The sequence below is a fragment of the Pseudarthrobacter sp. NPDC058119 genome (genome assembly GCF_042884655.1).
Lineage (GTDB): Bacteria > Actinomycetota > Actinomycetes > Actinomycetales > Micrococcaceae > Arthrobacter.
Window position 1 is genome coordinate 271,512 of sequence record NZ_JBHVTN010000004.1, and the last position, 56,006, is coordinate 327,517.

The following is a 56,006-nucleotide window of genomic DNA, read 5'->3' on the forward strand; positions in this document are numbered from 1 at the left end:
GCCCGAAAAGCTGCCGTCAGGGAAGAAAGTGGCGATCAGGATGTTCACGTTGGGCCATACCAGGAACGCGGCAATGAACCAGGTGAGGATGACCCCCACCACCAGGACGAACGGGGAGCGGGCCATGCTCCGCACCGGGTTGTTGGCGCTCATGGCAGGGCAACTGCCCGGTCCCGTGCCAGTGCGGCACCGGTTTCGGGATGGTACTGCAGGATGTGCCCGGGCTGGACGTAAACCGTTGCGGCCGTCCCGGCCCCAGGGTGCGCACCGCCGTCTTCCCGGACCAGGAGGCGGATGTCCGCGCCGTGGCTGCGGACCACATAGCGGCTGTGCAGGCCGTGGTAGGTTCGGGATACCACGGTGGCGGGAAGCCCGACGGCGGTCCCTCCGTCCGTGGGCCGGTCCAGTGAGGCCTTTTCCACGCGCAGGTAGGACCTGGCGTCCGTGCTGAGGCCGGCCCCGGAAAGCCGGTTGACCTCCGCCACAAAGTCCGGCGTCAGGGCTGAGCTGTCGCCAATGAAATTGCAGACGAACTCCGTGGCGGCTTGATCGTAGATGTCCTGGGGCGTCCCAACCTGTTCCACCACTCCCTTGTTGAAGACCGCCACCCGGTCGCTCATGGCCAGGGCCTCATCCTGGTCGTGGGTGACGTACACGGTGGTGATGCCGAACTCGCTCTGCAGGTCCTTGAGCTGCTGGCGCAGCTGGTGCCGGAGCTTGGCATCCAGGTTGGATAACGGCTCGTCCAGCAGCAGGATCTTGGGCCGCAGCACCAGGGCACGGGCAACAGCCACGCGCTGCTGCTGGCCGCCGGACAGCTCTGCCACGTTCTTCGCCAGCTGCTCGTCACTGAGTTCCACGCGCCGTGCAATGTCGCGCACCAGGCGGTCGCTGTCGGCAGGCTTTTCCTTCCGGACCCGGAGCCCGAAGGCGATGTTCTCCCATACGCTCATGCTCGGGAACAGGGCATAGTTCTGGAACACCATGCCCACCTGCCGCTTGTCGCTCGGAAGGCGGGTCACGTCCTTCCCGTCCACCCGGACCGTACCCCTGGCCGGCTGGATGAAGCCGGCCAGGGTGCGCAGCGCCGTCGTCTTTCCACAGCCGGAGGGTCCCAGGAGGGTGAAGAATTCGCCTGGCTGGACATGCAGGTCCAGGTGCGGAATGGCGGTGAAATCGCCAAAGGTAACTTCGATGTTTTCCAAGCGGATCATGGCAACCCTGTCTGATGGAACGCGGAAACGGCGGCTGGCAGGACGGGTTACGTCATGTATTCGAGCTCGATCTTCTCCACCCACGCGCCCATGTTCTTCTGCACGAAGTTCCAGTCGATGTCCTGCTGCTTCAGTCCGGCAAAGAAGTCCACCACCTCGGGGTTGGCCTTCGCCTGGGCGCCCTTGTTCACCGGCATGGAGTTGAATTTTTGGGCAAACTCGCCCTGCACCTCTGCGCTGCCGAACCAGTCGATGAACTTCTGCGCCTGGTCCTTCTTCTTGGTCCCCTTCACCAGCGCGATCTGCTCCACGGCAAGCGGGACCCCCACAGAGGGAGTGACGGTATCCACGTTCACTTTGAAGGACTTTTCACGGTCGGCAATGATCGAGGACGGCATCTGGCCCATGTCCACGTCGCCGGAGGCGATGCGGGCAAACAGGTCGGTCTTGGCCACTGCGGGGCTGCCGTTCTTGAAGTACTGCTCAACCTGCTTCCAGCCGTCGTCGGAAATCCCCAAATCCCCGGAGTCGTCCCGGTACCGCGAAAGGATGCCGGCGAAGACCAGCTGCGCCGTTGCGGTGCCCAGGCCGGTGACCCGCTCATAGCGGCTCTTGAACTCGTCCTTGGTCCACAGGTCCGTCCAGTCCTTTGGCGCGGCGTCCTTGGAGATCTTGTCCGAGTTATAGCCGAGGAGGATGGCCTGCTTCACCAGGGGCCAGTACGTCTCCCCGTCGCCCAGGCCCTTGTCCACCTCGCCGGCCCACGCCGGCTGGTATGCCTCCAGCGCGCCCTCGTTCTTGACCTGGGAAAAGTACATGTTGTTCAGGCCGAACGCGACGTCGGCGATGGGGTTGTTCTTCTCCGCAATGAGCTTGTTGGTGGCATCGGCGCCGCCGGCTCCCACGATCTCGATCTTGAACCCGGCGTCCGCCGCCTTGGCGGCCAGCCAGTCGCCCCGGCCCTCGCCGTTGGAGTTGGTGTAGACCACCAGGGTGTCCCCGGACGCTCCCGCGGGAGCTCCAGAGGCTTCACCGGTCGACGCGGGCGGGGTGCTGCCCCCGCCGCAGCCGGCGAGGAGGGTGGCGGCAACGGCGGCGGCAACCAAAGTCTGCAATTTACGCACGATCAGGACTCATTTCTGGGCTGGAATCAGAGCATGTCCGCACAGCCTATAGCCGGACATGGCAAAAACCGGGCTGTTATAGCTATCGATTCGATAAACAGCCCGGCTTCCCACTTTGGACCTGTCGGGAAAACGATTGGGGCCTTCGGCGTAAACCGGAAGGAAACGTTGGCGTCCAACAGCAGGGCCCAGGCAGGGCCCCGCTTCGGGACGGGCGCTAGGCCATGGCGGTCTGCGCGGCGCTGTGGGCGTTGATGCGCTTGGCGTAGCAGCGCGAGTGCTCCACACCGGCGTACGGCCCGAAGTTCGGGATCGGCTCGAATCCCGAATTTTCGTAGAAGTTCCGGCCGTCGGGCTGGGCAGACCCGGCCTCGGCCTTGATCCGGGTAATGCCCTGGCTGAACGCCTCAGCCTCAAGGGCCGCGAGGATGGAGCTGGCCACCCCGGAGCCCCGGGTGTACGGCAGCACATAGAGCCGCTTGATTTCGGCGGTTGTTCCGTCCAGGAGCCGCAGGCCGCCGCAACCCACCGGTTGCCCGGATCCTTTGTCGTACGCCACCAGGAAGACGGCGCAGTCGGCGCCCGACGGCGGCGGCCCGGGTTCGTGGTCGGGCCGGCCGAAGCGCGCGTCGAGTTCTGCCTGCTGTGCGCGGCGAAGGTCGGCGCCCACGGGGTTGGACCAGGAGACCTGCCGAATGTTGAGCCTGGGATTGGTCTGCATATCTGCCTCGATTCGCCGGAGGGGTATGCCTGACAAGGCTAGGCGTGGCGGGTTACGCAGGTGTTTCCTCGCGGTTAGCACCCGGATAATCTCCCGCGGCAGATCATCAGCTGACTTACTTGGCAGTCTAGTTACCAGTTGGTCTAAAATGATGGCATGGTTTCTATGGGCAACGAGGGATCCGGCTACTGGTACGGACCCGACGGGCAACTGGACTACAGCGCGGCGGTATTGAAGGCCCTCCGCGATTACCGCGCAGCCGAGACCGAGATCCGCCGCAACACCAGGGACTCCATGGGCATGGGCGAAACGGACATTCTCGCCCTGCGGTACCTCCTGAGGGTCCAGGCCTCGGGCAAGCAGGTTGTCCCCAAGGATCTCAGCCGGTTCCTCAATATTACTAGCGCTTCCACTACTTCGCTGATCGACCGCCTGGTGGCCAGTGGGCATGTCCGCCGCGAGGCGCACCCGTCGGACCGTCGTTCTGTGGTGGTGGTCCCCACCGTGGAGTCTGACAAGGAGGTCCGGGAGACGCTCGGTGCCATGCATCGCCGCATGATGGCAGTTGCGGAAGGCCTGAGTGCCGAGGAGGCGCGCATCGTGGTCGACTTCCTGCAGTGCATGACCGAGTCGCTGCAGCTTCGGGAAGAAGAATTAAAAATTCACTAGGCTGACTAGCTAGTTCCCCTAGTTATATGTAAGCTTACGATTGTTCCCGAAGTTGCTTCCCAACGGAGTCGTGAGTGTGTTGGTCTCTTACACCGAAGTTCCACCGCGTAAACCCACCATGGGTGTGACCCTTCCGGATGCCCGCACGGACCTGACGCGATCCACCCTGGACGGCACCACAGCGCCGCAGGGAAACAGCCCGGTCCACTGCGGTAACCCGATGCAGCTCGTGACGCCGGCGCTGGGGTGGGAGCGTGCCAGCTACACCTTTGCCCCGACTGCCCCGGTAGGCAATGAGCTTCCGCCCGTGTGGCGCTGCGCCTGCGGGTTCCAGCTCGACGCCTGGACCACCGGCCCCCGCGGCCCGCGTCCTTCCGCCGCCCTCTCCGCATGAGTGCCAACGGATCGGAGGCTGCGGCGCCGGCGCATTCGTTGCTGGCAAGCGGAGTGCCCCTTGCCGGCCGGTACCAGGTGAGGGAACGCCTGGGCAGGGGATCCGCGGCCGAAGTGTTTCGCGCGGAGGACCTGGAAGGCGGTCCGGACGTTGCGGTGAAGATTGCGGCGGCCGGCGGCCGGAAGCAGCACCAGCGCATCCGGAATGAAGCCGCCGCCCTGGCCCGCTTCAGCCATCCGTCCATCGTGAGCCTGGTGGACCAAGGCGTGGTGGCAGGCAGCGGTTCCCACGCCGGGCGGCCGTACCTCGTGGAGGAACTGGCCCTTGGCGCCAGCTTCGCCGAAGTCATCCGCGCGGAACGCCCGGGGTCCGGTGATGTGGCACTTTGGGCCCGCGGCCTCTTCGGTGCGCTCGCCCACCTGCATGCGGGCGGGCTGGTGCACCGCGACATCAAACCCGCGAACCTGATGCTCAGCGGCCTGCGGAGAAGTCCCGTCCGGATCATCGATTTCGGCATAGCCGCTGCCACCGGTTCGGCGCCCGAGCCCGGCGTTTCGTCCGGGACAGTGCACTATATGAGTCCCGAGCAGGCTTCCGGCGGCACCGTGGCGCCCTCCTGGGACGTGTACTCCATGGGGCTTGTCCTGCTGGAGCTCCTCACCGGCACCAAAGCCTTTCCGGGCACCGCCATCGAATCCCTGGTGGCCCGCACCCTGCGGTCACCGGATGTCCCGGAGTACCTCGGGGACTGGGTCCCCCTGCTGCGGTCCCTGACGGCCATGGACCCCACGGAACGGCCGACGGCGGGAGAGGCCGCAGCGATGGCGGCGCGGCTGATTCCCGGGGTCCCGGCCGTCCGCCGGGGCATGCCCGCGGTGCGCGGCCGCGCGGACGCGGGCCCATGTCCTGCCGCGCGGGCATTGCCTTTCCGGCGCCACCGGCAGCAGGCCTAGGGGGCAGCTGCGTCCCGGCCCGTCGGGTCCTCGGCTGCAGGGTCCGCCAGGGCGAGGCCGCCCACAGGGCTGCCTTCCCAATGGATCAGCTTCCAGCCGGTGTCCGGGTCACCCTCCAGCGCCACGATTCCGGTATTGGCCAGCACGTGCCTGGCGGCGAATTCGTGGTCGATGCCGTCGGCCCGCAGGCCCGCCCAGGTCCTGATGGCCGCACCATGGCTCACCACTGCCACCGTGCCGTGCTGCCCGGATGCCCTGTCCACCACCCTGGCGATCGCGGCGTCGAACCGGTCAAAGAACGCGTGCCCGTTGGGTCCTGCGGGCATCCGGTTGTCCAGTTCACCTGCAGCCCAGGAAATGACCGTTCCCATGTAGCGTTTATGCGACTCGTGGTCCGTGAGCTTCTCCAGCGCTCCGGCCTCGATTTCGTGCAGCCCTTCCAGCACCGTGGTTTCCAGGCCATGGAGCCTGCCCAGGGGTGCCGCGGTGATCTGGGTGCGGATCAGCGTGGAAGCGTAGAGGGCGCCGATGGGTTCGTTGACCAGCGACCGCGCCATAGCCTCTGCCTGCCGCTCGCCCAGTTCGGTGAGGCCCGGTCCCGGGTGGTCGGTATCCAGCTGGCCCAGCACGTTTCCGGGGGTTTCGCCGTGGCGGATCAGGAGCAACTTCATAACCCCAGTTTCCCACTCCGCCGCGGTGCTGCCGAAACGCCTGCACCCGCGTCCGGGAGGCACGCCCCGCCCGGATAAACGAACGGCGCCGGACCCTCCCGGGCCCGGCGCCGCCGTCGTACGTTCCTGCCCTTGGTGGGGCTTACTTCAGGTGGTCCACCAGCTGGTCCGCGATGCCGGTGTACTTGCCGGGCGTGAGGGCCAGGAGGCGTGCCTCAGCCTCGGCGGAGAGGCCCAGGCCCTGCACGAACTCCTGCATGCGCGCAGCGTCCACGCGCTGGCCGCGGGTGAGGTCCTTGAGGCGTTCATAGGGGTTTTCCATGCCTTCGACGCCGGCAATCGCCTCGGCGCGCATGACCATCTGGATGGCCTCGCCCAGGACCTCCCAGTTGGTGTCCAGGTCCGCTGCCAGGACGTCTTCGGCCACATCCAGGCGTTCCAGGCCCTTGGCCACGTTGGAGATGGCCAGCAGGGAGTGCCCGAAGGCGACGCCGATGTTGCGCTGGCTGGAGGAATCGGTGAGGTCCCGCTGCCAGCGGGAGGTCACCAGGGTGGAGCCCAGGACATCGAGCAGGCCGGAGGAGATCTCCAGGTTTGCCTCGGCGTTTTCGAAGCGGATGGGGTTGACCTTGTGCGGCATCGTGGATGAGCCGGTGGCGCCCGCGACGGGGATCTGCGCGAAGTAGCCAATGGAGATGTAGCTCCAGATGTCCGTGCAGACGTTGTGCAGGATCCGGTTGAAGCGCGCGACGTCCGCGTAGAGCTCGGCCTGCCAGTCGTGGCTTTCGATCTGCGTGGTGAGCGGGTTCCAGGTCAGGCCCAGTCCCTCCACGAAGGACTCGGAAACCTGCTGCCAGTCGGCGCCGGGAACGGACGCCACATGGGCCGCGTAGGTGCCGGTGGCCCCGTTGATCTTGCCCAGGTATTCGGTCTTGGCGATCCGGTCCAGCTGACGGGTCAGGCGGTGCGCGATGACTGCCAGTTCCTTGCCCAGGGTGGTGGGGGTGGCCGGCTGCCCGTGGGTGCGGGACAGCATGGGAACGGCACGGTTGTCCTCGGCCATCTTGCTGATCTGCGCCACCAGGGCGCGGGCTGCCGGCAGCCACACGTCCTCGACGGCACCCTTGACGCCCAAAGCGTAGGACAGGTTGTTGATGTCCTCGGACGTGCAGCCGAAGTGGACCATAGCGGTCAGGTTCTCGATGCCGATTCCGGGAAGGCGCCGGCCGATGTAGTACTCCACGGCCTTCACGTCGTGCACGGTCACGGCTTCGATCTCAGCCAGTTCGGCGACGGATGCGGCGTCGAATTCGGTGACGATGGCGCGGAGCTGGTCCTGCTGCTCCGTGCTCAGGGGGCCGGCGCCGGGGAGGACGTTGTTGCTGGTCAGGTGGATGAGCCATTCCACTTCGACGGCCACACGGTCCCGGTTCAGGGCGGCCTCGGACAGGTAGTCAACGAGGGGCGCGACGGCGGACTGGTAACGGCCGTCCAAGGGTCCAAGCGCGATCTTTTCCGACGACGCGGCGAGGGCCAGGCGTCCTGAGGGCGTACGGGTGTCAGCTGTGGCGGCAGTTTCAGGCATGAGCTGATTCTTTCATGAAGTCCGGCGCCGCCTTAAGCGTGGTGGTCCACGTTACTTGTCCACATAGCCGACGGCGGCGCTTACGCGGCCAGGGCCAGATGCCTAGCGTGGGGAGCGGCAAGGTTGGGACGGATTATCCGGCCGGGGAGGCTGGGGCGAAAGCGGGGACGGTCCGATGGACGGGATCTGGGGGAACGGGCTGGCTGTCAGCGTTGGGGTCCAGGAGGTGGGCAGGAAGGTGTCGGAGTGCTCGGACAGGACTGAAGAAGTGATGGCCGGGTTTCACGAGATCCAGTTGGTGGACTGGGAATCACCGGCCGGGCAGGCTTACCGAAACTCCGTCAGCCTGCAGGCGGTGGCGCTGCGGAGGGCGCTGGACCGGATCCGGGAAGCTTCTGCCGCAGTGGCTGCGCATGCCAGCGCAGCTTTGACATCCGATTGTTCACCCGACTGGCGGTTGTGATGGCTGACGTCACGCCGTCCGGATCGGGAGGACCCATCCGGGTCTTGCCGCCACCTCCCGACGGCAACCTCACAGTCTCCGGCGGGGTGGGCGGCATTACTGTCCAGCTGGACGAGCTTGACCAGGGAGCTGGAAGGCTCGACCTGCTCGCCGAGCGGCTGGCAGCCATCGAGGCTGGACTCTTCGCCGCCTGGCAGGAGCTTGGCGCGCACCAGAACCAACCGCGAAGTACGGGAACCGCCGCTCTCATGGCAGTGTGGGAGGCGAAGGACGCCGTCCAGGAGGTCCACCGGGAACTGCGGCGGATCAGCGGCCAGGTGCGCAGCTGCAGGCGCGAGTACGAGATAGCTGAATCCGCTGCCCATCTTCAGTGGAGGCTCGGCCTCTCAGATCCCGACGTTGAGTTCCAAAAGCACGTGGACTTCTGGCGGACCGGGTTCCTGAACGGGGATGCCACTGAAATGCTGGCGGCAAATGCCGTGCTGGTCCTTCCCGCGATCAAGCCCTTGGTCGAAAAAAATATCCCCTCACTGCGGACGGGGACGGTGACGGCAACCCGGGAAGAGAGTGTGCCTATTGATCTGGATGCCAGTCCTGCCGGGCTGCTTAAGCGGGTGCAGCTGATCGAGGCCCGCGGAAGCGGCTACGTCGAAGTCATTGAAGTGGATGCCGGCGGAAGGAAGGCCTACGTTGTGGTGGTTCCCGGGACCCAGGTCAATGAATCCGACGGTGGAACGAATCCCTTTGATCTGGGGGGAATCGTGGACGGCATGGGAGGACAGTCCGAACAAGTGAATGCCGCTGTCATCCAGTCGCTGCGTGCTGCCGGGGCGGAACCCGGGGCGGACGTGGTTGCTGTCGGCTACAGCCAGGGTGGCATCCATGCAATGAATCTGGCCGCTGACGAAGGCTTCCTCCGGGATTATCGACTCAGATACGTCCTGACCGCCGGGTCGCCGGTCTCGCGCATCACGCCATCCCCCGATGTCAGCACCCTTCACTTGGAGCACCGAACAGACTGGGTACCCGGCAGCGATGGCATGCCGAACCGGGACGCCAGGAACCAGGTCACCGTAACCATGACCAACGACCTCTACGTGCGCGGCGGGGAAGACGCCGGGCTGGGCCCCGGGCACAGCCTCACGGGCTATCAGGAAGCGGCAAGCCTGGTTGGCGCCAGCAAGGATCCATCACTGGTCCAATCGACGGCGGTGTTGGACGGAGTGCTCGGTGCCGGAGGTGCGGCCACAGCCACCCGCTTTGCCTTGACCAAAACCCCGCCGCCGGCGGTCCCCAAGGACCGCAGGGACCCTTTTTCCGGGCGGCCACAACCGGGAGCCCGCTAGGTACTCTCGCCAAGCGCGGCAGGCGTCAGGAGATCAGTGCCGCGTGCAATTCCACGTACCGGCTGGAACGCAGCTTTTCGGGTTGCGGGGCGGGGGCAGCCGGCTGTGGGGCCGGTGGCGGGACGGCGGAAGGGCACCGGAAGTTGTAGTCGAGGTCGTTTTCCGTGAACTGCGTTGTGGTGACAGTTCCGCCGGCCGTCAACGGGGGAGCCCCGCAATACTCCTCTGCCGACTCTGCAGAGTAGGGGCCCGCCAGCCAGTTCTGGAGATTGTAGAGATTGCTGCCGGGACCGACGTCACCCACTATCCCGTTGAACTGATACCCGGTTGAATAGATCCCCACTTCCGCCCCGGCCGCCTGCAGGTAGGCCGTCATGCCTTCCAGTTCGGCTGCATTGACTGCCTTGTCCCACAGCCAGCTGTTTCCAAATTCCACATCCAGCCACCACATGCGGTGTATGTCCTGTCCCGCTGCCGCCAGGATGTCGGCTGCCCTGGCGGCCATGGCATAGCCATGCACGTAGGCGCAGGCAGGGGACGGCGTGCCGTCGCACAAACCATGCGGGTTGCTGACGGCAGTTTCCCCGTAGGTGTTCCCTTCCGGCCACCACAAAGACTCCGCAGGCCCGGTCGCGGCAGTGTTCACATATACTGCCGCCGGTGTGCCGCCTGCCGCCTCCGCACTTTGGCCCGCCCACGCCAGTTGGGCGGCCAGGCAGGGGTTGGCGGTATCGGGACGCCCGCCGTTCACCCCGACGATCGCGAAGGGCGGCGGCGCAGGAAGATCAGCGCCGCATTGCGGCCAGGAGATGTCATTGCCCAGCCCCGCCGGGCCGTGCGGCAGGCCTCCGGATTCCGCGCGTGCCGGGCCGGCTTGCCATGCCAGGAGCAGGCAGGCAGCGAGAAATATCCTGATGGGCTTCATACCTTGCCCCCAAAGTTCCGGAACTGACAGCGTCGGGCCGTGCTCGACCCGATGTGCAGCCTAGGCAGCCCCCGCGCAGGGGTCATGGGTGGCTGGTACTGAAGTTTTTGCTGCTGTTTCGGGGAACGGCACCTGATAGGTACCTGTTCGCCGGCCGCCGGCTACTTGGCGGCAGGGCGCCGTGGTGGCTTCTTCACATCGGAGGCGGTGCGGCCCGGGTCAGCGCCTGCCTCCCGGGAGCAGTCCCGCCACCAGGGACACCAGCGAGATGATGATCGCGGCCAGCAGCGCCGTCCAGAAGAAGGAATCAATGGTGAGGTGGACCGGCGTATAGCTGCTGATCCAGGCCGTCAGATACAGCATGGCCGCGTTGATGACTATGGCGAACAGGCCAAGCGTCAGGATGGTGATAGGCAGCGCGAGGAGGCGCACCAGCGGCCGCACGAAGGCATTGACGACGCCGAAGATGAGGCCGATGAACAGGTAGGCCAGGACAATCCCAATGGTTTCGGTGTCCTGTGAGATCCCGGTCCTGGCCACGGCGTCGGATGCTGCGGTGCTCGAGATGTCCATGCCCGGCAGGACCCAGCTGGCCACCCAGAGCGCAGCGGCGTTAACGACGACCCGAAGGATGAAGGAACCCATGCCACCATGCTTCCATACCGTTCCCCGGAGAACCTGGGGGGAACGGTATGGAATTTGTGCCCCGCATTCTCCGGATCCCTGCGGGAGCTGGACGTAGGCTAGAGGCCATGACTTCACCTGAAACCCGGGCGGGCGGAATTGCGCCGCGCCCGGTGCTGGACCGGCTGCCCCGCTACGCGGCAGGAAAGCCGCCGGCCGCGGTCAGCGGTCTGGCCAGCTACAAGCTGTCTTCCAATGAAAACCCGTTGCCGCCGATCCCGGCAGTACTGGAAGCCATCGCCAACCAGTCAGACTTCAACCGGTATCCCGATCCCCTGAGCAGCAGGCTTCGCGCGGCGCTCGCGGAATTTCTTGGTGTGCCCGCCGACGACATCGTCACCGGAGCGGGAAGCCTGGGGGCGCTGAACCAGATTCTGGCCGCCTTTGCCGGCCAGAACGAGGACGGGAAGGCGGACGAGGTGATCTATGCGTGGCGCTCTTTTGAGGCTTACCCGATCAGTGTTGGCCTGGCCGGCGCCGAAAGTGTCCAGGTTCCCGTCACGGCTGACGGGCGGCATGACCTCGCAGCCATGGCGGCGGCTGTGAGTGCCCGTACCAAAGTCATCCTTCTCTGCACACCTAACAACCCCACCGGCCCGGCCCTGGACACGGCCGAAACCGAAGCCTTCATCCGGTCCGTCCCGGCTGACGTGGTGGTGGTTATCGATGAGGCCTACCAGGAGTTTGTCAGGGCGGAAGGCGCCGTGGACGGAATCGCGCTGTACCGGAAATATCCGAACGTGGTGGTGCTCCGGACCTTCTCCAAGGCGCACGGCCTGGCAGGGCTCCGCGTGGGTTACAGCGTCTCCCACCCCGGGCTGACCCAGTACTTGAGGGTCGCCGCGACACCATTCGCTGTGTCCCAGATAGCCGAGCAGGCAGCGGTGGTGTCCCTGGCAAATTATGGCCTGGTTGTGGAAAGGGTACAAAAGCTCGTTGACGAGAGGGGCCGGGTGCTTAACGGCCTCAGGGACCTCGGCTGGAGCGTCCCCGACGCCCAGGGCAACTTCGTGTGGCTCGCGCTTGGGGCCGAAAGTGCCGCCTTTGCGGAGCTGGCGGGAGCGCGCGCACTGTCGGTGCGGGCCTTCGCCGGGGAAGGCGTGAGGGTCAGCATCGGAGAGCCAGAGGCCAATACGCGGTTCCTCCAATTGTGTGCCGACTATACAAAGGCGCCCGCAACTTCCTAGCACTTAACAAGTAGCCCTCCGGCTACTTACCGAAGATAAAGTTAGGATCAGTAAGCCAATATATATGCCGTGCCGGGAATGTATTCCGTTAGCGGCATATATCCCAGCGACATTGCATTGCATCCGGATGCGGCAAGCAAGGAGACGGTATGGGCACTCATCTGCCTTCCACCGAGTTCGACGGAACAGCGGTAGACGACCAGCGGGAAGCCGATGCTGAAGCCGTCATGGGTGAGCCCGCGGCACAGATGGTGCAGCTTCTCAATCCTGACGGGAAGCTGGGCACCGATCCTGTCTTCAGCGGCTACGCGGACAAGCTCACCGCGGATGACCTGCGCGGCCTGTACGCCGATATGGCCGCGATCCGGCGGTTCGACGTCGAAGCGACCGCCCTCCAGCGCCAGGGCCAGCTGGCCCTGTGGGTGCCGCTGACAGGCCAGGAGGCGGCGCAGATCGGTTCAGGGCGGGCCAGCCAGCCGCAGGACTACATCTTCCCCACCTACCGTGAGCACGGAGTGGCGCTTACCCGGAACGTGGACCTTGCCGAACTCCTGCGCCAGTTCCGGGGAGTCTCCAACGGCGGCTGGAACCCCAAGGACACCAATTTCCACCTGTACACGCTCGTCCTGGCCGCGCAGACCCTTCACGCAGTGGGATACGCCATGGGGATCCAGCGGGACCAGAAGCTCGCCGCCGCATCGAACACAGCAGGCAAGGAACCGGACGCCGCCGTCATCGCATACTTCGGCGACGGCGCCAGCTCGGAAGGCGACGTCCACGAATCCATGGTCTTCGCCTCCTCCTACAAGGCCCCCGTGGTGTTCTTCTGCCAGAACAACCACTGGGCCATCTCCGTGCCCACCAACGTCCAGACCCGCGTCCCACTCTCCAACCGCGCCAAGGGATACGGCTTCCCCGGCATCCGGGTGGACGGCAACGACGTGATCGCCGTGCACGCCGTCACCGAGTGGGCGCTGGAGCACGCCCGCCAGGGCAACGGGCCGGTCCTCATTGAGGCCTTCACCTACAGGGTAGGTGCGCACACCACGGCGGACGATCCCACCAAGTACAGGCATTCCGAGGAGGAAGACGCCTGGCGGGCCAAGGATCCCCTGGCCCGGCTGGAGAAGTACCTGCGGGCCGAAGGCCTGGCAGATGACGCCTACTTCGCCAAGGTCAAGGCCGACGGCGACGACCTGGCCGGCTACGTCAGGCGCACTGCCCACGATCTTGAGAACCCGGACATCCGGCAGGCTTTCGCCAACGTCTACCGGGAGGCCCACCCGCTGGTGGCCGAGGAACTGGCATGGTTCGAGGAATACAGCGCAGGATTCGCCGGCGGGGAAGAATCCGCCGGGCACGCAGCAAAGGCAGGCCACTGATGACCACAATGACCATCGCGAAGGCCATCAACGAGGGCCTTCGCGCCACCCTCGCCGCCAACCCCAAATCGTTGCTGATGGGCGAGGACATCGGGCCGCTGGGTGGCGTTTACCGTGTTACCGACGGACTGATCGGGGAATTTGGCCCGGACCGTGTGGTGGACACCCCGTTGGCCGAGTCCGGGATTATCGGCACCGCCATCGGCCTGGCCCTGCGGGGGTACAGTCCGGTCTGTGAAATCCAGTTTGACGGGTTTGTCTTCCCCGGCTTCAACCAGATCACCACCCAGCTGGCCAAAATCCATTCGCGGAGCAACGGCAACCTCAACGTGCCCGTGGTCATCCGGATTCCCTACGGCGGCGGGATCGGCTCCATTGAGCACCACTCCGAGTCCCCGGAGGCCCTGTTCGCCCATACGGCCGGGCTGCGCATCATCACCCCGTCCAACCCGCATGACGCCTACTGGATGATCCAGCAGGCCGTGGAGTGCCAGGACCCCGTCATCGTTTTCGAACCCAAGCGCCGCTATTGGCTCAAGGGCGAGGTGGACGTGGAGGCGCCCGGGCCGTCGGAGGATCCGTTCAAGGCCCACATCCTTCGGGAGGGTACCGACGCCACCGTTGTGGCCTACGGACCCCTGGTCCCCGTGGCGCTGGCGGCCGCCAATGCAGCGGAGGAGGACGGCCGGAGCATCGAGGTCATCGACCTCCGGTCCATTTCCCCCATCGACTTCGACACCGTCACCGCCTCCGTCCAAAAGACCGGCCGGCTGATCGTGACACACGAGGCCCCCACGTTCGGCGGAATCGGGGGCGAAATCGCCGCCCGGATCAGCGAGCGGGCATTCCACTCCCTCGAGGCGCCGGTGATCCGCGTCGGCGGATTCCACATGCCCTACCCCGTTGCCAAGGTGGAGGAAGACTATCTTCCGGACATCGACCGCATCCTGGAGGCGCTGGACCGCGCCCTCTCCTACTGAGGACACCATGACCCTTAACAAGTTCAACCTGCCCGACGTCGGCGAGGGCCTCACAGAGGCGGAAATCGTCTCCTGGAAGGTCAAGGCCGGCGACACGGTGGCCATCAACGACGTCATCTGCGAGATCGAAACCGCCAAGTCGATCGTGGAACTGCCGTCCCCGTTCGCCGGGACCGTCACCGAACTGCTGGTGGAGGAAGGGGTGACTGTCGACGTCGGGACCGCCATCATCAGCGTCAGCGACGAAGTCTCCGGCGACCCCACCCCCGCCGATGTCCGCGCACCCCAGGCCGCCGTTGCTCCTGTCACCCCCACCCAGCCGCTCTACGGCAAGCTGCCTGTGGACGCAGGGGAGGCGGGCGAAACCTCCAACGCACCCCTGGTGGGTTCCGGGCCGAAGGCCGACGCCGTCAAACGCCGGCCCCGGAAGACCGCGCCGTCCGCCGCCGTGACGGTAAACGCCCCCGAGGTCGAACCGGTCCAGCCCCGCACGCCGGCCGAAGTTGCCGCAGGCGCCCCTGCCGCCGTCGACACCCGGCCAACCCTCGGCGGCACCATCACGGGCCTGGTCAACCGGGTGCTGGCCAAGCCCCCGGTCCGCAAGATTGCCCGCGACCTCGGCATCGACCTCGCCGACGTCGTCGCCACCGGTTCGCGCGGCGAGGTGACCCGCGAGGACCTGGTCAGCTACCAGGCCCAGCGCGACGCCGAACTGGACAAAGCGGACGGCTTCTGGGGCGCGGCCGGAAGGCCGCAGGACCAGCGCGTGGAGAGCATTCCGGTCAAGGGCGTCCGCAAGGCCACGGCGAAGGCGATGGTGGAGTCCGCCTTCGCGGCACCGCACGTCAGCATCTTCGTGGACGTCGACGCCAGCCGCACCATGGAATTCGTCAAGCGGCTCAAGGCTTCCCGGGACTTCGAGGGCATCAAGGTGTCGCCGCTGCTTATCCTGGCCAAGGCCGTCATCTGGGCCGCGGCAAGGAACCCGAGCGTGAACGCAGCCTGGGTTGACAACGAAGACGGCAGTGCCGAGATCCAGGTCAAGCACTTCATGAACCTGGGCATAGCAGCCGCCACGCCGCGCGGCCTCATGGTGCCCAACATCAAGAACGCGCAGGACCTGTCCCTGAAGGAGCTGGCCCTGGCGCTGAACGACCTTGCCACCACGGCCCGGGCCGGGAAGACGCAGCCTGCGCAGATGCAGGGCGGAACCCTGACCATCACCAACATCGGCGCCCTGGGCATCGATACCGGCACGCCCATCATCAATCCGGGCGAGGTTGCCATCGTCGCCTTCGGAACCATCAAGCAGAAGCCGTGGGTCCTGGACGGAGAGGTGATTCCCCGGTGGATCACCACCCTGGGCGGATCCTTCGACCACCGCGTGGTGGACGGTGACCTGTCCGCCCGCTTCATGGCCGACGTCGCAGCCATCCTGGAGGAGCCTGCGCTCCTCCTGGACTAAGGCGCCGGTTCAGGAAGTGGCACTGGACAACGGGGCGATCCAGGCCAGGAACCGCACGGCCAGGTGGCTGACGGAGGTCTTCCAGCCGCCGGTGGTGGTTTCCCTGCAGTTGCTGATCAGCCCGCTGGCCCAGCCGGGCTTCCCGGGAACCATCGGCTACGGCGCGCTGGCGGCCCTCTTCGTGTGCGTGCTTCCGCTGGTGGTGCTGCTGGTCCTGGTCAGGCTGGGCAAAGTCACGGACCACCACGTCAGCGACCGGAAGCAGCGTGCACCCGTGCTGTTGATGGCGCTCGGGTGCATCGCCGTGGGGCTGCTGGTACTGGGTGCCGTGGATGCACCGGAGAGCGTTTTTGCGATGGTGCTGGCGGTGGTGGGCGGCGTGGCGGTACTGGCCGTGGTCAGCCCGTTCTGGAAGATGAGCGGCCACGCCGCTGCCGTGTCCTGCGCCGCCGTCGTATCGGTGTTGATGCTCGGCGCAGCGTGGGCACCGCTGCTGCTCCTGGTCCCGGCGGTCAGCTGGTCACGGGTGGTACTGCGGGCACATTCCCTGGCCCAGGTGGTGGCCGGATCGCTGTTCGGCGGCCTGGTGATGGCCGGGATCTGGTGGCTGCTGCAGGGCTGGCTGGTGGGCTAAGCCCCCGCGCAGCCGGGGGAATTGTTGGCCTAGTAGGCGGCGTATGCGGTGAAGGCTTCCAGGATGGCCGGGTCCGCGGTGGTTCCCAGCACAACAGCGGCGGCGGTCATCAGGCCGCCCATGAGCGCGGCCATGCCGGCCCAGGCGCTCAGGAGCTTCCAGTCTTCGCGCAGGACACTGCGCACCGTGGCGGGGAGCTGGAGCCCCGGGGTGATGAGGTTGGGCGCACTGTCCAGGCTGCCGTCGTCCAGCAGCGCAACCACACGGTCGTTGCTGCGGTCCACCCGCATGGAGCTGATGTGGTTGCCGTGGCGGGCCAGGAGGATGTCGTGGCCAACAAGCTGGCGGCGCTGCATGGTGATCAAGGGGAGCCCTTCGCTGGTGGGTGGATTCGTCAGTGTCCACGCCGTTGGGGGCCCATCCAATTTTATCGTTGCGCCAGCAGCTTAAAAGGTGATATGGCGGTGAGAACGGACACCACCCGCAGCGATATCCGCCACCACGGGTGGTGTCCTGCGTTACCCCACGGGGCTCCAGGGCCTAGTCTGCGTCGTAGGTGTTGGCGATATACACATCGCACGGCGCGTTGTGGGCCACGCTGTTTGCTACGCTGCCCAGGACCCGGCCGATGCCGTGCATGCGGCGGTTTCCCACCACGATGATGCGGGCATCCATGCGGACGGCTTCCTTGATGAGGGCATCTGCGGGCCGCCCGCGGGCTGCCGAATAGGTCACCGCGACGTCGCGGCCCAGGGATTCCGCCACGGTCCGCGCCACCTGTTCTGCGGCGTCGGCGTCGGAGACGATCCAGCGGTCGCTGCCGCTGCCGAAGACCTCGGTCCGGTCGCTGTCGAAGGCCGACACGACGTGCAGCGAAGCGTCCAGTCCTGCCGCGAGGTCTTTGGCCGATTCCGCCGCCCGCTTCGCGGTTTCGCTGCCGTCAACCCCTACAACGATGATTCCACCCATATGCATGCTCCTTTGCTCGGTCCTCGGCGTTCGTGTGGCTTACGCTACAGCGCAGCCATGGCTTCCTGCAGCACCGGCGCCAACCGGCGCACTCCCTCGGCGATGGCGTCGGGAGGGACGGCGCTGAAGGCGAGCCTCAGCTTGTTGGACGGCTCGTCCGACGGCGTGAACGCAGCACCGGGGATAAACACCACGCCGGCGTCGATCGCCTTGTGCAGCAACGGGTAGGTGTCGATGCCCTCCGGAAGCGTGACCCAGACGAAGAAGCCGCCCTGCGGGCTGGTCCAGGTGGTTCCGGCGGGCATGTATTCCTTGAGGGCGGCGAGCATGGCCCGGCACCGCTCGGCGTACAGGCCGCGGTAGGTTTCGATCTGGCCCCTCCAGTCGTAGTCGCGCAGGTAGGCGGAGACCAGCATCTGGTTCAGGGCGGGCGGGCAGAGCGTGACCGACTCCGCGGCGAGGTAGTAGCGGCGCTGCAGGTGTTCCGGCACCAGTGCCCAGCCGATCCGGAGGCCGGGCGCGAAGATCTTGGAGAAGGAACCGAGGTAGATGACGTCGTCCGGGTTGGCGGCGCGCAGCGGGGGCAGCGGCTCACCCTCGAAGCGGAGGAGTCCGTAGGGGTTGTCCTCCAGGACCAGGATATTCGCCCTGCGGCATATGTCGACCACCTGCTGCCGCCGTTCCCGGGCCAGGGTGATGCCGGAGGGGTTGTTGAAGTTAGGGATGGTGTAGAGGAACTTGATGCTCCTGCCGGCGAGCTGGAGCGCCGCGATCCGTGCCTCCAGCAGTTCCGGGACCAGGCCGAACTGGTCCATCTCCACCGTTTCCACCTGGACCTGGTACGCCTCGAAGGTGTTCAGTGCGCCGACGTAGGTGGGGTCCTCCACCAGGACCACGTCCCCCGGGTTGCAGAAAAGCTTGGTAGCAACATCCTGGGCGGACTGTGAGCCTGCGGTGACCACTACGTTCCGGGGGCGGGCGTCCAGGATGCCTTCGGCGGCCATGACCTCGCAGATCTGCTCCCGGAGCTCCGGGGTTCCCTGCCCGGCGCCGTACTGCAGGGCAGTGAGTCCGTCCTTGGCAATGATGTCCGCCGCTGTAGCTGACAGGCGGTCCAAGGGCAGTGACTGGAGGTACGGGCTTCCTCCCGCGAGGGACACCAGTCCCGGCCGCATCGAGATGTCGAAAACGTCCCTGACCGCGGACTGGCGGATGTTTGCCGCCCGCTCCGAGAACAGTTCCTCGTGGCGGTGGGCCGAGGTGGCGGCGCGCTCGATCGCATCGATGGCTTCGGCGGGCAGCGTTCCGGCGGAGGTGTCAAGTGTTTCGTGGGTCACAGAGTCAGGATACAGCCCTTTGTTGCTTCCAAGGCAACACCTGTTTATCGATGCGCCAGGAGTCGCGGGGCTACTTTTGGGCCAGGTACTCGGCCAGGATTTCGCCGTTGATATAGACCTCCGCCCTGATGGCACCCACCGCTTCAAGGGCCGTCTGGGTCAGCTGGGCCTCGATCCGTGGCGGATCGCAGGAGCCGCCCCGGTTCAGGGTTCCGGACAGGTAGACGGTGGCAGTGGTGCCGTCGAAGTTGCCCGAGAGGAACGTCAGCCGCGAGGTGGACAGGGCGTTATAGGAATTGCCGGGCTGCTGCCCACTGCCCAGCAGGGCACCGATCGCCGCCCCGAGCCGGGCGTTGCCAGCGGCAGCCGGCCGGGCGAAGCCAACCAGGCTGTCATTGCAGCCGAAGCGGATGCCGTTCCTGCCGCCGTCGTCCACCAGTACGAAGTAGGCCGTCACGGGCACAGCCGCGGAGCCGCCGCCGCCGGAGGGTGTCGGCGGGGAGGTATCCGGGGGATCGCCCGGCATCGTCGCGGGAAGGAGGGCCAGTGGGGCGGCGCTGGCTCCGTCACCGCCCGTGGTGGTGGTTGGTGCCGGCTCGCCGGGGTGAGGGGCGGGGAGGCTGCAGCCGGAGAACAGCAGCGCCAGGCAGCCAGCGGCAAGGATGCCGCACCCGCGGGTCCTCCAGTTCCGTTTTCTTGCCATGCGGCGCCGCAATCCGATCCGGTAGGTCCAGTGGATTAAAGCTACGGCGGTCGCTGGCGGCGGAGATGTCTGTGCGGTACCGGTTGGGACAAGACTTGGTCACGGGAGTCCGTGGACGTGGCAGCGCCCGGCACGCAAGATAGCGTGCCGGGCGCTGCGTTGCGGGGTGTTAGGCCGCCGGTGCCGCTGCCGCAAGGGCATCGAAGACGCCCTTGATCTGCTCCACGACCTCGGCGTCGTCCTTGGGGTGGACTTCAGCGAAGCGCACCATGGAACCGGGGACGGCGAGCTTGACGTCTTCCAGGATCTGAGCACCGGCGATCCCGGCGGCCTTGCGGGCTTCATCCTGGGCCCAGACGCCGCCGTACTGGCCAAACGCGGTACCGACGACGGCGGTGGGCTTGCCTGCCAGGGCGCCGGCACCGAAGGGCCGGGACAGCCAGTCGATGGCGTTCTTCAGGGCGGCGGGCACGGTGCCGTTGTGCTCCGGGGTAACCAGGAGGACGGTGTCCGCCTCTTCGGCTGCGGCCCGGAGGGCTGCTGCGGCGGCGGGTACCTGGCCCTCGATGTCGAGGTCCTCGTTGTAGAACGGGATGTTGCCCAGGCTCTCGTGGATCACCACGTCCACCTGCTCCGGGGCGTTGAGCTGGATGGCCTCGGCCAGCTTCTGGTTGGTGGACTCGGCGCGGAGGCTGCCGACAAGGGTAAGGACTGTGCTCTTGGTCATGGGAACTCCTGGCTAGGGGAACGGCGGGGGCCGCTTCGGTCAAACTTCCGGCTCGCAGAGCCTTCACCAGAATAAACGGACCGTAGTCCGTTTATATTCCCCGTGGCTACACTGTCTGTGTGAGGTCCATCCCAATGCGGCCGGGCATGGCCCCCGTGACTGCCGCGGAACGCAGCGACGCTGCCCGGAACCGTGAACGCCTGCTCCTGGCTGCACGGGAGTTGATCGAACAGGGCGGAGCGGCCGCGCTCACCATGGACCGACTGGCGGAGCAGGCCGGCGTGGGCAAGGGGACCGTCTTCCGCCGCTTCGGAAGCCGGGCCGGCCTGATGCTGACCTTGCTGAACGACTCGGAGGCCGCTTTCCAGGCCCGCTTCCTGTTTGGCCCGCCACCCCTGGGTCCGGGCGCCCCGCCGCTGGACCGGCTCATCGCCTTCGGGGCCGAGCGGATCGCGTACGTGGTGGAGTACGGGGAGTTGGTGCTCGCGGCCGGCAATGCTTCGAGGGGAAAATTCGAAGTCCCTGCTGCCGCACTCTGGGACCGGCACGTCGAGATGCTGTTGCGTGAAGCCGGTGCAGAATCCCCGGAGCCCTGGCTGATGGCCGGATCCCTCAACGCGACACTGGACCCCGAGCGGCTTCTGCATCTGATCCGTGAACATGGAGTCACATGCGAACGGCTGGCCGCTTCGTGGCGAGACCTTGTGACACGGGTTGTCACAGGCGCGAATAGTACGCGCTGAACAGACTTTGCGTCCAGTCACGCGGGCTTCACAGAACTATTCATAACGATCTGATACGGCGCGCCTCGTTTCAGGGGATTCCCGGGCTTTTCGGCTTGTGGCTTGTGATAGTTTCCTCTGGAATGTGACCCGCGACATAGTCCACCAGGACCTGCCCCCAGGGGCTGCGGGAAGCCAGCTACCCGCTGGTACAGGGGACCCGGTGAGGCGGCACCATCCGTGCTTGTCCGGGGAGGACGGAAGGATCCAGCAGCGCCCATGCTCAAGTACCTCGCCAAGCGCGGCCTCACGTATGTGGTCATGATCTTCCTCACCACGTCCGCCGGCTACTTCCTGGCAGTCAGCTCGCTCAAGCCGGCGCTGCTCGAACAGGAGCGCATCCCCCGGCCCACCCCCGAGCAGGTGGCCAACTCGATGCGGCTCAAAGGCCTGGACCCGGCGCTGAGCCCCTGGGAGCGCTACGTTGACTGGCTCACCGGCATCGTCACCCGGTGGGACTGGGGCCGGAGCCCCAACGGCGCCTATATCAACGCCGAGTTTGGGGACCGCGTCTGGATCTCCACCCGGTTGTTCCTGGCGTCCATCATCCTGACCCTGGTGATCGGCGTCGCGCTCGGCGTCTATTCCGCGGCACGCCAGTACAAGTTCCAGGACAGGGTCATCACTTCCTACAGCTACCTCGCCTACATCGTGCCGGCGCCCATCGCCTACTTCCTGGTCCAGCTGGGTGCCATCAACATCAACGAGTCGGTGGGCGACCGGATCTTCTTCGTCACCGGCATCTCCACCCCCGGCCTCGCCCCCGGCTGGGCCCAGTTCGTTGACATGCTGGCCCACTATGCGGTGCCCACGGTGGCCATCACCCTGGTGGGCTGGGGCGCCTACCAGATAGCGCAGCGGCAATACCTGCTGGACAACGTCAACGCGGATTTTGTCCGCACCGCGCGGGCCAAGGGACTGACCCGGAACCAGGCTATTGCCCGGCACGCGCTTCGGGTGTCCTTCATCCCGGTAGCCCAGAGCATCGCCTTCACCATCCCGGCCATCTTCGCCGGCGGCTTCTTCGCCGAGAAGATCTTCGCGTGGCCGGGCGTCGGCTCCTGGAGCATCGACGCCATCTCGCTGCAGGACGTCAACGCGGCCACGGCCACGCTCGCCTACGGCTCCGTGATCTTCGCCCTCGGCGCCATCCTCGCGGACTTCGCCACCACGCTTGTCGATCCGAGAGTACGGGTGCAGTAGCCATGACCAACCTGAACGCCGTCGACCCGGCAGCAGTGGCGCAGGATGCGCACCTGGAAAGCGCCGACGTCGTCATCGGCAAAACCACCATCATCTTCCGCCGCTTCCTGCGGAACAAGACGGCCGTTGCGGGCCTGGTTATATTCCTTGCCCTGACCGTTTTCTCGTTCATCGGCGGTTTCTTCACCCCCTGGGACAAGGAAACCATTGATCCCTTCAACATTGGCATGCCCCCGTCGGCAGACCACTACCTCGGAACCTCGCAGGCAGGAATCGACCTCTACGCCATGACCGTTGAGGGCACCAGGATCTCCATCCTGATCGGCCTGGTGGTGGGCCTGGTGTCGGTCCTGATCGCCGCGGTCTACGGCTGCACCATGGCCTACTTCGGCGGCAAGGTGGACAAGGTCATGCTGTTCATCCTCGAAGCGCTGATCATGATGCCGGCGCTCCTGGTGGTCGCCGTCGCCACGAGCGGCGGCGGCGCCGGGCTTAAGCGCGACCTTCCCTCCTGGCTCCTCCTCATCATCGTCCTGCTGGTGTTCAGCTGGATGGGCACCGCCCGCCTCATCCGGTCCATGTCCATGTCGCTGATGCAGCGTGACTTCGTCAAGGCGGCCCAGTACATGGGTGTCCCGCCGCGCCGGATCGTCTGGCGGCACCTGGTACCGAACATCGGCTCACTGCTGATCCTGGATATCACCCGCGGCGTCACCGCAGCCATCCTGGCCGAGGTCGCCTTCTCCTTCATCGGCATCGGCATCAAGGTTCCGGACGTGAGTCTGGGCGTGCTGATCGGCCAAGCCACCTCCCAGGTGCAAACCTTCCCTTGGATGTTCTGGGTACCGCTCACTGTGATGTTCCTGCTGACCGGTTCCCTGGCCATGATGAACGACGGCCTGCGCGACGCCTTCGACCCCAGCTCCACGTCCAGCGGCGGGGCCAAAAAATCCAAAGCCCGGAAAACCACCGCGGAAAAGAAGGCGGCATGAGCAGCGAAACCACCACCGGAGCCACGGACCCATCACGGTCAGCCGTGGAGCGCCTGCACGTGGCAGGCCTGCACGCGCCGGGCGACGCCGTCCTGTCCGTCCGCGACCTGAACGTCCGCTTCAATACGGAGAACGGCGTCGTGCACGCCGTCAGGGGCGTCGACTTCGACCTGATGCCGGGCAAGACGCTCGGGATCGTCGGCGAATCGGGCTCCGGCAAGTCCGTCACCTCCCTGGCCGTCATGGGGCTCCTCCCGCCCACGGCCCAGGTGTCCGGCTCTGTCCGGCTGAACGGCCGGGAGCTGCTGGGGCTCAGCGACAAGGACATGTGCAAATACCGCGGCAACGACCTTGCCATGGTCTTCCAGGACCCGCTGTCATCCCTCACGCCCGTGTTCACCGTGGGCACGCAGATCATGGAAGCGCTCACCATCCACCACCCCACCATGAGCCGGACGGCAAAGGAAGCCCGCGCCGTCGAACTCCTGGCCATGGTGGGGATTCCCAGCCCCAAGGACAGGCTGAAGGCCTTCCCGCACGAATTCTCCGGCGGCATGCGCCAGCGCGTCATGATCGCCATCGCCATCGCCAACAACCCCCGCGTCCTGATTGCCGATGAGCCCACCACGGCACTGGACGTCACCATCCAGGCCCAGGTCCTCGAGGTGCTCCACACGGCGCAGGAGGAGACGGGCGCCGCGGTGGTCATGATCACGCACGATCTTGGCGTCGTGGCCGGAATGGCAGACGACATCATGGTCATGTACGCAGGAAAGCCGGTGGAAACCGGTGCCGTGGACGAGATCTACTACAACCCGCGGATGCCCTACACCATGGGCCTGCTGGGTGCGGTGCCCCGCGTGGACGTGGCCGAGAAATCCTCGCTCGTTCCCATCGAGGGCATGCCGCCGAACCTGCTGCACACCCCCACCGGCTGCTCGTTCGCTCCCCGCTGCCCCCTGGCCTCGGAGGCGTGCCTGGACGGCGAACCCGCGCTGGCACCCGTTGACGACGACGCCCAGCACCGCGCCGCCTGCATCAAATCAGGGTCCCTGGGCGGCTCCGTGGATGTCCACGACGTTTTCGCTGCCCCGCCGGTGGCGGTGTCCCGCTTTGACGCGATTCCCCGGGAGGAGCGGTCCACGGTCCTGCAGCTCAAGGACGTCCGCAAGCACTTCCCGCTGACCAGGGGCGCCCTCATCAAGCGCAGGATCGGCACCGTTAAGGCGGTGGACGGCCTGAGCTTCGACATCCGCGAAGGCGAATGCTTCTCGATCGTGGGCGAATCGGGCTCGGGAAAGACCACCACGCTCCTGGAAATCATGGAGTTCCACCCGGACCAGGACGGCGAGGTGGTGATCGGCGGCCTGAGCAACAAGCAGGCGGCCGATGCCAGGACCAAGGGCAAGATGCGGCGTGAACTCCAAATGGTGTTCCAGGACCCCACCGGCGCCCTGGATCCGCGGTTCACGGTGTACGAAGTCCTGGCCGAACCACTGCAGAACGCAGGCATGGACCGGACAGCGACCAGGAAGCGGATCATGGAGCTGATGAAGCTCGTGGGCCTGCAGCCGGACCACGTCAACCGCTTCCCCAACCAGTTCTCCGGCGGCCAGCGCCAGCGCATCGGGATCGCCCGCGCCCTGGCCGTGAACCCCAAGCTGGTGGTCCTGGACGAGCCCGTCTCGGCCCTTGACGTCTCTGTCCAGGCCGGGGTGATTAATCTCCTGGACCACCTGCGCGCCGAACTGGGCCTGAGCTACCTGCTGGTGGCGCACGATCTTTCCGTGGTGCGCCACATCTCCAACCGGGTGGCCGTCATGTACCTCGGCAAGATCGTGGAGGTCGGCGCCGTGGACCGGGTGTTCGACAACCCGCGGCACCCGTACACCCGCGCCCTCCTCTCCGCGATCCCGGTGCCCGACCCCCGGCTGGAACGCACCCGCGAACGCATCATCCTCCAGGGCGACCTGCCCTCGCCGCTGCAGGCGCCCAAGGGCTGCAACTTCGCCACCCGCTGCCCCGTCTTCGCCGCACTGCCCCCCGCCAAGCAGGAGAAATGCCTCACGCAGGAACCGCCTCTGGAAACAGCGTCCACTGCCACCGACCAGCGGTTCGCCTGCTTCTTCCCGGATGGGGAACTGGATGAGGACATGTTGGTGGTCCACGAACCGGCGGACAACCATGCCCCTTAGGACTTTTCGAACCCCAAGCACCACCACTCGCACCAATGAAGGGAAAACCATGAGGAAACTGAACAGGATCGGCGGAGCTGCAGCCATTGCTGCCGCCCTGGCGTTGACGGCCTGCGGCGGTGGCGGTGCCAGTGGCCCCGAAACCGCCAAGGGGCAGGAATCCGGAAGCGATCTGTCCAAACTGATCAGCATCAACGAGAAACCGGCGTCCGACCTCCAGCAGGGCGGCAAGGTCACCCTGCCGCTGGGCAACATTGGGCCGGACTTCAACGGGTTCTCCAACAACGGCAACAGCGCGGACAACTCCGCCCTGCAGATCCCCATGAACCCGGTTGCGATGAACAGCGGCGGCATCGGCGGCTGCTGGAAGGTGGACTTCAAGGGCAAGGTCACGCCCAACCCCGACTTCTGCGAATCAGTGGACAGCGAGGTCAAGGACGGCAAACAGACCATCACCATCAAGGTGAACCCCAAGGCCACCTACAACGACGGCACGCCCATCGACGTCAAGGCCTTCAAGAACACCTGGAACATCCTCAAGAGCCCGGACAACGGCTACGACATCGTCAGCTCCGGAGCCTATGAGTTCGTTGACTCCGTCGAGGCAGGCAGCAACGACAAGGAAGTCATCGTCAAGACTTCCCGCCCGGTCTTCCCCGTGGATTCGCTCTTCTTCGGACTCATCCACCCCGCCGTCAACACCCCCGAAATCTTCAACGAGGGCTTCAACGGCAATCTTCACCCGGAGTGGATGGCAGGTCCCTTCAAACTTGACCAGTACGACACCGCCGCCAAGACGGTAACCATGGTGCCGAACGACAAGTGGTGGGGCCAGAAGCCGGTCCTGGCCAACGTGACGTTCCGCCAGCTGGAAACGAGCGCGCAGATCGCCGCCTTCAAGAACGGTGAAATCGACGCCATGTCCGCCAACACCATCTCGCTGTACAAGCAGCTGGATGGCACGAAGGATTCGGACATCCGCCGCGGCCAGCGCCTCTTCGCCGGTGGCCTGAACCTCAACGCCCAGCGCATCACCGACGTCAACGTCCGCAAGGCCATCTTCGCCGCCGTGGACCGCGAAGCCCTCCGCAAGGTCCGCTTCAATGGCCTCAACTGGGAAGAGCCCAGCTCCGGTTCCATGATGCTGCTGCCGTTCTCCGAGTACTACCAGGACAACTACCCGGTCAAGGAAACCGGTGCCGATGCCGCCAAGAAGGTCCTCACCGACGCCGGCTACAAGGCCAACGCCAACGGCATTATGGAGAAGGACGGCAAGCCCGCCGCCTTCAAGATCAGCAACTTCGGCGACGACCCCACCACCCTGGCCGTGGCACAGACCCTGCAGAAGCAGCTCCAGGCCGGCGGCATGGACGTGGGCATCGACCAGCGCGCCTCCGCCGACTTCGGCAAGGTGCTGGGCAGCCGCGAGTTCGACCTGAGCATCTCCGGCTACACCGTTGGCCCGGATGCCACTGACGCCGTCAAGCAGTACTACGACTCCAAGGTCAACGAGAACAAGCTGGGCGACGCCGACCTGGACAAGAAGATCGCCGACCTCGCCTCCATCGAGGACAACGCAGCCCGCAACAAGGCAGCGATGGACGTGGAGAAGGAACACATGGCCAAGTACTACTCCATGGGCGTGGTCTTCAACGGCCCGCAGATCTCCTTCGTCCGCACTGGCCTTGCCAACTACGGCCCGTCGCTCTTCCAGAGCACCTCGCAGGTCCCGGACTGGACCACCATCGGCTGGGTGAAGAAGTAACCACCCGCAGTCTTGTCAGGAAGCCGGCGCCCCTGGATTACCAGGGGTGCCGGCTTCTTTAACCCGGCGCTTTAAGCACGCGGGACCCAGGGGTAGCGTTGCTGGCATGACCCGAACTGAAGGCGACCCCCGCACCGTCCGCACCGCCGTCGTCGGCTACGGGCTTGCCGGCAGCGTCTTCCACGCACCGCTGCTGGCGGCCAACCCCAGCTATTCGCTGGACGTGATTGCAACGTCCGACGCCGGGCGGCAGGCAAGTGCCTCGTCCCGGCTTCCGGGGGTGGAGGTGGTGCGCGACGGTACCGCAGTCCTTCAGCGGGCCAGTGACCTGGACCTTGTGGTCCTTGCGACGCCACCGCTGACCCATTACCCACTGGCCAAGGCTGCGCTGGAAGCGGGCCTGGACGTGGTGGTGGACAAGCCGTTCGCGGTCACCAGCACGCAGGGGCAGGAGCTCGTTGCGCTGGCACAGGCGGAGGGGCGCGTGCTGACGGTGTTCCATAACCGCAGGTGGGATGGTGATTTCCTCACGCTCCGGAAGTTGCTGGCCACACAGTCCCTGGGCAAGGTGACCCGGTTCGAGTCGACGTTCGAGCGGTGGTCCCCGTCCATTGCCAAGGCCTGGAAGGCGCGGGCCACGGCTGCCGACGGCGGAGGCGTCCTGTTCGACCTGGGCACCCACCTGATTGACCAGGCGCTGCAGTTGTTCGGCCCGGCCACGGTCCTCCACGCGGAACTGCAGGCCCGCCGGTCCGATGAGCGGGCGGATGATGACGCGTTCCTGGTCCTGAGGCACCAGTCTGGTGTCACCAGCCACCTGGCCATGAACATGCTGTGCGCCCAGCAGGGGCCACGCTTCCGGGTGCTGGGCTCCATCGGCGGCTTCACCAAGAACGGGGTGGACCCGCAGGAGCCGTACATGGCGGCCGGCGGCAGTCCGCTGGATGCGGATTATGGCGTGGAGGCGCCGGAATGGGCCGGGCTCCTGGGCCGCGACGGACACCTGGACCGCCTGCCCACGGAACGCGGGAACTACCCGGAGTTCTACCGACTGCTGGCAGCCAAGATCCTCGACGGCGGAGCAGAGTCATCCCTGCCCCTCCCGGTCAACCCGTCGGACGCCGTCGAGGTCCTCAAAATCATCGAGCGGGCGAGGGAACTGGGTTAAATGACCCATCGATTGCTCCGGAAATGCCGTTCTGAGGGTTCAAAAGGACAATTACGGAGCAATCGACGGAGGGGTTTAGGCGGAGACGAGCTCGTGCCAGTCAGCCACGAGGGGCAGGTTGTGGGCCTCCGACACGGAGTGGTGTGCCACGTGGCCGGCGGCGATGTTCAGGCCTGCAGCCAGGGCGGGATCACGGTCGAAGGCGGCCTTGACGCCCAGGTTTGCCAGGGACACGGCGTAGCGCAGGGTGACGTTGGTCAGTGCGTACGTGGACGTGTTGGGTACGGCGCCGGGCATGTTGGCCACGCAGTAGAAGATGGTGTTGTGCACCTTGTACGTGGGTTCCTGGTGCGTGGTGGGGTGGGTGTCCTCGAAGCAGCCGCCCTGGTCCACGGCGATGTCCACCAGGACAGAGCCCGGCTTCATGCGGGCCACGAGGTCGTTGGTGACCAGCTTGGGGGCCTTGGCGCCCGGGATCAGGACGGAACCGATGACCAGGTCGGCGTCCACCACTGACTTCTCGATCTCGTACTTGTTGGACGCAACGGTCTTCAGCCGGCCCTGGTACTGGGCATCCAGTTCGCGCAGCCGGTTGATGTTGATGTCCAGGATGGTGACGTCGGCACCCAGGCCCAGGGCCATGGCAGCGGCGTTGGTCCCGGCCACGCCTGCTCCCAGGACAACCACCTTCGCCGGGCGCACACCGGGCACGCCGCCCAGCAGGACACCCTTGCCGCCGGCCGGGGCCATCAGGGACGTGGCGCCGACCTGGACGGACAGCCGGCCGGCAACCTCGGACATCGGGGCCAGCAGCGGCAGCGACCGGCCTTCCTGCACGGTTTCGTAGGCGATGGCGGTGACGCCGGAGTTGATGAGCTCGGCGGTGAGTTCGGGCTCGGCGGCCAGGTGCAGGTAGGTGAAGAGGATCAGGCCCTTGCGGAAGCGGTGGTACTCGGACTTGATGGGCTCCTTGACCTTCATCACCATGTCGGCGCGGGCCCAGACGTCGTCCGCTTCGTTGACGATTTCGGCGCCGGCGATCGAGTATTCCTCGTCGGTGATGCCCGAGCCCAGGCCTGCTCCACGCTCCACCAGGACAGTGTGTCCGTGGGTGAGGAACTCGTGGACGCCGGCCGCGGTGATGGCCACGCGGAATTCGTTGTTCTTGATTTCTTTGGGGACGCCGATGATCATCGTCTGCTCCAGTTTTTGGGGCCGGTAGGCCGAAAAGGCGGAAGGATTTTCGTGTATCAACGATAAATCCCGCTGTGAGCCAGGCGACATGCCGCTGCACCCTGGCACTGAACCCAACCGCGCCATTCCGCGGTTTTTGAATCGCTCAGCTCGACATACGTCGAGTCCTGAAGCGTCAGGTGTCGCCTCGTGTCCGTTCGTCCGCGGGACGGCCGGGGCAGTACTGTTGGCCCATGCAGCAGCAGGGTGTGGAACAGCTCGTCGAACAGGTGGCGCAGAAGCTGGGCCGGGGCCTTTCCTTGGAAGATCTGGACGGGCTGCTGCTCGCCTACAGTTCCAACCAGTCCCATGCGGACCGCGTGCGGGTGAACTTCCTGCTGAGCAAGAAGGTCCCGGCTGACGTGAGCGCCTGGCAGCTTTCGCACGGGATCGCCACCGCCGTGCGGCCTGTCGTGGTGCCGGCCAACCCGGACCTGGGCATGCTGGGCCGCGTGTGCGTCCCGCTGATGGTGCGTGGCTTCCGGGTGGGCTATCTCTGGGTGCAGCAGGACTCGGCGGAGGAAAGCCCGACGGCGATCCTCACCCAGCTGCCCGGCGTCAACCACGAGCTTGAGCTGCTGTCCGGCCTCCTGCTGGACTCCAACACGGCTGAATCCGAGTTCCGGCGGGGCCGCGAGCGGGAGTTCCTGGCCGCCTGTGCCGGGGAACCCAACGCCGTGGCGGCGGTGGCCGGCTGGAAGGAAGTCCAGGGGAGGGGGCCGTGGCAGATGGTTACGGTCCTGGACGCGGACGGCTGGGCCAGTGGGCCGGACCCCATCGCATCCACCCTGATCCACCGGTCCACTGCGCTCCAGGCGACGGTGGGCGTGGATGCTGCCCTCTTCAGCGCCGGGACGGAGACGCATTCGGTGGTGCTGTTCCGCGAATCGACCGGCCGGGCCAACCATGCCCAGGTCCTGGTGCACTACCAGCTGGAGCTGGCCAAGCGTTCCGGCCGCCCGGTTCACCGGATCATCCTGGGCATCAGTGAGGGTTTCGCGAAGACCCGGCAGCTCTCGGAGGCCTACCGGCAGTCACGGCTGGCAGCCCAGGCGGCCGCGGTGGACCCGCAGCTGGGCGAGCTGGTGGACTGCAGGGCCACCGGCGTGTACCAGCTGCTGGCGTCCGCCGGGGGAGGGGTGGGTGCCTGGGCGGACTCCGGCTCGGTGTACTTCCGCATGCTCGAGGACCACGACCGCAACGGCGAGCTCATTCCGGTCCTGGAGCTGCTCTATGACAATGACGGCTCGGTCCAGGACGTGGCCACCAAGCTCCATCTGCACCGCAGCAGCATCTACAACAGGCTGGGAAGGATCCGGCAGCTGCTGGGGGTGGATCCGCTGAAGGGGATGCCCCGGCTGGAGCTGCACGCTGCGCTCAAGATGCGGCGCTGGGCGGGCCGGCCCAGGATTTGATGGCATCCGCCACCTGCCGCGGGCGCAGGTGCTGGACCACGTGCCCGGCGTGCCGGACCTCCGCGAAGCTTCCCTCCGGCACCACCCGGGAGAGTTGGAGCGACCAGTCGGCGCCCGCCACCTGGTCGTTGTCGCCGCGCAGCACCAGGACCGGAACGTTGATCCCGGCAAGCCTCCGCTCCGTAGGGTAGGCCATCATGACGGGGAGTACGGTGAAGTACCAGCGCGGCCCGCAGCGGAAGTAGTCCGAGAACACGATCCAGTTCGACCCGGGACTTTCCCGGAGGAGGGCGTCCAGGAAGAGCGCCAATCCCTGCTGCCGGACATTCCGGTGCCGGAAGTCCACCACCGGACCCATGAGGACCAGCCGCTGCGCCTGGCCGGGCGCATAGAGCGCTGCCTCGATGGCGAACTGCACGCCCATGGAATGCCCCACCAGGATGTAGGAGGCAATGCCGCTGGCCTTGAGTGCCTGTGCGATGAAGGCGCCGTAGTCGGCCACCGACAGCTGCCGGTCCGGCCTGGGCGTTCCGGCGAAGCCCGGCAGGTCCAGGGAGTACGTGGGGGCAACGGCCGCGAGCTCACCGTGTAAGCGGCGAAGGTAGCGGTGCGAAACGCCGATGCCATGAATGAGGATGTAGGCCGGTGCCGTGGCGGTTCCGGCGGCATCCGGTCCAGGGGCGGGTGTGCCGTCAGCCCAAAGGATCCGGCCGGTGAAACCGTTCGCTTCCACCCCGGCTGAGCGGAGCGCAATATCCTTCCGGCGCGAAGGCCATGCCAGGGGGGCCCGCACTATTCGCCCGCGCCGGCGTCGACTGCTGCGTTCTTGCCCTGCTTGCGCTTCTGTTCGGCAAGCTTCTGCTGCTCAAGCCACGCCATGATGTGGGCCGTGCGGATCCGGCGGTGCGATCCGCGGTACTCCACCGGGATTTCCCCGCGGTCGGTCATGTTCCGCAGGTAGGTGTGCGAAATCCCGGCCAGTTCGGCAGCCTGGGAGGTTGTCAGCATCTCCTCCACGCTGCTCACCGTCACTGTCTCACCGCGTCCCAGCCTCGCGAGGAGATCGACGACGGCGTCCCGCGCCTGCGCGGGCAGGCGGTGGACGGTGCCGTCCACGAACACGGTGATGTCGTTGCTGTCCTCAAGGGCGCGCGTCAGGGCGCGGGCCTCGCCGGCCGGCAGGCCGGCCGAGACCCGGGGGGCTATCAGTGCCATGGACGTAGCCTATCCCGGGTGCCGGCGGCGCGCCCGCGGGCGGTCAGAGTCCCAGTTCCTCCAGGACCGGCAGCTTTTCGCGCACCCAGGCCCGCGCCTCGGTGGCACTCGGGGCGGAGAGGGCCAGCTTGGCCAGCTCCTGGGCCTCGGACAGGGTGACCGTCTTCAGGACCGCGGCCACCGCGGCCAGCGAACGCGCGGTCATGGAGAGCGTATTGACGCCTAGGCCGGTAAGGACGACGGCGAGGGCGGGATCGGCGGCAGCCTCACCACAGACACCCACAGGTTTGTTGTGGCCCTCGGCGCGGGATCCCTCGACGGTCAGCCCGACGAGGCGCAGGACAGCAGGCTGCCACGGGGTGTTCAGGTTGGCCAGCGGGCCCAGCTGGCGGTCGGCGGCCATGGCGTACTGGGTGAGGTCGTTGGTGCCCAGGCTGGCGAAGCCCACTTCCCGGAGGATGGACTCGGCGGTGAGCGCGGCGGAGGGCACCTCGACCATGACGCCGGGGGTCTTGATGCCGGCATCCGCACACATGGACGCGAAGCGCGAGGCTTCTTCGGCCGTGGAGATCATGGGAGCCATGACCCAGACGTCGGCTTCGGACTGCTGCTGGGCCAGGGCAATGGCTTCCAGCTGCCGGTCCAGGACGCCCGGCGTGGTGAAGTCGGTCCGGTAGCCGCGGACGCCCAGGGCCGGGTTGGGCTCGGTGGAGTCGGTCAGGAACGGGAGCGGTTTGTCGGCGCCGGCGTCAAGCGTGCGGAGCACCACCTTCTTGCCGGGGAATGCATCGAACACGCTCTTGTAGGCCGCCGCCTGCTCCTCAACGGAAGGTTCGGTGTCCCGTTCCAGGAAGCAGAACTCGGTGCGGAACAGGCCAACGCCCTGGGCGCCGAGCTTGGCGGCAGCCTCGGCGTCCTTGCCGCCGCCCACGTTGGCGAGCAGCGGCACCTCGTGGCCGTCCGCCGTCGTGCCCGTACCGGTGAACTCGGCCAGCAGCGAGGCCGTGGCGGCCCATGCTTCCGCCGTGGCACGGAGGGTCTCGTCAGGTTCGGCGGTGATGCTGCCGGCGGCACCGTCCACATACACCTCGGTGCCGTCCGGAATTTCGTCAACACCCACCGCGGCAACCACGGCCGGCAGGCCGAGCGAGCGGGCGATGATGGCAGTGTGGGACTGGGGTCCGCCGCCTGCGGTGACGAGCGCCAGGATCTTGTTGGGGTCCAGCGTGGCCGTATCCGCCGGGGCCAGGTCTTCTGCCACCAGGACGAACGGGGTACTGGAAGCGGGAATGCCGGGCGCGGGGACGCCCCGCAGTTCGGCGACGATCCGGGCACGGACGTCCAGGACGTCGGTGGCGCGTTCGGCCATGTAGCCGCCCAGGTTGTGCAGCATCTCGGACACTGAGGAGCCCGATTCCCAGATGGCGCGCTCAGCGGAAGTGCCCCGGGCCACCAGCTTGGCCGCGCCCTTGATCAGCATGGTGTCCTTGGCCATCAGTGCAGTGGCTTCCAGGACCGCCTTCCCGTCCCCGGTGGCGTGCGTGGCGCGGTCCTTCAACTCGTCATGCACGGCCTGGGAGGCCGCCTTCAGGGCTGCCGTGGCTTCTTCCGCCGTGGTGTCCGGCGCCAGCTGCTCACCGGCAGGAGGCTCACTGATCGGTTTGGGCATCTGGCGGATGGTGCCGATGACGCGGCCTGGACTGACGCCTACTCCTGGGAAGTTCTGCACTGAAGGTCCTCATTCTCTGCCGGTAGCCAGGCCCGCCAAACATTTCCGGCGCCGTGCCGGAACACCGCCGGACTGCCACGTCAGGAGGTGGAAACGAGCCTGAAAAAATTGTATGTGATTCAGTTCATATAGCAACGCTATAGGTGCTAGGGTAGCGGTTATGAGTTTGGATGGCCAGCTTCCCCCCAAAATGCGGCTGCTCCGTGCTGCCGCGGAACTGCTGGCGAATTCCGCGGGAGCTCCGGTCTCCACCCGCCAGATCACCCAGCTGGCAGGGGTTTCCGCTCCTACCCTGTACCACCACTTCGGTGACAAGGAAGGTTTGTTCGACGCCGTCGTCGCTGCAGGGTTTGAGGAATATGTCGCGGGCGAAAGGGATTTCGCCCCCTCCGGGCAGCCCCTCGAGGACATCCGGAGAATGTGGGACAACCATGTCCAGTTCGGGCTCAACCAGCCCGAGCTGTACCTGGTCATGTTCGGCAATATCCGTCCGGAGAGCAGGCCCGCCATTGTGGCGGACGCCGAGGCGCTGATGGAGGAGATGCTGAACAAGGCAGCGGCGGCGGGCCAGCTGAACGTCCAGCCCAGGGAAGCGGCCAGGTCCATCCTGGCGGCCAACGTGGGTGTGACGCTGATGCTGATTGCGGAGCCCGCCACCGAACGCAACCTCGAACTGTCCACCATGACCCGGGACGCCATGATCTTCGCGGTGTCCGCCGAGCCCGCCAGCGGCCCGGCCCCGGGCGGCACCGGGAAGTCCTCGGTGGTGGTGGCAGCGATCGCCCTGAACGCCGCACTTCAGGCTTCGCACTCTGACCAGCTTTCCAGCTCGGAACTCAAGCTTTTCCTCGAATGGCTCCACCGGATCTCCACCAGCCCGGCCGGCTAGCCCCACAACCACGCATTACCCAGCAGTACGTCGTCGTAATCATCGGACCAATCCTGCGGAGCAGCAGGAATGACGGTTAGGAAATCACATGGCAACAGAGACAGTTGCAAAACCCCGCACCAGCGCGCGCGTGCACGTCCAAAAGTTCGGGACATTCCTGTCCGGCATGATCATGCCCAACATCGGGGCGTTCATCGCCTGGGGCATCATCACCGCCCTCTTCATCGAGAAGGGGTGGCTGCCCGTACCGCAGCTCGGTGGTTTTGGCGAGACTGACGGGAAGCCCAACATCGGCCTGGTAGGCCCCATGATCACCTACCTCCTGCCGCTGCTGATCGGCTACACCGGCGGCAAGATGGTCTACGACGTCCGCGGCGGCGTGGTGGGGGCCATCGGCACCATGGGCGTGATCGTGGGCGCCGGCATCCCGATGTTCATCGGCGCCATGATCATGGGTCCCCTGGGCGGCTGGACCATGAAGAAGATCGACTCGATCTGGGACGGCAAGATCCGTCCCGGCTTCGAGATGCTGGTCAACAACTTCTCCGCCGGCATCTGGGGCGCCCTGTTGGCGCTGCTGGGCTTCTACGGCATATCGCCCCTGGTCACTGCGTTCAGTACTGCTGCTGGCAACTTCGTGCAGTTCCTCGTCCACAACGGCCTCCTGCCGCTGACCAGCATCTTCATTGAGCCGGCCAAGGTCCTGTTCCTGAACAACGCCATCAACCACGGCGTGCTCACCCCGCTGGGCGTGCAGCAGTCGCTGGACCAGGGCAAGTCCATCCTGTTCCTGCTGGAAGCCAACCCGGGCCCCGGCCTCGGCCTCCTGCTCGCCTACGCGTTCTTCGGCCGCGGCGCTGCCAAGGCATCGGCCCCCGGCGCAGCCATCATCCAGTTCCTCGGCGGCATCCACGAGATCTACTTCCCGTACGTCCTGATGCGCCCACTGCTGATCCTGGGCACGATCGCCGGCGGCATGACCGGCATCGCCACCCTTGCCGTCACCAACTCCGGCCTGGTGGCACCTGCCGCCCCGGGCTCCATCTTCGCCGTGCTGGCGCAGACCTCCCGTGACAGCTACTTCGGCGTGATCCTGTCCGTGGTGCTCGCGGCAGCCGTTTCCTTCCTGGTGTCCTCGGTCATTCTGCGCACCACCAAGCACAGCGACGAGGCGGACCTCGGCGATGCCACTGCCCGCATGGAGGCCATGAAGGGCAAGAAGAGCTCCGTTGCCTCCACCCTCACAGGTGCAGGAGCCGCAGCCGGTGCGGCCGCGGGCCGCGGCGGTGTGGGCGTCCTGGCGGGCCCCGTGCGGAACGTCGTATTCGCTTGCGACGCCGGCATGGGCTCCAGCGCCATGGGCGCCTCGGTGCTGCGGAACAAGATCAAGGCTGCCGGGTTCCCGGACGTCAAGGTCACCAATGCCTCCATCGCCAACCTCACGGACACCTACGACGTCGTGGTCACCCACCAGGACCTCACCGAACGCGCCAAGCCGGCCACGTCCAGCGCCGTCCACTATTCCGTGGACAACTTCATGAGCAGCCCGCGCTATGACGAGATCGTCGAGCTGGTCCGCGAAAGCAACACGGAAGGGGAAAAGTCCGACGCCGGTACCACCCACGGTGCCCACGCCGCCGACGCCCCCGTGGACGCGGCGCCCGCTGCCGCAGGAACAGCTGCAGCGGCCGGCGCATCCGCCAACGGAACCGCCGAGATCCTGGCCCGCGAGAGCGTGGTACTGACCGGCAAGGCCACCACCCGTGACGCTGCCATCGACGAGGCCGGCCGGCTCCTCCTGGCGCGCGGTGCCGTGGACGAGGGCTACATTGCCGCCATGCACGAACGCGAGGAATCCGTGTCCACCTACATGGGCAGCTTCCTGGCCATCCCGCACGGCACCAATGCCGCCAAGGACCACATCCGCAAGTCGGCGGTGTCCGTGATCCGCTACCCGGAAGGCATCGACTGGAACGGCAAGCAGGTGAAGTTCGTGGTGGGCGTGGCAGGCATCAACAACGAGCACCTGCACATCCTGTCCTCCATCGCCAAGGTGTTCACCAACAAGGAGCAGGTGGCCCGGCTGGAGGCTGCCACGTCCGAGGACGAAGTCCTGGAGCTCTTCGGAAAGGTCAACGCATAGTGAAGGCAGTACATTTCGGTGCCGGCAACATCGGCCGCGGCTTCGTGGGCCTGCTCCTGCATGACGCAGGCTACGAGGTGGTGTTCGCGGACGTGGCCGAGGAACTCATCACCCGGCTCTCGCAGGCCGGCAGCTACGCGGTGCACGAGGTGGGGGAGAACCCGGCCGTGCGCACCGTGGACAACTTCCGGGCGCTGAATTCCAACGCCCAGGAAGCGGAGCTGGTCCAGGAAATTTCGACGGCGGACATCGTCACCACGGCGGTGGGCCCGCACATCCTCAAGTTCGTGGCACCCGTGATCGCCAAGGGCATCGTTGCACGGGAGCCAGGCCTGCCGCCCCTGCAGGTGATGGCCTGCGAGAACGCCATCAACGCCACGGACATCCTGGCCAAGGAGGTGGCCTCCCAGCCGGGGGTCACCGCCGCAGTCCTTGACGGGAAAGCGGTGTTCGCCAACACCGCCGTGGACCGGATCGTTCCCAACCAGGAGGCCGGGCAGGGCCTGGACGTGACCGTGGAAACCTTCTACGAGTGGGTCATCGACCGCACCGCCTTCGGCGGCGCGGCACCGGTGATCCCCGGTGCCACGTTCGTGGACGACCTCTCCCCGTACATCGAGCGGAAGCTGTTCACCGTCAATACCGGGCATGCCTCGGCGGCGTACCTGGGGTTCGAAGCGGGCGTGGAGAAGATCTCCGATGCCATGGCGGACCAGGATGTGGCGGAGGATGTCAGGGCGGTCCTGGAGGAAACCAAGCAGCTCCTGGTGGCCAAGCATGGGTTCAGCAACGACGAACAGGAGGCCTACGTCCAGAAGATCCTGGTCCGGTTCTCCAACCCGTACCTGCCGGACACCGTGAACCGGGTGGGCCGTGCCCCGCTGCGGAAGCTGAGCCGGCATGAACGGTTCATCGGCCCGGCCGCGGAACTGGCAGAACGCGGCGTGGTGCCGGAAGCCCTGCTCGGTGCCATCGCCGCCGCCCTGCGCTTTACCGATCCCGCGGATGCCGAGGCCACCGAACTGGCGGCCATCCTGGGCTCGGAAAGCCCGGCGGATGCCACGGCGAAGATCACCGGGCTGGAGAAGGACCATCCTCTGTTCAATGCCGTTGCCACCCTGGTGGAGGAGCGGCAGGCGGAGCTCGCCCGCACCCCGGCCTGACGCAACCCGGCACGCGCCATCACTTCCTGCATCCCCTGACGGAACGCCCCATCAGATCCTGCAGGATTTCCGGCAATGCGCCATCAGCACGACGCCGGCACTCACGCGAGTGCCGGCGTCGTTCGCTTCCTGTGCCAAGCTGGGCGGGTGATCCCTGCTGACGATGCCGCTTCTGCCCTGTCCGCCGCCGATATCGACGGCGGGACGTTCCGCCTCCGCCACGCCACCCCGGCCGATCTGCCCGCCGTGGTGCGGCTGCTGGCCGATGACGCCCTGGGCGCCGGCCGCGAAACCACGCAGGACATGAAGCCCTACGAGAACGCCTTCGCCGCGATCGATGCCGACCCCGCCCACCTCCTGATCATTGGCGAGCTGGTACCGCACGGGGAAGCTGCAGGCGCGGTGGTGGCCACATTCCAGCTGAGCTTCCTCCCCGGCATCTCACGGAAGGGTGCCTGGCGCTCGCAGCTCGAGGGTGTCCGGGTGGACGCGTCCCTCCGCAGCCAGGGGCTCGGGAAGCTGATGGTGGGCTGGGCCATCGCGGAGTCCCGGAGGCGCGGCTGCAACCTGATGCAGCTGACAACGCACCAGAGCCGAACGGCAGCCCACCGGTTCTACGAACAGCTGGGCTTCGAGGCCAGCCACGTCGGGATGAAGTTGACGCTCTAGGCCTTGACTGTTAGGTACCCTAAATGTTAGGCTACCTAACGATGAATGAAATAGATCCCCAGCTGGAGGAACTCGCCAGCGGGTTCCGCGAAGCCCTCCGACACAGCGTCTACCTGGTCCGGCGCCTCGACGCGGACGGTGAACTCAGCGCCGCCCAGCTCAGCACGCTCAAGATGCTGCTCGGCGAAGGCCAGCGCGTCGGCGAGATCGCCCGGAACCTCGGGGTCCGCGTGCCCAGCGCCACCGAGCAGATCATCAAGCTCGAACGCGCCGGCCTTGCACGCCGCGAACCGGATCCGGCAGACTCCCGCGCCGTCCGGGTGATCCTCACCCCCGAAGGCCGCGCCGCCGTCGACGGCGCGAACAAGCGCCGCAACCAGGTCATGGCCGACATCCTCAGCGGCCTCACCGACCAGGACCGCAAAGCCCTGGCCGACGCCCTGCCGGTGATCGACAAAATCAACGCATCACTCCAGAACTGAACCACCGAACCACACTGAAACAGCCACGAACTTAGGAGTACCCTCCATGGACGGCCAGCTCGCAGAAACCCTGCCGGCACCAGAATCCACCCTGCAGGCCGAAAAGGCCTCGTTCCTGAAGCAGCCCAAGGCAGTCTGGGCCACCGCCCTCGCCGCAGTGTTCGCTTTCATGGGGATCGGGCTGGTGGACCCAATCCTCCCGGCAATCGCCACCAACCTGGATGCCAGCCCCAGCCAGGTCTCGCTGCTCTTCACCAGCTACTTCATGGTCACCGCACTCGCCATGCTGATCACCGGGTTTGTCTCCTCCCGGATCGGCGGCAAGAAGACCCTGCTGATCGGCCTGGCCGTCATCGTCGTCTTCTCCTCGCTGTCCGGCCTGTCCGGGAGCGTGGGTGAACTGGTGGGCTTCCGCGCCGGCTGGGGGCTCGGCAACGCCCTGTTCGTGGCCACCGCCCTCGCCGTGATCGTGGGCGTGGCCAGTGGTGGCGCCGGAACCGCCATCATCCTCTACGAGGCCGCCCTGGGCCTGGGCATCTCGCTCGGCCCGCTCCTGGGAGCCCTCCTGGGCGGCTGGCAGTGGCGCGCGCCGTTCTTCGGCACCGCCGTCCTGATGGCTGCCGCCTTCATCGCCCTGATCGCCCTGCTGCCCAAGACACCCCTGCCCGAACGCAAGGTGCGCCTGCGCGATCCGCTGCTGGCGCTGGGCCACAAGGGCCTGCGGACGACGGCGGCAAGCGGCTTGTTCTACAACTACGGCTTCTTCACCATCCTGGCTTTCACCCCCTTCATCCTGGGCATGAACGCCTACGGCATCGGCGCCGTGTTCTTCGGCTGGGGCGTAGCAGTGGCGGTCTTCTCCGTCTTCGTCGCCCCGCCGCTGCAGGCCCGCTTCGGCGCCGTCAAGGTCCTGACCGGCACCCTGTTCCTGCTCATGCTGGACCTCGCCGGGCTGGGACTGGCGGCCGGGCACTCGGTTCCTGCCGTCGTCGTCCTGGTGATCGCTGCCGGTGCCCTGCTGGGCGTCAACAACACCATCTACACCGAACTGGCCATGGGCGTCTCCGATTCGCCCCGGCCCGTGGCATCCTCCGGCTACAACTTCGTCCGCTGGATGGGCGGCGCCCTGGCCCCGTTCGCGGCGGCCCAGCTCGGTGAACACTTCGGCCCGCAGGTTCCGTTCTTCGCCGGCGCTGTGGCCATGGTAATCGCCATCCTGGTCGCGTTCGGCGGCCGGGCCTACCTGTCCTCGCACGAACCGCACGTCGTGTATTCCCCGGACAACAAACAAACCCTCCATCACGCCAGGTGATGGAGGGTTTGTTGTTTTCCGGTGAAAGCTGATCGGGCGTCCCCGGAAAAGCCGCCGGATGTGATCGGGCGTTATTTGGCCTTCGCTGAACCCTTCGGCACGAACAGCGTCTCCGCCTGCTCCAGGGACATGCCGTTGGTCTCCGGCACCTTGAACATGACGAAGAAGAAGGACGCGGCAGCGAACAGGGCGTACATGGCATAGGTCAGCGGCAGGGACGCCGAGGCCATGACCGGGAAGCTGAGGGTGATCGCGAAGTTGGCCACCCACTGGGCCGCCGCGGCCAGGCCCAGCGCGCGGGCGCGGATCCGGGACGGGAAGATCTCGCCCAGGAGCACCCATACCAGCGGACCCCAGGAGGCGCCGAAGCTGATGACGAAGATGTTGGCGGCCACGAGGGCAACCGGGCCCCAGGCGCCGGGGAGGGTGATGTCCTCGCCCGAGCCGGTGGCGGAGGAGAAGGCCAGGGCCATGGCGCCCAGGGACACGGCCATGCCCACGGAGCCGGACAGCAGGATGGGCCTGCGGCCCACCCGGTCCACCAGCGCAATGGCCACCAGGGTGACCAGGATGTTGGTGATGGACGTTGCCACCGAGATGGCCAGGGAGTCCTTCTCCTGGAAGCCCACAGCCTTCCACAGGGTGGTGGAGTAGTAGAAGATCACGTTGATGCCCACGAACTGCTGCAGCACGGACAGGATGATGCCCACCCAGACCACTGCCTGCAGGCCCAGGGTCTTGCCGCGCAGCGACCCCTTCTGGCCGGCCATCTTGTCCTCCTCGATGGCCTCGCGGATGTCGCGGATATGGCGGTCCGTGTCCTCCGCAGGTGCGATCGAGTCGAAGATCGTCCGGGCCTCATCCTCCTTGCCCTGGAAGACCAGGAACCGCGGGGATTCGGGCAGGGTGAACGCAACCCAGCCGTACACGACGGCCGGGACGGCTGCGCCGAGGAACATCCAGCGCCATGCCTCGATGCCCAGCCAGAAGGCCTGGTCCGCGCCTCCCGCACTGGTGGCGAAGAGCGCGTCGGAAAGGAGGGCGGCAAAGATGCCCGTGGTGATGGCAAGCTGCTGCAGGGATGCGAGGCGGCCGCGGACCTTTCGCGGCGAAATCTCGGAGATGTATGCCGGTGCGATCACGGACGCCAGGCCGATGCCCAGGCCGCCCACCAGCCGCCAGAACACCAGGTCCCACACGCCGAACGCGAACCCGGTGCCGATGGCGCTGACCAGGAACAGCAGCGCGCCCAGCTTCATGGCCGGAATCCGGCCGTAGCGGTCAGCCACCTTGCCGGCCAGGAAGGCTCCGGCGGCGCAGCCCAGCAGGGCGATGGCCACGGCAAAGCCGGTCACGGCCTCGGACAGGGCGAATTCTTCCTTCATGGCGTCCACGGCTCCGTTGACCACGGACGAGTCGAAGCCGAAGAGGAATCCGCCCACCGCCCCCGCAAGTGCCAGCCAGATCACCCGCCGCGGTATCCCGGTATTGGTCTGCTCCTGTGCAGTGGGCATGGTTCTCCCTGGGTTTGGGGGTTTATGGATGCGGTGCGGACGTCGTCGGCTGCGGTACCGGCCGGAAGGGCCGGCGCACACGCGCTAAACAGTGTGGCACGTCACCGCCGCAGGTTCCACTTGGCAGCGCCTGCCCGGTCCTTAAGGAAAGACGACGACGGCGGGCCGTGCCGCCGTCGTCGTCTCATCACGCTGTTTTGCGCACCCGGGCAGGGTGCCCGGGTCAGTGCGCCGGAATCTGCATGCTGCCGTCGTCCTGCGGGGAGGCTTTCTGGTCCGTCAGCTTCTTGCGGGGAAGGGCGAAGCTGATGAGGAATGCCAGGCCCGTCAGGGCCGCAGCCGTCAGCATCACCGTGTCAATGGACGTGGCGAAGCCCTCGGTGATGGGCCTGGTGAGCGTGCTGTTGGCGGTGTGCAGCCAGCTGGTGTCGTTCAGGGAGTCGTTGGACGCGCCGTTCTTGAAGAAGTCGTACAGCTTGGCGTTGGCCGGGTCCGATGCGACGGCGGGATCCTTCAGGACGGCCAGGTAGGCAGGGTCCGTGGTGGCGGTCTTCATGCCGTCGGCAATCCGGTTCGCAGCCAGGCTGAAGAGCATGGAGATGAAGACGGCCGTTCCCACGGCGCCGCCCATGGAGCGGAAGAACGCTGCCGAGGAGGTTCCGACTCCCATGTCCCTCGGCGGGACCGAGGTCTGCATGGCCAGGGTGAGCGGCTGCATGCAGAAGCCCAGGCCGACGCCGAAGAAGACTGCGATGAGGCCCGGCACCCAGAGCCCGGTGTCCACGCCCAGGGAGAAGCCCATCACCAGGGCGGCCGCGGTCAGGATGCCCGTGCCCATGATGGGGAAGATGCGGAACGTTCCGGAGGCCGAGATGGTGCGGCCGGCCGTGATGGAACCGAACAGGATGCCCACCGTGAAGGTGATCATCATCAGGCCCGCCTCGGTGGGCGTGAGGCCCTTTACGAGCTGGAGGTACATGGGCAGCATGGCGATGGCGCCGAACATGCCGATGCCGATGATGAAGTTCAGCAGCGAGGACAGCCCGAACGTGACGTTGTGGAAGAGGCGAAGCGGGATCAGGGCGTAATCGCCGGCACGCTTTTCCGCCAGCAGGAACCAGGCAATGCCCACCACGCCCAGGCCATAGCAAAGGAAGGAGTTCAGTGAGGTCCAGCCCCAGGTGCGGCCCTGTTCGGCCACCAGCAGGAGCGGAACGATCGCGACGGTGATCGCGGCTGCGCCCCAGTAGTCGATCTTCTGCTTAAGGTGCTTGGCGGGGAGGTGGAGGAACAGGAACACCACAGTCAAGGCCGCCAGGCCGATGGGCAGGTTGATGAAGAAGACCCATCGCCAGCCATCGAAGCCCAGGATATTGGCGGAGCCGGCGAACGCGCCGCCCACCACCGGCCCCAGGACGGAGGAAATGCCGAACACGGACATGAAGTAGCCCTGGAATTTGGCGCGGTCCTTCAGCGACACGATGTCGCCGATGATGGTCAGCGCCAGGGCCAGCAGGCCGCCGGCGCCCAGGCCCTGGATGCCGCGGGCTACGGCGAGTTCGGTCATCGAGTGCACGGACCCGGCGTAGAGGGAGCCCACCAGGAAGACGGCGATGGCGCTCAGGTACAGCGGCCGGCGCCCGAAAATGTCGCTCAGCTTGCCGTAGAGCGGCGTGCTGACGGTGGACGTGATCAGGTACGCGGTGGTGGCCCACGCCTGCAGCGAGAGCCCGTCCAGGTCGTTGGCGATGGTGTAGATGGACGTGGAGACGATGGTCTGGTCAAGCGATGCCAGGAACATGCCCAGCATCAGACCCACCATGACTGTGACGATTTGCCGTTGCGTCAGTGTTTCTCCGGCACGGGGCGCGGCAGGGGCATTGGACATGGGTGCTCCAAGGGGAAGAAAAGGATATAAGCAGCGATAGTTGCTTTCAGTAACTATCTTACCGGTTCCTTCTATTCCCGTCCTTCGGATTTTCGCCGCGGATATTTTTGCCGGCCCCTCCTCACGGCTCCACGAGGATGCCGTCCGGGTCGCACCAGACAGTGGCTCCGGGCCTGAAGGTGACGCCGTCGATCACCACATCCACATCCACCTCACCGGCCCCCGCCTTCTGGCTCTTCCGGGGGTTGCTGCCGAGGGCCTTGACGCCAAGATCCAGTTCCGCGATGGCCAGCCGGTCGCGGATGGCGCCGTTAATGACGACGCCGGCCCAGCCGTTGGCCACGGCGCTTTCGGCGATCATGTCCCCCATCAGGGCAGTGCCCAGCGACCCGCCGCCGTCCACCACCAGGACCGCGCCGTTCCCCGGCGAGCCGAGCGTGGACTTCACCAGGGCGTTGTCCTGGAAACAGCGGATGGTCCGGACCGGTCCGCTGAAATGGGAGCGGCCGCCCAGGGACTGGAACTGCAGCGAGACGGACGCCAGCCCGTCGCCGCGCTCATCATAGAGATCGGCGGTGTTCACGGCCGAGGCGGATCCGGCTCCTGCTGGTGTGGTCACGTGGCTCTCCTCGCCTGGTGGTGGTTGTGCACATGCAGCGCCTGGTGACGGGCGGCGCGCTACCGCCCACGATAGTCTGATCCCACTGCCAACCGGCCGCACCAGGGGGAGCCACGCAATGAGTCTGTCCAACACTCCCGTGCCCTCGGAGCCTCCCGCGGCGGAGGAGTGCACCGTGGCGGCGCTCGCCGAGCCGGCGCAAAAGGTCACCGCCCGCTGGGTGGCCGGCCTGGTGCTGGTGAACGTGGGCATCAACGCGGCATTCTTCGGGCCCATCAACGTCTTCATCGGCCAACAGGCCATCAGCATCGATGCGCCCAGCAAGGAAGCCATCCTCTCGCTGGTAACGGCCTGCGGCGCGGCTGTTTCCCTGGTGGCCAACCCCCTGTCCGGTGCGCTCTCGGACCGGACCACGTCACGCTTCGGCCGCCGGGCCCCGTGGGTGCTGGCCGGGGCAGTGCTCGCCACTGCGGCGCTGGTGGCCATGTCCTTCTCAGCTGCCGTGGCGCTGATGGTCCTCTTCTGGTGCCTGGTGCAGTTGGGCGCCAATGCCGCGTATGCGGCGATCACCGCCGCGGTCCCGGACCGGGTCCCGGTGGTCCAGCGCGGGGGAGTGGGCGGCCTCGCGGCGATGGGCCAGACCCTTGGCATCCTCACCGGGGCTGTTTTCGGAGCCGCGGTCTCGGGGAATTTCCTGGTGGGCTATTGGCTTTGCGCGGGGGCCCTGCTGCTGTCCGTGCTGCCGTACCTGTTCCACCGGAACGACCCCGCACTGCCCAAGGATGCCCACAGCTCTTTCCGCCTCGGCGGTTTCCTGCGCGGTTTTTGGATCAGCCCGCGGCGCTACCCGGACTTTGCCTGGGCCTGGCTCACCCGGTTCCTGGTCAACGTGGGCAACCAGCTGACCATCGTCTACCTTCTCTTCTTCCTGCGGGACATCATCCACTATGCGGATCCGGCCGCGGGAGTGCTGGTCCTGACGGGCATTTACGCCGTCATGGTGATGGTTACCGCCGTGGTCGCCGGGCCCTGGAGCGACCGGGTGGGCCGACGGAAGCCCTTCGTCATCGGGTCCTCCGCCACCATCGCGATGGCAGGCGCCATCATGGCGTTCTTCCCGGTGTGGCCCGGCGCGCTGGCCGGCGCCGCCGTCCTGGGCATTGGGTTTGGCGCCTACCTGGCTGTTGACTTCGCGCTGTTGACCCAGGTCCTGCCCTTCGCGGTCAGCCGCGGCAAGGACATGGGGGTCATCAATGTCGCGAACTCGCTTCCGCAGGTGGTCGCTCCCGCCCTGGCATTGCTGGCCGTCGCCCATGGGGGCGGCTACCGGACGCTGTTCCTCACCGCGGCGGTTATCGGCCTGCTGGGAGCCGTCTTCGTGGTCAAGATCAAGGGCGTCGACTGACCCTGCGGTACTTGATAGTAAGGGTGGCTGACGAATTAGGGCACGGACCTGTGCCGTATAGTTGAACCGGCTGCAGGGCGGTACGGAAGTGGGGGCGCTCCTGGCCGCAGTCGCTAAAACACAACCCCGGAATGCTGATGCCCGAGACTTTTTCAGACCATCCGCCCATGGCCGCCAGGCCTTCCGCTCCGCGCCAGCGGCTCCGCTATGCACGAATCCTCGACACCGCTGCAGGGTTTGCCCGGACCGGTCTCGACGCCGTGGAACTCTCCGCGGTCGCGGAAAAGGCGGACGTCCCGCTCGGCACGCTCTACCGCTACTTTCCCTCCCCAACGCACCTGATGCTCGCCTTGTACCGCCAGCAGCTGGATGAGCTGCAGGCAGGGTCCCGGGGCTCGTCCCCGCGTTTCCGCGGCCGGGCGCTTTCCGGCCTGCTGATGGAGATCTTCCACATGAGGGTCATGCAGCCCGCGGTGGAGCAGTGCCTCAGCAGGGGCGTGTATCTCCCCGAAAAAGACACTACGGAACTGCTGCGCGAAATCGACGCGCTCAGTGAAAAGCTCGTGGCCGGAGCCTGCGGTGATGCCGTCGGCGCACGGGTCCTGCTCCTGACTGTCACTGGTCTGGTCCAGTCGGTGCGAAACCGCCGCCTCTCGCTCTTCGAAGCCGAGGAGGACCTCAAAAAGGCGTGCGGACGGCTGTCGCCCGCTGCCGAATCGGGGTTCACAGTGGGCAAAAGCGCGTAACTGGTCTAGACCAAAGCGGAATTAAATCCGCCATAATGGCGTGATGCGGACCACAAAAGTGCCAGCGTAAACGTTTTAGCGGGCGTACTTTGTGTCAAGAGTGACCGGACCGCCCCTCTGGGTCTGTCTACCATTGAGGCACAGGAGCGGCAGGGCGGAAACATCCCCGGCGTTCCCGCGGACCCGCCACCCCTGGGTTTCCTGTCGCACTACTTTTCCATGCTGGGCCCGCCGCCGGGCTCCAGTCCCATGTGCCGTGCGCCCACGGCAAGCACCAGGAGACAACGACGTGTCCATTGACGCAATCACCGCCACCGACAACTCAGCAGCCACTGCCCTGACCGAAGACGAGATCTTCGGTGCCCACCAGGGCGGCAAGCTGTCCGTCACCAGCACTGTTCCGCTGTCCAACAAGCGGGACCTGTCCATCGCCTACACGCCGGGTGTGGCCGAGGTCAGCCGCGCCATCCATGCCAAGCCCGAACTCGCCCGCACGCTGACCTGGGCGGAACGCCTGGTGGTCGTCGTCAGCGATGGCACTGCCGTCCTGGGCCTGGGCAACATCGGCGCCAGCGCCTCGCTTCCGGTGATGGAAGGCAAGTCTGCCCTCTTCAAGACCTTTGGCGACCTCGACTCCATTCCGCTGGTCCTCAACACCACCGACGTGGACGAGATCGTGGAGACCCTGGTCCGCCTGCGCCCCAGCTTCGGCGCCGTGAACCTCGAGGACATCTCGGCACCGCGGTGCTTCGAGCTTGAGGAAAAGCTCATCGAAGCCCTGGACTGCCCGGTCATGCACGACGACCAGCACGGCACCGCCGTGGTGGCCCTTGCCGCCCTGACGAACGCCGCGAAGGTGACCGGCCGCGGCCTCGAAGGCCTCAAGGTCGTGGTGTCGGGTGCAGGCGCCGCCGGAATCGCCGTTGCCGAAATCCTGCTCGCAGCCGGCATCACCGACGTCGTTCTGCTCGATTCACGGGGTGTCATCAACAGCAACCGCGCCGACCTCGCCGCCAGCCCTGCGGGCAAGAAGGCCGACATCGCCGGCCGCAGCAACCCCCGCGGCATCTCCGGCGGACCCGCTGAGGCGTTGGCCGGTGCCGACGTCTTCATCGGGGTTTCCTCCTCCAAGCTGGACGAGGCCCACCTGGCCACCATGAACAAGGACGCCATCGTGTTCGCGCTGTCCAACCCGGACCCCGAAGTCCTGCCCGAGGTTGCCGTGAAGTACGCCGCCGTCGTGGCCACGGGCCGCAGCGATTTCCCGAACCAGATCAACAACGTCCTGGCGTTCCCCGGCATCTTCCGCGGTGCCCTCGACGCCGGCGCCCGCCGCATCACCCCTGCCATGAAGCTTGCGGCGGCACGCGCCATCGCCGAGCTCGCCGAAGAAGACCTGTCGGCCGACTACATCGTGCCCAGCCCGCTGGACCCCCGCGTGGCCCCGGCCGTCACCGCCGCGGTCGCCGCGGCGGTGACGGCAGGGTAGGGCTTCCTCCCCTGGAAACCACGACGGCGGTGCCTCCTTTCGTGAAGGAGGCACCGCCGTCGGGGGTTAAGGCAGCACCCTAGACTGGGCAGCATGAGCTCCGAAACCGTGGTGACCATCCTGTGCGGCCTGGCGATCCTGGTGGGGGTAGCCGGCACCATCATCCCCGTCCTGCCCGGGAGCGTCCTGATCGGCGTGAGCCTGTTGGCATGGGCCATCTGGGGCGGCGCCGGAGCGGCGGGATGGGTGGTCTTCGCGGTGGCCATGATCTTTGTGGCCGCTGGAATGACGGCGGGCGCCGTCCTCACCGGCCGGAAACTGAAACAGCACGCCATTCCCAGCCGCAGCGTCGTGGTGGCTTTGGTGGCGGGTGTGGTGGGAATGTTCATCATTCCCGTAGTGGGACTCTTCGTTGGCTTCGCCGCCGGGCTGCTGGCCAGCGAGTTCCTCCGCACCCGGAACATTTCGACCGCGTCAAGGTCCAGCTGGGCTGCCCTGAAGGCCACGGGCCTGGGGATGCTCGCCGAATTCGGGCTCGCCTGCCTGGCTGCCAGCACCTGGGTGGTCGGGGTATGGATCGCCGCGGCCGGCGCCTAGAGTCCCGGGCCGCCCAGGTTGCCGCGGCTAGCATGGAAGGATGAGCCCCGGGGAAACTGCACCGATCTACTGGGACAGCCGCGACCTCACTCCCTTCGGCCAGCCGCACCTGCGCACTCCGGTCCACGACCTTGCCGGGGGCGTGGGCGGCCTGCTGACCGGAGTCCTGGGCGGGCGCAATCCCGCCCTGCTCTCCATCGACGGCGAGGTGCCGCGGCTCAAGCGGCTGATGCCCAAGCCGGCCAAGGCGGTCCACGAGGCGGTCTTCACGAGCCGTGAACCGGAACGCCTGATCACCCTGGCCCGCGCCTACCCCGGCTGGGCCGGGCTCTGCTACTTGATGGCCGGACTGCTGACATACAAGCACGGGGGCTACCTGCGGGCTTCCGAGCTCCTCCAGCGCGGGCTCACCACCCGGAACGACGACGAGGCGAACCGCTACTCCTCCACTTACCTCACCCGGATCGTCACCAGGATCGAACTGGCCGAGCGGGTGGAGATCCCCGTCCTGTTCAGTGAGGAATCGGTGTTTTTGGCCCTGGCCCACTCGCTGCGCGAGACGGGCCGCACGGAAGCGGCGCTCGAGGCGCTGGCCGGGCTGCCGCCGTCGCTCCCCATGGCGTTGGCGCGCTGCTCGCTGGCCCTTGCGCTGGGCAGGAGCCGGACCGTCATCGACTGGACCGAGGGACTGTTGAACGCGGACGATCTGTCCGCCGCCCTGCTGCTGGTCCGCGCCCGCGCCCTGCGCAGGGAGGGCCGGCTGGACGCCGCACACCAGGCGGTCGCAGAAGTCCTCCGCCGCCGTAAGACCCACCTGACGCTCCGCAATGATGCGTTGACCGACCGGGCGCTGCTGGTGCTGGAATCAAGCCGCCGGACCCTTAACCCGCGTGACTGGGGCCGCCGGCGCCCGGACCCGGAACCGCAGCGTGAGCTTGGGGTGCCGGTACCCATCCGCAAGGACGAGGAGATGCGGCGGATCTGGGAGCAGGACTGGAAGGAACTAAACGGGGACTAGGAGCCCCCGGAACCGGTACTAGGCCCGGCCGGCAAGGAGCGGCACCAGCTGCTCGCCCAGCAGCACGGCCCCCAGGGCCACCATGATGATGCCGCTGGCGAGGGTCACCGCCCGGGCGGCGCCGGGCCTGCTTTGCAGCAGGGTGCGTGAGAGCAGGGCCACCAAGGTGTAGACCACGCCCACCAGGGCAACGAACGTCATGCCGAGCAGTCCGGACTGCACAGGCACGGGCAGCGACGCGTCGGCGCTGATGAACTGTGGGATGAGCGCCACGTAGAAGAGCAGGCCCTTGGGGTTGATCCCGCTGGTGCCCATGCCCTGCAGGAAGGTGCGCAGCTGGGTGCCGGAGCCGCCGTCGGCCTGGGCGCTGAAGGTTGCCCCCCGCCAGGACCGAAGGGTTCCCACCCCGAGCCAGAGCAGGTAGCCGGCGCCCGCCAGGGTGATCCAGCCCAGGACGCCGGGCATCCCGGCCAGCACTGCGGCGAGTCCAGCCACCAGCAGGACCGTGTGCAGGACATAGCCGCCGCACAGCCCTGCCACCGCCGGAACGAAGCTGCGCTGCCTCAGGCCCGCCGCAATCGTGTAGGCCCAGTCCACTCCCGGCGTGCAGGCCAGGGCGGCGGCCACCACCAAAAAGGCCAGGAACAGCTGCGGATTCATGGTTTTCTCCTGTCGAAACGCTCTCAGGAGCAACCATAGGGAGAATCCGGCCAAAAGTGCTGTCCGGTTTTCGCTCGACCCGCTGCCTAAACGATATGTTTATTGCGTGATCGACAGCATTGACAGGAATATTTTGCGCCACCTCCAGGAGGACGGCCGAATGACCGCCACGGCGCTCGCTGCCAAGGTGGGACTGACGGTGGCACCATGCCACCGAAGGCTGCGGGAACTGGAACAGTCCGGAGTCATCCGTGGCTACAAGGCGGACGTCGACCCGGCAGCGGTGGGCCTGGGATTCGAGGCGATCGTGTTTGTCACGCTCCGCCAGGTGGACAGGTCCACGATGGAGATCTTCGAGAACCGGGTGGCGGATAACCCGAACATTATCGAGGCCCAGCGGCTGTTCGGCTCGCCGGACTACCTGTTGAAGATCATCGCCGAAGACCTGCCGGCCTACCAGCGCTTCTACGACACCGAGCTCACGTCGCTGCCGGGGGTGGAACGCCTGACATCAACACTGGTCATGAAGAACCTGAAATCCAACGCCGGTCCTCCGGTGTAGCAGCAGCCTAGGGTTTACCAGTGGCTGCGATCTCGGCGGAAAAAACAGTTCCGGTCCTGTTGCCCATGCCCGGATTCCACTGCTCCTTGCCGGAGCCGTCCTGGAAGTCGGGCCCTACAGGTTCGGCGTCTTGGAGAGCCACGAAGCCGAGCTCGTCCGCAGCCCGCTTGACTTCCGCGTTGGCATCCTGGGCGTCTGGGTAGTTGATGAAGACGTCGATGTGGTTCACCGTGTTGTCCGCGCCGGGCCGGATGCGGATGTTGTTGGTCTGCATGCCCACCACGCCCCGGGGCGTGGTCATGGTGACATCGATCAGCCTGCCGGAATCAGCCGCCACAAGGGCTCCGTCTGAGCCTGCGGGGAATCCAAGGGCGGACATGTCCATCGGCAGGCGGGTGAAATCGAAGGCCACCTTTCCGCTGCTCTTAATGGCGTCTATGCCGTCCGGCGTGAACTGGGAGTTGCCGTCAGCCACGATGGGCGTTTTTTCCCGGGACGGCGTGAACGCGCAGCCGGACACCAAAAGTACGCTGCCCAGGAGTGCCGCAGTCCACTGGCGCCTCATGGTGTGCCCGCAAGTTCAGTGTCCGCGCCGTACAAGTTCCCCGCCATGGTTTCCCCCCCATTGAACGTTGGTGCCAGCCTAGCGATGCGTGGCAGGCCGGGCGATGGGGAGGGCTATCCTTCGAGCAGGCCGGTGGTGCGGTACGGGATGACCTCGCGCAGGAACATGCTCGTGGACGTCCTGACGATGCCGGGGCAGAGGCGGATTTCTTCGGAGACCCGGTAAAGGTCGTCAGGGCTTTTTGCCACCACCCGGATGAGCAGGTCGGTGTCCCCGGCCGGCGCGTGGCACTCCAGCACTTCGGGGATGCGGCGCAGGGCATCGATGGCCTCGTTCAGGTGGCTTTGGTCCAGTTCTGCGCTCACGGCCGCCGCGACGCCGCGCCCCAGGGCCGAGGGCAGGACGCGGCTGCTGTTGGGCCGCAGGGCACCGGAAGCCGCCATCCGCTCCATCCGCGACTGCACGGTTCCGCGCGCCAGGCCCAGCTTTTGGGCCAGCACCATGACCGGGATCCGCGGGTCCTCATCCAGTGCATTCAGGATCCGCTTGTCCGTTGCGTCCAGTTCCTGCAATCTGATCACTTCCTGCCTGCCTCCGCGCGACGAATTGATCAGTATGACTAATCAAAGTCCCGCTTGTTGTACCAACTGTAGGTTGCCTGCTGGAATAGTGGCAACAAGGGCAAAAGCTACCGCTGGAACCCGCAGGCTTACAGGGTTTCCGGCACACCACCCGCACCCTAGACACCGCTTCCCGCAAGGAGGCCGCCGCTGAATGAGGCTTGTTCACACCATGCTCACTCTGCAAACACGGCAAGAGCCCCTGGGTTACCGACGTCGGAATTCCGCTGTCATCGGTAGCTGAGGGGCTCTTGTGTTGTTCCGTCTAGGGTTGGTTCATGACCTCCTCCGCCGGCCGCTTCGCCCCCAGTCCCTCCGGCGAACTGCACGTGGGGAACCTCCGCACCGCCATGCTCGCCTGGCTCTTCGCCCGCTCCACCGGCAGGGCCTTCCTGTTGCGGGTGGAGGACCTCGACCGGGCCCGAGCCGGGGCGGAGGCAGAGCAGTTGCGGGACTTGGCCGCCATCGGCGTCACCTGGGACGGCGACGTGGTGAGGCAGACGGAGCGGGATTCCCTCTATGCCGAGGCCATCACCCGGCTCACGCAGGCGGGCCTGACGTACGAGTGTTTCTGCACCCGCCGGGAGATCCAGGAGGCGGCGTCCGCGCCGCATGCCCCCCAGGGCGCCTACCCGGGAACCTGCCGAAACCTGGACCGCGCAGAGCTGGAATTCAAGCGCTCCATCCGGCCCGCCGCCCTTCGCCTCCGCGCCGGGGTTCCCGAATACACCGTGACCGACGTCCTCCACGGCCAGTTCACCGGGGCGGTAGACGACTTCGTACTGCGGCGCAACGATGGCGTCACCGCTTACAACCTCGCCGTGGTCGTGGACGATGCCGCGCAGGGCATAGACCAGGTGGTCCGCGGTGATGACTTGCTCCCATCCACCCCCCGCCAAGCCTATCTCGCTTCCCTCCTGCATATTCCCGTACCGGAATATGCGCACGTTCCCCTGGTGGTGAACCACGACGGCGCGCGGCTGGCCAAGCGCGACGGTGCGGTCACCCTCGCGGACCTGGCCAAGGCCGGGATGGCGGTAGGGGAGGTCCGGGACAGGCTGCTTGCCTCTGTCGGACTGCCGGGCGGGACGCTGGAGCAGGCACTGCCGGCGTTCCATCCGAGCGCCCTGCCCCTGGAGCCGTGGGTCTGGGAGCCGCGGGCGTAACCGGCCGCTATTCCGGTGCCGTCTTATGGTCGAACGGGGCGACGAATTCCTCCGCGAACCGCCGCACGCCGTCCCATTCGGTGTAGATGTAGTCGCGTCCGGTATCGGTATCGGTGCTGCCCTGGCTGCTGACGATCTTCTTCATCATCATCCGTTTGAGGAACCCGTACTGCGTGTACAGCAAGGCCCCGCCAAAGAGCGCCACGGAGGCTGGGTGCCAGCCCGTGCTGTCCTCGAACTCAGCAACGCGTCTCTGCGCTTCCTCCGAGTCCGCATGGGCCGAAAGACTGACGGAAAACAAGGCGGCCGGCACGTGCTCCAGGGCATCGACGTTCCTTCGGACGAAGTCCGCCACGAACCCTTCATGCTTCCCGGCGTGGACGGAAGCACCCACGATCACGCCGTCATAGCCCTCCGGCAGGTCATGGGCCGCGTGCTTCAAATCCAGCGTGGTGGCCTGGTGGCCGTGCGCTTGCAACACATCGGAGATGTACTCGGAGATCCGGGCCGTCTGGCCCTCGGTGGTTCCGTAGGGGATCAGAATCTTTGCCATGACCACCACTCTGGCGCTGCCCCGGGACAAGGCAAAGGGGCCAAAGTCCCGGCGCGGGAGTCCGCAGAACCAGGTTCCTAAACCCGCCCCAGGGCCTCGATGTCCTCACGGAAATCCGCCTGCACTTCAGCGCTCACGGTGGTCCGGGTGTCACCGATGGCGTCCAGGTAGTCCTGCGTGGAAGGACCCTTCCGCACCGCCTCCCGGACGGAAACGTCGCCCCCCGAGGCCAGCCCGCCGTCGTCGTACACTGCCTTTTCCAGCGCCCGCTGTGACGCGCTGCGGGCGGCATACTCGATGTCCGCCGGGGAAAAACCCTCGGTACGCTCCACCAGGAGTTCCACGTCCACACCGTCCACCACGCTGGCAGGGATGAAACGCTGCCACATGGCTTCGCGGGCCTGCCGGTCCGGCAACCCGATGGGGATGACGTAGTCGAACCGGCCGTGGCGCAGGAACGCGGAGTCCAGGGCGCGGATGAAGTTGGTGGCGCAGACCAGGAGCCGGCCGGGCTGTTCGCGGAACGCAGGGATGATCTTGAGCAGCTCGTTGGTCACGCCCTGCAGTGGCGACGGCGGATCCCCGGCCCGCTGGGAGGCGATTTCCTCCACCTCGTCGATGAACACCACTGCGTGCTCCAGCTCGGCAATTTCCAGGAAGGTTTCGCGCAGTGCGCCGGCCAGGCCCTGGGGATCACCGGCCAGCCGGGAGGGGAACACTTCCACGAACGGCCATTCGAGCCGGGACGCGATGGCCTTGGCGAAGGTGGTCTTGCCGGTGCCGGGCGGGCCGAACAGGACGACGGCGCGCGGCGGCACCACGCCGAATTCGTCGGCCAGGTCCGCCTCGGCGAGCGGCAGCACCAGGCGGCGTTCGAGCAGTTCCTTTTCCTTGCGCATGCCCGCCACGTTTTCCCACAGGTCGCGAGCCAGGACGCGTCCGCCGAGCTGGCCGAGGGCACCGAGCTCCTGGCGCTGGACTGGGATGGTTCGTTCGAAGTAGCGGAGGTTCTTCTTGAGCGCGAAGCCGCGGCCCAGGAACGCCTCCACCCGGGTTTCGGACTCCGGCATGAGCGCCGATAGCTTGTTCAGGCCGTGCGGGGCCATCCGGTTTTCGACGGCGGCCAGCAGCGACGTGCCGATGCCACGGCCCCGGTATTCGGGCAGGGTGGCGAGGAAGACGATCCAACCCTGGTCGTGCGCGGCCCGTCCGACGGCAGCGCCCACCACCTGCTCACCCAGCACCGCCACCACTGCATGGTCCTTTTCGCAGGAGGCGAGGACCTCGGACAGGGCGTAGACGGGCTCCACGTTGTTGGCCTTCAGTGTCTCCCACAGGTGCAGGATCCCGTCCAGGTCCGCCGAATGGAGATCCCTGATCCGCCAGTTGGTCATGCGTGCTCCTGTTGGTTCGTCGTTGAGCCAGTCCCGGTGGGCCAGCGTTTGGCACCTGGAAGTGAGCTTATGCGAAGCCGCCGCCCGGGAGGGTTGCGGCGGCGTTGCATGACGTCCGCTCAGAGGCCCAGCGCGTCCATGGTGTGCCGCAGGGTGTCCGCGGAGTGCCGCAGTGCTGCCAGCTCGTAGTCGTCCATGGGTGTTTCCAGGACCCGGTGCACGCCGCCGCGGCCCACTACGCTGGGCACGGAAAGTGCCACCCCGGAGATCCCGTAGAGCCCCGACAGCACCGTGGAAACGGGCAGGACGGCGTTGTCGTCCCGGAGCAGCGCCTCCACGATGCGGGCGCCGGAGAGGCCGATGGCGTAGTTCGTGGCCCCCTTGCCCGCGATGACCTTATAGGCGGCCTGCACCACTTCCTTGGCGGCGCCGGTGAGGTATTCGGGCGTGAAGATCCGTTCACCGCCAACCGTCCAGTCGCGGATCGGCACCGGGCCGATGGTGGCGCCGGACCACAGCGGGAATTCGGTGTCGCCGTGCTCGCCCACCATGCTGGCGTGGACGCTGCTGACAGAAACACCGGCGCGGCGGGCCAGCAGCCAGCGCAGCCGGGATGTGTCGAGCACCGTGCCGGAGGAGAAGATCCGCTCCGGGGGCAGCCCGGAAATCCGCTGGGCGGCCACCGTCAGGACATCGCAGGGATTGGTGACCAGGACATAGAC

At 66.5% G+C, this 56,006-nt stretch carries 55 protein-coding genes (2 of these 55 cut by a window edge); 29 read left to right on the top strand and 26 right to left on the bottom strand.

The annotated features are described in order from the left end of the window. The 4 genes from ACFVTD_RS11250 to ACFVTD_RS11265 all read right to left on the bottom strand — a co-directional run. On the bottom strand, positions 1-153 hold the 5' portion of the coding sequence (locus ACFVTD_RS11250; RefSeq protein WP_387562422.1) for an ABC transporter permease. It extends 1,671 nt beyond the left edge of the window; the window shows 153 of its 1,824 coding nt (coding positions 1-153); its start codon is at positions 151-153; its stop codon lies off the left edge, out of view. Further along, positions 150-1,214 (bottom strand): ABC transporter ATP-binding protein, encoded by a 1,065-nt coding sequence (locus ACFVTD_RS11255; protein WP_387562424.1) that lies wholly within the window; start codon positions 1,212-1,214, stop codon positions 150-152. Before ACFVTD_RS11255 ends, ACFVTD_RS11250 begins: the two co-directional genes overlap by 4 nt. Before the next feature lie 47 nt (positions 1,215-1,261). Continuing rightward, positions 1,262-2,338 (bottom strand): extracellular solute-binding protein, encoded by a 1,077-nt coding sequence (locus ACFVTD_RS11260; RefSeq protein ID WP_387562427.1) that lies wholly within the window; start codon positions 2,336-2,338, stop codon positions 1,262-1,264. Positions 2,339-2,555: 217 nt separating this feature from the next. Then, positions 2,556-3,059, bottom strand: coding sequence for a GNAT family N-acetyltransferase (locus ACFVTD_RS11265; RefSeq protein WP_387562430.1), 504 nt, complete (start codon positions 3,057-3,059; stop codon positions 2,556-2,558). Between the two features lie 156 nt (positions 3,060-3,215). Here ACFVTD_RS11265 and ACFVTD_RS11270 point away from each other — a divergent pair, with 156 nt between their 5' ends. From ACFVTD_RS11270 to ACFVTD_RS11280, 3 genes are all read left to right on the top strand, one after another. Further along, on the top strand, positions 3,216-3,728 hold the full coding sequence (locus tag ACFVTD_RS11270; RefSeq protein ID WP_387562433.1) for a MarR family winged helix-turn-helix transcriptional regulator: 513 nt from the start codon (positions 3,216-3,218) through the stop codon (positions 3,726-3,728). Positions 3,729-3,846: 118 nt separating this feature from the next. Further along, positions 3,847-4,122 (top strand): hypothetical protein, encoded by a 276-nt coding sequence (locus tag ACFVTD_RS11275; protein ID WP_387562436.1) that lies wholly within the window; start codon positions 3,847-3,849, stop codon positions 4,120-4,122. After that, entirely contained in the window at positions 4,119-5,075 is a 957-nt protein-coding gene (locus tag ACFVTD_RS11280) for a serine/threonine-protein kinase (RefSeq protein WP_387562439.1), read from the top strand. Before ACFVTD_RS11275 ends, ACFVTD_RS11280 begins: the two co-directional genes overlap by 4 nt. Here the strand turns inward: ACFVTD_RS11280 and ACFVTD_RS11285 are convergent. Continuing rightward, positions 5,072-5,746 carry a histidine phosphatase family protein gene (locus ACFVTD_RS11285; RefSeq protein WP_387562442.1) on the bottom strand — a complete coding sequence of 225 codons (675 nt, stop codon included), beginning with the start codon at positions 5,744-5,746 and terminating at the stop codon, positions 5,072-5,074. The two genes, ACFVTD_RS11280 and ACFVTD_RS11285, sit on opposite strands and share 4 nt — an antisense overlap. A gap of 142 nt (positions 5,747-5,888) precedes the next feature. Beyond that, positions 5,889-7,331, bottom strand: a complete 1,443-nt coding sequence (gene purB / locus ACFVTD_RS11290; protein ID WP_387562445.1) for an adenylosuccinate lyase — start codon at positions 7,329-7,331, stop codon at positions 5,889-5,891. A gap of 462 nt (positions 7,332-7,793) precedes the next feature. On the opposite strand from purB, the gene ACFVTD_RS11295 reads away from it, so the two are divergent. Continuing rightward, on the top strand, positions 7,794-9,140 hold the full coding sequence (locus ACFVTD_RS11295) for a hypothetical protein (RefSeq protein ID WP_387562448.1): 1,347 nt from the start codon (positions 7,794-7,796) through the stop codon (positions 9,138-9,140). A gap of 25 nt (positions 9,141-9,165) precedes the next feature. Here the strand turns inward: ACFVTD_RS11295 and ACFVTD_RS11300 are convergent, their stop codons facing one another. Together ACFVTD_RS11300 and ACFVTD_RS11305 are read right to left on the bottom strand one after the other, a co-directional pair. After that, positions 9,166-10,065: a hypothetical protein gene (locus tag ACFVTD_RS11300; RefSeq protein ID WP_387562451.1), complete on the bottom strand. Its 900-nt coding sequence runs from the start codon at positions 10,063-10,065 to the stop codon at positions 9,166-9,168. A gap of 219 nt (positions 10,066-10,284) precedes the next feature. Further along, on the bottom strand, positions 10,285-10,710 hold the full coding sequence (locus ACFVTD_RS11305; protein WP_387562454.1) for a phage holin family protein: 426 nt from the start codon (positions 10,708-10,710) through the stop codon (positions 10,285-10,287). A gap of 107 nt (positions 10,711-10,817) precedes the next feature. Here ACFVTD_RS11305 and ACFVTD_RS11310 point away from each other — a divergent pair, with 107 nt between their 5' ends. From ACFVTD_RS11310 to ACFVTD_RS11330, 5 genes are all read left to right on the top strand, one after another. Next, complete coding sequence (locus tag ACFVTD_RS11310; RefSeq protein WP_387562457.1) at positions 10,818-11,936, top strand: histidinol-phosphate transaminase; 1,119 nt, start codon at positions 10,818-10,820, stop codon at positions 11,934-11,936. A 149-nt stretch (positions 11,937-12,085) separates the two neighbouring features. Then, the gene (gene pdhA / locus ACFVTD_RS11315) at positions 12,086-13,318 is read left to right on the top strand and encodes a pyruvate dehydrogenase (acetyl-transferring) E1 component subunit alpha (RefSeq protein ID WP_387562459.1); all 1,233 of its coding nucleotides are present in this window, start codon (positions 12,086-12,088) and stop codon (positions 13,316-13,318) included. Then, positions 13,318-14,298: an alpha-ketoacid dehydrogenase subunit beta gene (locus tag ACFVTD_RS11320; protein WP_387562462.1), complete on the top strand. Its 981-nt coding sequence runs from the start codon at positions 13,318-13,320 to the stop codon at positions 14,296-14,298. The genes pdhA and ACFVTD_RS11320 overlap by 1 nt, the downstream gene beginning before the upstream one ends. A gap of 7 nt (positions 14,299-14,305) precedes the next feature. Continuing rightward, complete coding sequence (locus ACFVTD_RS11325) at positions 14,306-15,763, top strand: dihydrolipoamide acetyltransferase family protein (protein WP_387562465.1); 1,458 nt, start codon at positions 14,306-14,308, stop codon at positions 15,761-15,763. Positions 15,764-15,779: 16 nt separating this feature from the next. Further along, positions 15,780-16,397 (top strand): phosphatase PAP2 family protein, encoded by a 618-nt coding sequence (locus ACFVTD_RS11330; protein WP_387562468.1) that lies wholly within the window; start codon positions 15,780-15,782, stop codon positions 16,395-16,397. A 29-nt stretch (positions 16,398-16,426) separates the two neighbouring features. Here the strand turns inward: ACFVTD_RS11330 and ACFVTD_RS11335 are convergent, their stop codons facing one another. The 5 genes from ACFVTD_RS11335 to ACFVTD_RS11355 form a co-directional block, all read right to left on the bottom strand. Next, positions 16,427-16,762 carry a hypothetical protein gene (locus ACFVTD_RS11335; protein ID WP_387562471.1) on the bottom strand — a complete coding sequence of 112 codons (336 nt, stop codon included), beginning with the start codon at positions 16,760-16,762 and terminating at the stop codon, positions 16,427-16,429. A gap of 175 nt (positions 16,763-16,937) precedes the next feature. Next, positions 16,938-17,366, bottom strand: a complete 429-nt coding sequence (locus ACFVTD_RS11340) for a universal stress protein (protein WP_387562474.1) — start codon at positions 17,364-17,366, stop codon at positions 16,938-16,940. Positions 17,367-17,410: 44 nt separating this feature from the next. Continuing rightward, complete coding sequence (locus tag ACFVTD_RS11345) at positions 17,411-18,703, bottom strand: PLP-dependent aminotransferase family protein (protein WP_387562477.1); 1,293 nt, start codon at positions 18,701-18,703, stop codon at positions 17,411-17,413. A 70-nt stretch (positions 18,704-18,773) separates the two neighbouring features. After that, a complete protein-coding gene (locus ACFVTD_RS11350; protein ID WP_387562480.1) occupies positions 18,774-19,406 on the bottom strand; it encodes a hypothetical protein in 633 nt (210 codons plus the stop codon). Between the two features lie 169 nt (positions 19,407-19,575). Beyond that, entirely contained in the window at positions 19,576-20,133 is a 558-nt protein-coding gene (locus tag ACFVTD_RS11355) for an NAD(P)H-dependent oxidoreductase (RefSeq protein ID WP_387562483.1), read from the bottom strand. 119 nt (positions 20,134-20,252) lie between these two features. Between ACFVTD_RS11355 and ACFVTD_RS11360 the strand changes: the two genes are divergently transcribed. From ACFVTD_RS11360 to ACFVTD_RS11385, 6 genes are all read left to right on the top strand, one after another. Beyond that, on the top strand, positions 20,253-20,876 hold the full coding sequence (locus ACFVTD_RS11360; RefSeq protein WP_387562486.1) for a TetR/AcrR family transcriptional regulator: 624 nt from the start codon (positions 20,253-20,255) through the stop codon (positions 20,874-20,876). 258 nt (positions 20,877-21,134) lie between these two features. Continuing rightward, positions 21,135-22,118 (top strand): ABC transporter permease, encoded by a 984-nt coding sequence (locus tag ACFVTD_RS11365; protein ID WP_387562489.1) that lies wholly within the window; start codon positions 21,135-21,137, stop codon positions 22,116-22,118. 2 nt (positions 22,119-22,120) lie between these two features. Then, positions 22,121-23,110 carry an ABC transporter permease gene (locus ACFVTD_RS11370; RefSeq protein WP_387562492.1) on the top strand — a complete coding sequence of 330 codons (990 nt, stop codon included), beginning with the start codon at positions 22,121-22,123 and terminating at the stop codon, positions 23,108-23,110. After that, complete coding sequence (locus ACFVTD_RS11375; RefSeq protein WP_387562495.1) at positions 23,107-25,305, top strand: dipeptide ABC transporter ATP-binding protein; 2,199 nt, start codon at positions 23,107-23,109, stop codon at positions 25,303-25,305. The genes ACFVTD_RS11370 and ACFVTD_RS11375 overlap by 4 nt, the downstream gene beginning before the upstream one ends. Positions 25,306-25,354: 49 nt before the next feature. Continuing rightward, a complete protein-coding gene (locus ACFVTD_RS11380; protein WP_387562498.1) occupies positions 25,355-27,070 on the top strand; it encodes an ABC transporter family substrate-binding protein in 1,716 nt (571 codons plus the stop codon). 106 nt (positions 27,071-27,176) lie between these two features. Further along, positions 27,177-28,238 (top strand): Gfo/Idh/MocA family oxidoreductase, encoded by a 1,062-nt coding sequence (locus ACFVTD_RS11385; RefSeq protein ID WP_387562501.1) that lies wholly within the window; start codon positions 27,177-27,179, stop codon positions 28,236-28,238. Positions 28,239-28,313: 75 nt separating this feature from the next. On the opposite strand, the gene ald is transcribed toward ACFVTD_RS11385, so the two are convergent. Beyond that, positions 28,314-29,432: an alanine dehydrogenase gene (gene ald / locus ACFVTD_RS11390; protein ID WP_141182758.1), complete on the bottom strand. Its 1,119-nt coding sequence runs from the start codon at positions 29,430-29,432 to the stop codon at positions 28,314-28,316. 233 nt (positions 29,433-29,665) lie between these two features. Here ald and ACFVTD_RS11395 point away from each other — a divergent pair, with 233 nt between their 5' ends. After that, the gene (locus ACFVTD_RS11395) at positions 29,666-30,886 is read left to right on the top strand and encodes a PucR family transcriptional regulator (RefSeq protein WP_387562505.1); all 1,221 of its coding nucleotides are present in this window, start codon (positions 29,666-29,668) and stop codon (positions 30,884-30,886) included. Here ACFVTD_RS11395 and ACFVTD_RS11400 read toward each other — a convergent pair. The 3 genes from ACFVTD_RS11400 to ptsP are packed head-to-tail and all read right to left on the bottom strand — an operon-like array spanning position 30,849 to position 33,830. Next, positions 30,849-31,619 carry an alpha/beta fold hydrolase gene (locus tag ACFVTD_RS11400; RefSeq protein ID WP_387562508.1) on the bottom strand — a complete coding sequence of 257 codons (771 nt, stop codon included), beginning with the start codon at positions 31,617-31,619 and terminating at the stop codon, positions 30,849-30,851. The two genes, ACFVTD_RS11395 and ACFVTD_RS11400, sit on opposite strands and share 38 nt — an antisense overlap. A 59-nt stretch (positions 31,620-31,678) precedes the next feature. Further along, on the bottom strand, positions 31,679-32,101 hold the full coding sequence (locus tag ACFVTD_RS11405; protein WP_387562511.1) for a helix-turn-helix domain-containing protein: 423 nt from the start codon (positions 32,099-32,101) through the stop codon (positions 31,679-31,681). A gap of 43 nt (positions 32,102-32,144) precedes the next feature. Beyond that, positions 32,145-33,830: a phosphoenolpyruvate--protein phosphotransferase gene (gene ptsP, locus ACFVTD_RS11410; RefSeq protein WP_387562514.1), complete on the bottom strand. Its 1,686-nt coding sequence runs from the start codon at positions 33,828-33,830 to the stop codon at positions 32,145-32,147. 160 nt (positions 33,831-33,990) lie between these two features. On the opposite strand from ptsP, the gene ACFVTD_RS11415 reads away from it, so the two are divergent. The 6 genes from ACFVTD_RS11415 to ACFVTD_RS11440 all read left to right on the top strand — a co-directional run bounded on the left by ACFVTD_RS11415 (position 33,991) and on the right by ACFVTD_RS11440 (position 40,488). Next, on the top strand, positions 33,991-34,719 hold the full coding sequence (locus ACFVTD_RS11415; RefSeq protein WP_159629673.1) for a TetR/AcrR family transcriptional regulator: 729 nt from the start codon (positions 33,991-33,993) through the stop codon (positions 34,717-34,719). Positions 34,720-34,807: 88 nt separating this feature from the next. Further along, the gene (locus ACFVTD_RS11420; protein ID WP_387562517.1) at positions 34,808-36,862 is read left to right on the top strand and encodes a PTS mannitol transporter subunit IICBA; all 2,055 of its coding nucleotides are present in this window, start codon (positions 34,808-34,810) and stop codon (positions 36,860-36,862) included. Next, on the top strand, positions 36,862-38,025 hold the full coding sequence (locus ACFVTD_RS11425; RefSeq protein WP_387562520.1) for a mannitol-1-phosphate 5-dehydrogenase: 1,164 nt from the start codon (positions 36,862-36,864) through the stop codon (positions 38,023-38,025). The genes ACFVTD_RS11420 and ACFVTD_RS11425 overlap by 1 nt, the downstream gene beginning before the upstream one ends. A gap of 147 nt (positions 38,026-38,172) precedes the next feature. Continuing rightward, the gene (locus ACFVTD_RS11430) at positions 38,173-38,694 is read left to right on the top strand and encodes a GNAT family N-acetyltransferase (protein ID WP_387562524.1); all 522 of its coding nucleotides are present in this window, start codon (positions 38,173-38,175) and stop codon (positions 38,692-38,694) included. Positions 38,695-38,735: 41 nt separating this feature from the next. Beyond that, positions 38,736-39,176 (top strand): MarR family winged helix-turn-helix transcriptional regulator, encoded by a 441-nt coding sequence (locus tag ACFVTD_RS11435; RefSeq protein WP_387562527.1) that lies wholly within the window; start codon positions 38,736-38,738, stop codon positions 39,174-39,176. A gap of 46 nt (positions 39,177-39,222) precedes the next feature. Beyond that, positions 39,223-40,488, top strand: coding sequence for an MFS transporter (locus ACFVTD_RS11440; protein WP_387562530.1), 1,266 nt, complete (start codon positions 39,223-39,225; stop codon positions 40,486-40,488). 71 nt (positions 40,489-40,559) lie between these two features. Here the strand turns inward: ACFVTD_RS11440 and ACFVTD_RS11445 are convergent, their stop codons facing one another. The 3 genes from ACFVTD_RS11445 to rraA all read right to left on the bottom strand — a co-directional run bounded on the left by ACFVTD_RS11445 (position 40,560) and on the right by rraA (position 44,509). Next, a complete protein-coding gene (locus ACFVTD_RS11445) occupies positions 40,560-42,002 on the bottom strand; it encodes a sugar porter family MFS transporter (RefSeq protein WP_387562533.1) in 1,443 nt (480 codons plus the stop codon). 223 nt (positions 42,003-42,225) lie between these two features. Beyond that, positions 42,226-43,890: an MDR family MFS transporter gene (locus tag ACFVTD_RS11450; RefSeq protein WP_387562536.1), complete on the bottom strand. Its 1,665-nt coding sequence runs from the start codon at positions 43,888-43,890 to the stop codon at positions 42,226-42,228. 121 nt (positions 43,891-44,011) lie between these two features. Continuing rightward, on the bottom strand, positions 44,012-44,509 hold the full coding sequence (rraA, locus tag ACFVTD_RS11455) for a ribonuclease E activity regulator RraA (RefSeq protein WP_387562539.1): 498 nt from the start codon (positions 44,507-44,509) through the stop codon (positions 44,012-44,014). Positions 44,510-44,627: 118 nt separating this feature from the next. On the opposite strand from rraA, the gene ACFVTD_RS11460 reads away from it, so the two are divergent. From ACFVTD_RS11460 to ACFVTD_RS11480, 5 genes are all read left to right on the top strand, one after another. Beyond that, positions 44,628-45,914: an MFS transporter gene (locus ACFVTD_RS11460; protein WP_387562542.1), complete on the top strand. Its 1,287-nt coding sequence runs from the start codon at positions 44,628-44,630 to the stop codon at positions 45,912-45,914. Positions 45,915-46,051: 137 nt separating this feature from the next. Beyond that, on the top strand, positions 46,052-46,660 hold the full coding sequence (locus ACFVTD_RS11465) for a TetR/AcrR family transcriptional regulator (RefSeq protein ID WP_387562545.1): 609 nt from the start codon (positions 46,052-46,054) through the stop codon (positions 46,658-46,660). Between the two features lie 289 nt (positions 46,661-46,949). Next, positions 46,950-48,149 (top strand): NADP-dependent malic enzyme, encoded by a 1,200-nt coding sequence (locus ACFVTD_RS11470; protein ID WP_387562548.1) that lies wholly within the window; start codon positions 46,950-46,952, stop codon positions 48,147-48,149. Positions 48,150-48,242: 93 nt separating this feature from the next. Next, complete coding sequence (locus ACFVTD_RS11475; protein ID WP_387562551.1) at positions 48,243-48,746, top strand: DUF456 domain-containing protein; 504 nt, start codon at positions 48,243-48,245, stop codon at positions 48,744-48,746. Positions 48,747-48,786: 40 nt separating this feature from the next. Beyond that, a complete protein-coding gene (locus tag ACFVTD_RS11480; RefSeq protein WP_387562554.1) occupies positions 48,787-49,764 on the top strand; it encodes a hypothetical protein in 978 nt (325 codons plus the stop codon). A gap of 18 nt (positions 49,765-49,782) precedes the next feature. On the opposite strand, the gene ACFVTD_RS11485 is transcribed toward ACFVTD_RS11480, so the two are convergent. Continuing rightward, complete coding sequence (locus tag ACFVTD_RS11485; protein ID WP_387562557.1) at positions 49,783-50,424, bottom strand: LysE family translocator; 642 nt, start codon at positions 50,422-50,424, stop codon at positions 49,783-49,785. A 106-nt stretch (positions 50,425-50,530) separates the two neighbouring features. Between ACFVTD_RS11485 and ACFVTD_RS11490 the strand changes: the two genes are divergently transcribed. Continuing rightward, positions 50,531-50,986, top strand: coding sequence for an Lrp/AsnC family transcriptional regulator (locus tag ACFVTD_RS11490; protein WP_387562560.1), 456 nt, complete (start codon positions 50,531-50,533; stop codon positions 50,984-50,986). Positions 50,987-50,993: 7 nt separating this feature from the next. On the opposite strand, the gene ACFVTD_RS11495 is transcribed toward ACFVTD_RS11490, so the two are convergent. Both ACFVTD_RS11495 and ACFVTD_RS11500 read right to left on the bottom strand, forming a co-directional pair. Then, a complete protein-coding gene (locus ACFVTD_RS11495; protein ID WP_387562563.1) occupies positions 50,994-51,551 on the bottom strand; it encodes a hypothetical protein in 558 nt (185 codons plus the stop codon). Between the two features lie 113 nt (positions 51,552-51,664). Further along, positions 51,665-52,123 carry an Lrp/AsnC family transcriptional regulator gene (locus tag ACFVTD_RS11500; protein ID WP_387562692.1) on the bottom strand — a complete coding sequence of 153 codons (459 nt, stop codon included), beginning with the start codon at positions 52,121-52,123 and terminating at the stop codon, positions 51,665-51,667. A 326-nt stretch (positions 52,124-52,449) separates the two neighbouring features. Here ACFVTD_RS11500 and gluQRS point away from each other — a divergent pair, with 326 nt between their 5' ends. Beyond that, positions 52,450-53,337, top strand: a complete 888-nt coding sequence (gene gluQRS, locus ACFVTD_RS11505; protein ID WP_387562566.1) for a tRNA glutamyl-Q(34) synthetase GluQRS — start codon at positions 52,450-52,452, stop codon at positions 53,335-53,337. Between the two features lie 7 nt (positions 53,338-53,344). Here the strand turns inward: gluQRS and ACFVTD_RS11510 are convergent, their stop codons facing one another. The 3 genes from ACFVTD_RS11510 to ACFVTD_RS11520 form a co-directional block, all read right to left on the bottom strand. Then, a complete protein-coding gene (locus ACFVTD_RS11510; protein ID WP_387562569.1) occupies positions 53,345-53,890 on the bottom strand; it encodes a flavodoxin domain-containing protein in 546 nt (181 codons plus the stop codon). A 77-nt stretch (positions 53,891-53,967) separates the two neighbouring features. Beyond that, positions 53,968-55,284 carry an ATP-binding protein gene (locus tag ACFVTD_RS11515; RefSeq protein ID WP_387562572.1) on the bottom strand — a complete coding sequence of 439 codons (1,317 nt, stop codon included), beginning with the start codon at positions 55,282-55,284 and terminating at the stop codon, positions 53,968-53,970. A 119-nt stretch (positions 55,285-55,403) separates the two neighbouring features. After that, on the bottom strand, positions 55,404-56,006 hold the 3' portion of the coding sequence (locus tag ACFVTD_RS11520) for an L-lactate dehydrogenase (protein ID WP_387562575.1). It continues 345 nt past the right edge of the window; only the last 603 of its 948 coding nucleotides appear in the window; the start codon falls outside the window, past its right edge — the gene reads right to left on this strand; it ends in the stop codon at positions 55,404-55,406.

Coding starts and splice junctions, on each gene's coding strand:
- ACFVTD_RS11255 (WP_387562424.1), bottom strand. CDS start 1,214: ATGATCCGCTTGGAAAACATCGAAGTTACCTTTGGCGATTTCACCGCC.
- ACFVTD_RS11265 (WP_387562430.1), bottom strand. CDS start 3,059: ATGCAGACCAATCCCAGGCTCAACATTCGGCAGGTCTCCTGGTCCAAC.
- ACFVTD_RS11270 (WP_387562433.1), top strand. CDS start 3,216: ATGGTTTCTATGGGCAACGAGGGATCCGGCTACTGGTACGGACCCGAC.
- ACFVTD_RS11275 (WP_387562436.1), top strand. CDS start 3,847: ATGGGTGTGACCCTTCCGGATGCCCGCACGGACCTGACGCGATCCACC.
- ACFVTD_RS11280 (WP_387562439.1), top strand. CDS start 4,119: ATGAGTGCCAACGGATCGGAGGCTGCGGCGCCGGCGCATTCGTTGCTG.
- ACFVTD_RS11285 (WP_387562442.1), bottom strand. CDS start 5,746: ATGAAGTTGCTCCTGATCCGCCACGGCGAAACCCCCGGAAACGTGCTG.
- purB (WP_387562445.1), bottom strand. CDS start 7,331: ATGCCTGAAACTGCCGCCACAGCTGACACCCGTACGCCCTCAGGACGC.
- ACFVTD_RS11295 (WP_387562448.1), top strand. CDS start 7,794: ATGGCTGACGTCACGCCGTCCGGATCGGGAGGACCCATCCGGGTCTTG.
- ACFVTD_RS11300 (WP_387562451.1), bottom strand. CDS start 10,065: ATGAAGCCCATCAGGATATTTCTCGCTGCCTGCCTGCTCCTGGCATGG.
- ACFVTD_RS11305 (WP_387562454.1), bottom strand. CDS start 10,710: ATGGGTTCCTTCATCCTTCGGGTCGTCGTTAACGCCGCTGCGCTCTGG.
- ACFVTD_RS11310 (WP_387562457.1), top strand. CDS start 10,818: ATGACTTCACCTGAAACCCGGGCGGGCGGAATTGCGCCGCGCCCGGTG.
- pdhA (WP_387562459.1), top strand. CDS start 12,086: ATGGGCACTCATCTGCCTTCCACCGAGTTCGACGGAACAGCGGTAGAC.
- ACFVTD_RS11320 (WP_387562462.1), top strand. CDS start 13,318: ATGACCACAATGACCATCGCGAAGGCCATCAACGAGGGCCTTCGCGCC.
- ACFVTD_RS11325 (WP_387562465.1), top strand. CDS start 14,306: ATGACCCTTAACAAGTTCAACCTGCCCGACGTCGGCGAGGGCCTCACA.
- ACFVTD_RS11340 (WP_387562474.1), bottom strand. CDS start 17,366: ATGGGTGGAATCATCGTTGTAGGGGTTGACGGCAGCGAAACCGCGAAG.
- ACFVTD_RS11350 (WP_387562480.1), bottom strand. CDS start 19,406: ATGGCAAGAAAACGGAACTGGAGGACCCGCGGGTGCGGCATCCTTGCC.
- ACFVTD_RS11355 (WP_387562483.1), bottom strand. CDS start 20,133: ATGACCAAGAGCACAGTCCTTACCCTTGTCGGCAGCCTCCGCGCCGAG.
- ACFVTD_RS11365 (WP_387562489.1), top strand. CDS start 21,135: ATGCTCAAGTACCTCGCCAAGCGCGGCCTCACGTATGTGGTCATGATC.
- ACFVTD_RS11370 (WP_387562492.1), top strand. CDS start 22,121: ATGACCAACCTGAACGCCGTCGACCCGGCAGCAGTGGCGCAGGATGCG.
- ACFVTD_RS11375 (WP_387562495.1), top strand. CDS start 23,107: ATGAGCAGCGAAACCACCACCGGAGCCACGGACCCATCACGGTCAGCC.
- ACFVTD_RS11380 (WP_387562498.1), top strand. CDS start 25,355: ATGAGGAAACTGAACAGGATCGGCGGAGCTGCAGCCATTGCTGCCGCC.
- ACFVTD_RS11385 (WP_387562501.1), top strand. CDS start 27,177: ATGACCCGAACTGAAGGCGACCCCCGCACCGTCCGCACCGCCGTCGTC.
- ald (WP_141182758.1), bottom strand. CDS start 29,432: ATGATCATCGGCGTCCCCAAAGAAATCAAGAACAACGAATTCCGCGTG.
- ACFVTD_RS11395 (WP_387562505.1), top strand. CDS start 29,666: ATGCAGCAGCAGGGTGTGGAACAGCTCGTCGAACAGGTGGCGCAGAAG.
- ACFVTD_RS11405 (WP_387562511.1), bottom strand. CDS start 32,101: ATGGCACTGATAGCCCCCCGGGTCTCGGCCGGCCTGCCGGCCGGCGAG.
- ACFVTD_RS11415 (WP_159629673.1), top strand. CDS start 33,991: ATGAGTTTGGATGGCCAGCTTCCCCCCAAAATGCGGCTGCTCCGTGCT.
- ACFVTD_RS11420 (WP_387562517.1), top strand. CDS start 34,808: ATGGCAACAGAGACAGTTGCAAAACCCCGCACCAGCGCGCGCGTGCAC.
- ACFVTD_RS11435 (WP_387562527.1), top strand. CDS start 38,736: ATGAATGAAATAGATCCCCAGCTGGAGGAACTCGCCAGCGGGTTCCGC.
- ACFVTD_RS11440 (WP_387562530.1), top strand. CDS start 39,223: ATGGACGGCCAGCTCGCAGAAACCCTGCCGGCACCAGAATCCACCCTG.
- ACFVTD_RS11445 (WP_387562533.1), bottom strand. CDS start 42,002: ATGCCCACTGCACAGGAGCAGACCAATACCGGGATACCGCGGCGGGTG.
- ACFVTD_RS11450 (WP_387562536.1), bottom strand. CDS start 43,890: ATGTCCAATGCCCCTGCCGCGCCCCGTGCCGGAGAAACACTGACGCAA.
- ACFVTD_RS11460 (WP_387562542.1), top strand. CDS start 44,628: ATGAGTCTGTCCAACACTCCCGTGCCCTCGGAGCCTCCCGCGGCGGAG.
- ACFVTD_RS11465 (WP_387562545.1), top strand. CDS start 46,052: ATGCCCGAGACTTTTTCAGACCATCCGCCCATGGCCGCCAGGCCTTCC.
- ACFVTD_RS11475 (WP_387562551.1), top strand. CDS start 48,243: ATGAGCTCCGAAACCGTGGTGACCATCCTGTGCGGCCTGGCGATCCTG.
- ACFVTD_RS11480 (WP_387562554.1), top strand. CDS start 48,787: ATGAGCCCCGGGGAAACTGCACCGATCTACTGGGACAGCCGCGACCTC.
- ACFVTD_RS11485 (WP_387562557.1), bottom strand. CDS start 50,424: ATGAATCCGCAGCTGTTCCTGGCCTTTTTGGTGGTGGCCGCCGCCCTG.
- ACFVTD_RS11495 (WP_387562563.1), bottom strand. CDS start 51,551: ATGAGGCGCCAGTGGACTGCGGCACTCCTGGGCAGCGTACTTTTGGTG.
- gluQRS (WP_387562566.1), top strand. CDS start 52,450: ATGACCTCCTCCGCCGGCCGCTTCGCCCCCAGTCCCTCCGGCGAACTG.
- ACFVTD_RS11510 (WP_387562569.1), bottom strand. CDS start 53,890: ATGGCAAAGATTCTGATCCCCTACGGAACCACCGAGGGCCAGACGGCC.
- ACFVTD_RS11515 (WP_387562572.1), bottom strand. CDS start 55,284: ATGACCAACTGGCGGATCAGGGATCTCCATTCGGCGGACCTGGACGGG.